Source organism: Sphingobium sp. D43FB, assembly GCF_002312805.1.
In the GTDB taxonomy this organism is placed as follows: Bacteria; Pseudomonadota; Alphaproteobacteria; order Sphingomonadales; family Sphingomonadaceae; genus Sphingobium.
The window spans coordinates 1-54,872 of the sequence record NZ_NMUA01000002.1; the positions used below are offsets into that span (position 1 = coordinate 1).

A 54,872-nucleotide genomic window follows, 5' to 3' on the forward strand; every position below is an offset into this window, starting at 1 on the left:
GGCCATAGCCGTTGCGCGTGTTGCCGGCACCTTCGCCTGTCGCAAGATGGTGATCCATCTCCGCGTTTAACGCGCGCTCCGTCAGCGCCTTCTTCAGCGAATCCAGCAAGCCACCTTGTTCAAATGCCGCACTGGCAGCGCCTCCGGCCAAAAGCTCGTCGAGAAGCGCATTGGGAATAACGGATTCTTTGCGTCGTGACATAGTGGGACTCCTTGTTACCCATTATGCCCGGCCACACACGGAAATCCTGACAGTCCCGTCTCGATCGCCGATCGATAACTTCGATCGTACTGCTCAAGGAGTCGACGACCGATGAGGAGGAAGCATCGACTTTGCGTGAGACTGTATTTGACAGGCTCAACACAGGTGGCACTAAGCTAAGCCGACAAGAGATTCGAAACGCACTTTACCGGGGACGGATGAACGATCTCGTTGACCGACTTTCTCGCCTGCCAAAATTTCGCGAGGCTTGGGGTATCCCAGCTTGGGTTGAGAACGAGATTGATACCACACAAGGTTTGTTGGAAAATGCGCTGTACGAGAAGATGGAGGATGTGGAACTTGTCCTACGCTTTTTCGCACTTAGGCATGCCGACCACTACTCTGGCGGCATGCAGCCCTTCTTAGACCTTTACATGCGCAAAGCGGTAACGTTCACCCAGACAGACTTAGAAGTGTTAGAGCGCGAATTCACTGAGACGCTGAACCTAAACGCGGAGGTTTATGGAGAACTTCTGTTCAGGCCATTTGATCCAGAAGCAAATGAGTGGATAGGGAAAGCGCAGAAAGCATTCTACGATGCAGTAATGGTGGGGATGTCCGCTTTCCTTGACCGTGCTCAGCGCGTGAAGGAGAAGGCCGTAGATATCCGAAACGCGACCGCGCAAATGTTTCGTGATGAAGAACAAGGTGCCTTCACGGGCCGGGGAAATACCAAAGAAGATATTCGCAATCGAATTCGTTTATTTCAGGAGATGGTAGAGCGGACGATAGCCTGATGCATTCGGCAATCTTGGAACGGACTCTGAACGGCTTTAAGGCGATACGCAGGCATGTCGCTTTTTCGGCAAATTTGCGGGCGCAAGTAGGCGCGACGGATTTCGAGTGTGCTAGTGGTAACGCCAAATGTTCGAACGTTCGCCGCATCATGGGCGAAGCATCCGACCCGACAAGCTGGCGAGTGATCGATCATTGTGCGGCTGTGACGCGCAGCTACGCGCTATTCGAATCATTCGTAATTGAGGTTTTGCGGGAATATCTCGCCTTTCTAGCGGGTGCCTACAAAATGTCAGCGCTTGGTCCCGATTTTGGGGTTCGGTACACCAAGGGCATCGGAAAGATCCTCCAGGATCAGCAGAAGCAGCGCTACCGTAATCTCGATATCGCGGCGATGATCACCGGGGTCAGCGAGGCGCTTGGCGACCTTGATGGCTATCAAATTCAACCCGAGGCTTTGTTACGAACTGAACAAAACTTACGCATGGCCGAATTGCAACGGCTGTTTAATGACTGCGGCCTAAGTGGTGTGGAATCTTGGGTTGGATCTCACGCCGCCATTCAAAAATTCTTTGCCGAGCAAGCGCGGCTATCAGACACCGCAACAAGTGAGCTAAAGCAAATCGTTGATTACCGGAACGAAGCGGCACACGGTGAAGTTGATGACGTCTTGGGCCACGATATTCTTATCGAATTCACCCACTTTTTTGACGCTATGTGTCGGTGTCTACTTGATGTCATCCAATATGACACTATCCGTAGGGCAAAAGAATTGAACCGGGCGACGGTTGTAGGACGGATATCTGAAACATTTCGCGACGATATAGTGGTCGCGAAAGTCGAAAACGCGACACTCACAGTCGGTGACAAGCTTTATGTTTTCAAGAAGGGCCTCACCTTGATTGCTGAGGTTGGAAGCATCAGGATAAACGATGAGGATGTTGAGACCGTCACGGCCGTCGAAGAAACTGAAGTTGGATTGAGGCTCGGCATACGCGCCAAAGTTGGCTGTGAGTTACTTCGACTGCAACTGGACTGATCTTGAAGACGATAGGTGATCGGGGGGGGGGTAAGCTTGCAATTTCGCTTACTTCAATCTTGCAGCGCTCAATTGCTGTTATGTTGCGGTCTCGACACCCTTCTTCTCGCGGCAAACAGATTAACGAACAGCGGATTTTAGGGTAGTTCGCGCGTAGGTCAAATGACCGGCTTTGGCGCATAACCGCCCCCCTCCCCACCCAACAAAAAAGGGCCGCCCCTTGGGGCGACCCTTTTTCTATCCTCTCCCCATAACAGGGACAGTCAGGAGGCCGTTTAGTCGGCCTTCGTCTGGAGGTTGACGGCGGCATATTTGCCGCGGCGGTCAACTTCCAGTTCGAAGTCGAGACGGTCGCCTTCGTTGAGGGCGGCCATGCCGGCGCGTTCGACGGCGCTGATGTGGACGAAGGCGTCGGGCTGGCCGTCATCGCGCTGAATGAAGCCGAAGCCCTTCATCGCGTTGAAGAATTTGACCGTGCCGCTGGAGCGTTCGCCGGTCAGCTGACGCTGGGGGCCACCACGTTCCGCACCGCCGCCGAAGCCGCCGGGCGCTGCACCGAAACCACCAGCGCGGGGTTCGCGCGGTTCGCGCGGCGGGCCGCGATCAGTGACGGGGAGCGGTTCGCCGTCGATGACCAGATCGGTCGCCGATACCTTGCCACCACGATCAACGAGGGTGAAGCCGAGCTGCTGCCCTTCGGCCAAGCCGGTCAGGCCAGCCTGTTCCACGGCGCTGATGTGGACGAACACGTCTTCGCCGCCATCATCACGAACGATGAAGCCGAAGCCCTTTTGCCCGTTGAAGAATTTGACGACGCCCTTGCCTTCGCCAACGACCTGCGCGGGCATGCCGCCACGACCGCCACCGCCGCCGAAACCACCGCCGCCGCCGCCGCCGAAGCCGCCACCGCGCGGTGCGCCGCCGCCGAAGCCGCCGCGATCACCACCGCCAGCGCCACCGCCGAAGCCGCCACGATCACCACCGAAACCGCCGCCGCCGCCGAAGCGGTCACCGCCGCCGCCGAAGCCGCCGCCAAAACCACCGCGACCACCGCCGCCGCCACCGGCACCCTGATCGTAGAAATTGTCGTCGCCGAAACCGTCGCGCTTGTCCTTGCCGCGCCCGCCGCGGCGACCTCTGTCAAAACTCATGCCCTGTTAGTCACTTTCGCTTCGCCCCAAGACCATTCGGACACGCATGTCGGGCGAATGACATGCAAAATCCACCGCAAAGGCGGGTTTGGGAATCACTATATCAAATTTTCAGGGGAGCGCGAACGATTTTAACAGGGGCGGTCCCGTTCCGTTCCTTTTGCGCAAACCACTGTGCTTTGCGGGTAATATTCCCCTTCTTTCCGCCGCCGCAAAGCGTCGATTGCGATATGTCCGCTTTACCCATAGAGGGAGGATATGACCGTCCATTTCCATGAAGAAGATCTGCCCGCTGGCGTGCTTGCCCCCGGCCCGATCGCCGTCGATACCGAAACCATGGGGTTGATCACCCCGCGCGACCGCCTGTGCGTCGTCCAGATAAGCGATGGCCAGGGCGACGAGCATCTGGTGCGGTTCAAGCCGGGCAGCGACTATGCCGCGCCGAACCTGCGCGCGGTGCTGGCCGACCCGGAGCGGCTGAAACTCTATCATTTCGGGCGGTTCGATATCGCCGCGATCCAGCATTATCTGGGCGTGGTCGCTGCCCCCGTCTATTGCACCAAGATCGCGTCGCGGCTGATCCGTACCTATACCGACCGCCATGGGCTGAAGGAACTGGTCCGCGAATTGCTGGGCCAGGACATCAGCAAGCAGCAGCAGTCGAGCGACTGGGGCAATCCGGTGCTGAGCGATGCGCAGAAGGATTATGCGGCGTCCGACGTGCGCTATCTGCATGCGTTGCGCGCCGAGCTGGACAAAAGGCTGGTGCGCGAAGGGCGGATGGAATTGGCGCAGGCCTGTTTCGACTTCCTGCCGCACCGTGCCGCGCTCGACCTGGCCGGGTGGCCGGAGATCGACATTTTCGCGCATATGTAAGGAAATAGCAGCGCCGTGTCCGTCCAGGCCGATCAGCAACGCGATGTGCGCCGCCAATGGGCGCAGCCGGGGGGCAGCCATGACCGCATGGTCAAGCTGCTCAAAAACTGGCTGCCTGTGGCCGTCGGCGTGCTGAGCGCGCTGCTGGCGACCGCGCCCTTTACCGGTGGGGACAAGGTGAGCTTCGTCCTCGACAAGAATAAGGTCGATGTGGCGAAGGAGCGGATGCGGGTGACCGAAGCGCTGTATCGCGGCGAGGACAGCAAGGGGCAGCCCTTTTCGCTGCGCGCGGGGTCGGCGGTGCAGAAAAGCTCGCGCGAGCCGATCGTGGACTTGAACGCCATGTCGGCGCGCATCCTGCTGTCCGATGGCCCCGCCGTGCTGAGCGCGCAGAAGGGCCGCTATGATATGGACAGCGAGCGGGTCGGCATCGAGGGGCCGGTGCAGTTCGAGGCGGCGGGCGGATACAGGCTGACCACGCGCGATGTCGGCATCGACCTCAAATCGCGGCGGATGCAGAGCGCGGGCCGGGTCGACGGGCGCATCCCGATCGGGACGTTCAGCGCGGACCATCTGGAAGCGGACCTGGGCGCGCGGACGGTGACGTTGAATGGCCGGGCGAACTTGCGTATCGAACAAAATGGTCTCAAAGGGCGCAACTGATGACACGCTCCTTCCTTTTGCTGACGATCGGTGCCGTAGGCGCTGCCGGGATGATGATCGCGGGCGCAGGCGCGCAGGTGATGCAGAATCATGACAGCAACGCGCCGGTCAATTTCAACGCCGACCGGATCGAGGTGCAGGACCGCGCCGACCGCGTCGTGGTGTCGGGCAATGTCGAAGTGACGCAGGCGGGCATGACGCTGAACGCCGCGCGCATGACGGTGGCCTATCGCAACCAGCCGGGCAGCGGCACGAGCGGCGTGGAGATCGACCGGATCGACGCGTCGGGCAATGTCGTGGTGACCAAGGGCGACCAGACCGCACGCGGCAATGTCGCCATTTACGACCTCAACAGCAAGCTGATCACGATGCTGGGCAATGTCGCGCTGACGCAGGGCGGCAATCGGCTGACCGGCGGGCGGCTGGTGATGGACCTCAATAGCGGGCGATCGACCGTGGACGGGCGGTCTTCGGGCGGCGCGGCGGGATCGACGACGAGTCCGAGCGGGCGCGTGTCGGGCACCTTCACCGTGCCGCAGCGGAAGAATTGACGCCCGCCGAGCGGGCTGTGCGCGACCGGGTGCTGGGTCGGGCAGAGGTCGAGGCGTTGCTGGCGGGGGCGTTGTCCCGGCACCTTATCGATTGCGATCTGAAGGGGGCGGACCTGAGTGGGCTGGCCCTGCCCGGCTGGACGTTCGAGACGTGCCAGTTGCGGCGCGTAGATTGGACCGGGGCGCGGCTGGAGGGGACGGTGTGGCGGTCCTGCCGCGGTCCGTTTGCGAACTTTGTGGGCGCGGACCTCAATGAAGCGCGCTTTTCCGCCTGCGACCTTAACAACAGCCAGTGGCGCGGGGCGCGGTTGGGCGCGGCTGTGTTCGAACGGTGCAAGCTGACCGGGGCCGACCTGTCGGAGATCAAGGCGTTCGACCTGCGCTTTGACGAGACGCTGCTGATCAACGCCAAATTGCCCGGCTTTTCCTTTCGCAAGCAAGTGTTGCAACGCATCGATTTCAGCGCGGCAGACCTGCGCAAATGCGATTTTCGCGATGCCCAGTTCGAGGATTGCAGCCTGCGTGAGGCGCATCTGGCCGATGCCCGATTCGATGGCGCGGATCTGCGCGGCGCGGATCTGGGCGGATTGCGGCTGAACGATGCCAGCCGCTTTCGCGGCGCGACGATCTCGCGCGCGCAGGCGAGCCAGTTGCTGGGCGAACTGGGGCTGAAGGTTCTGTAGGCCGCACAAAAACAAGCCCGGCGCTCTTGCGAGGCACCGGGCAGGATCAGGGTCTATGGCTGGGAGCCGACCCGATAATGTGCTGCGTCAGCCCTTCTTTTCGGGCGGCAGGGTGATCTTCACATCCTCGCCATTTTGGCCAGGGAAGTTGGTGAACATCGCGTCGATCAGGTTCGGGACCAGATAGGTCAGCTTGTTGGACAGCGACTGGGCGCTCGCCTTGCCTTCGAACAGGCGGCGATTGTCGGCAGCGCGGTCGATCTTCATGCTGAGGTCGCTGGTATAGACGGTGTAGCTGGACACGTCGTTGAAACCGCCGCCGCCGAACAGCCAGGGATCATAGAAGCCATAGCCCCAAGGACGACCCCAGCGACCGCCGAAGCCACCGCCCCAAGGACCAAAGCCGCCATAACCGCCGCCAAAGCCGGTCGAGCGGACCTTTTCGCGGCCATTGTCGACATCATAGGCGACGCGGACGATGAGGTCGGCGCGTGCGGGGTCGCTGGCCGGGACATAGCCGGTCTGCGCCAAGCGCTGGCCGACCATGTCGGCATAATGGGCAAATTCGAGGCCGCCCGCGAGTTGCGGATTGTCAGCGACGATGGTGTAGCTCTGGCCCGCGGGGGCCGGGAGCTGCTGGAAACGGGCGACATCGGCCTTGAACGGCGTGGCGCAGCCCGACAGCGCAACCAGCGCTAGGGCAGGCGCTGCGAACAGACCGAACTTTTTGAAACGGGTCATTTTTCTGCGTCCTGTATCAGGCATGAATCTATCTGCATCATTGGGGCCTGTTGTAGCAAGCCGCAACTGAACATCATTTGAACGCACGAGAAAACCGAACGGGCGCAAACCATGTCCTGTCACCGCAAGGACGCCACGCCCGGCCATAACCCGTAAGGCCCGTCAGCGCATCAGCCCCATCGCATCATAGGCGGCGCGCAACGTCGGTTCGGCCGCCGCCGCCGCCTTGGCCGCGCCCTTGTCGAGAATCGCGTCGAGTGCGGCGTCGTCGGTGCGCAGTTCCAGGAAGCGCTGGCGAATCGGGCGCAGCGTTTCGACCAGCACTTCGCCTAGCGCCGGCTTGAACGCGCCGAAGCCCTTCCCCGCAAATTCGGCGCAGACGGCATCGGGCGTGCGGGCGGTCAGCGTGGCGAGAATGCCGACGAGGTTGCTCGCCTCCGGCCGGCCCGCCAGGCCTGCTGCGGTTTCGGGCAGCATTTCCTGGTCGCTCTTGGCCTTCTTCACCTTGGCCATGATGGCGTCGTCATCATCGGTCAGGTTGATGCGGCTCATGTCCGAGGGGTCGGACTTGGACATTTTCGCGCTGCCGTCGCGCAGCGACATGATGCGCGCCGATTCCTTGGGGATGATCGGGTCCGGCAGGGTGAAGAGATCAACGCCGAAATCGCTGTTGAACTTGGCGGCGATGTCGCGCGCCAGCTCCAGATGCTGTTTCTGATCCTCGCCCACGGGAACATGGGTGGCGTTATAGGCGAGGATGTCGGCGGCCTGCAGCACGGGATAGACGAACAGGCCGACCGATGCGCCTTCGCGGTCCTTGCCTGCCTTGTCCTTGAACTGGGTCATGCGATTGAGCCAGCCGATGCGTGCGGTGCCGTTCAGCAACCAGCAAAGCTCAGCGTGAGCGGGGACGCGGGCCTGGTTGAAGAGGACGCTGCGATCCGGGTCGATCCCGGCGGCGACCAGGGCAGCGGCCATGTCGCGCACGTTGCGGATACGCTGTTCGCGGGCCTCATGCACGGTGATCGAGTGCATGTCGGCGAGAAAGAAGAAGCACTGCGAGTCCGCATCCATCTCGTCCTGCATCTTCACCCAGTTGCGGATCGCGCCGAGATAATTGCCAAGGTGCAGATTGCCGGTGGGCTGAATGCCGGAAAGGACGCGCATGGGATGATCCGTTCTATTGCGTTGTGCTCGCGCTCCGCCGACGCATCAGCGCCTTGATATCGGACAGCCGGTAAGCGCCGGTGACGAAGCAGGCCAGCCCGTAGAGCGTGACGCCCGCGCCGACAAGTATGGCGAGCGCGATATAGCGTTGGACCATGGCCCCTGTAAGCCAGGGATCGAACAGGCTGGCGCCCGCGATCAGCGCGCCGCCCATGATGAGCGCGGCGAGCGCGAGACGCGGCAGGCGACGGCGCAGCCCGGCATCGGCGGCAAAATGGCCGCGCTTTACGAGGGTCCGATAGAGCATCGCCACATTGACGGTGGAGGCGAGCGCGGTGGCGAGCGGCGGGCCGATATGGCCGAGCGTCGGGATCAGCGCGGCATTGCCGATGATGTTGATGAGGATCGACAGCATCGCGTAGCGCACCGGCGTCCGCGTATCGCCACGCGCATAATAGCCCGGCGTCAGTACCTTGACGAGGACATAGGCGGGCAGGCCGATCGAGAAGGCGGACAGCGCCCAGCCGCAGCGCATCGCGTCTTCGGCGGTGAAGCGGCCATATTGAAACAGGCCGCGCACAATCGGTTCGGCGACGGTCAGGAAGGCGATGGTGGCGGGCAGCGTCAGGAACAGGGCAAGTTCGATGCCCCGGTTCTGCGTCTCCATCGCTGCGTCCTCCTCGCCCTTTGACAGCATCCGCGAGATGGTGGGGAGCAGAATGGTGCCAAGGCCTATGCCGATCAGGCCCAAGGGCAGCTGGTTCAGCCGGTCGGCATAATAGATATAAGTGATCGATCCGGAGGCGAGCAGCCAGCCCGACAGCGCGGTGGAAACGAGCAGATTGACCTGCTGCGCTCCGGCCCCGGCCGCTGCGGGCACGATGAGGCGGAGCAGTTCGCGGACATCCTTGTCCAGACGGGGGCGCTGGAGCTTGAGCGAGACGCCCGCGCGGCGACAGGCCCAGATCAGCCAGAGCAGTTGCAGAGCGCCACCCACGGTGACGGAAATCGCCTGCACCCGCGCGGTTTCATATTCATCCGCGCCGTGGAAAAACCACAGGCCGCTGATCATCGCGACGTTGAGCAGGATCGGTGCGGCGGCGTTGACCCAGAATTTGTCGAGCGAATTGAGGATGCCGCCCAGCAGCGAGGCGATGGAGATGAGCGCCAGATAAGGGATAGTGATGCGCGACAGGGTGACCGCGAAGGCGAACTGGTCCGGCGTCGGATTCTGCCGCGAAAAGCCGCCGGACAGCGCCCAGGTGATCGGCCAGGCGGCGGCGATCAGCGCGAGGGTGAAGAGAATGAGGACCGGCAGCAGCACGGCGAGCGCGCGCTGGGCAAAGTCATAGCCCGCAGGCAGCCCGCCCTCGCCGGCCGCCTTCTTGTTGAAGAGCGGGATGAAGGCGGCGGAAAAGGCACCCTCGGCAAAGAGCGCGCGGAACATGTTGGGGAGGCGGAAGGCGACGCCGTTGAAGGCGTCCGACGCGAACCCCGCACCGACATAGCGGGCCGCGAGGGAATCGCGCACCAGCGCCAGGATGCGACTGACGAGCGTCAGCCCGCCGACTGATCCCAGGGCGCGGATGAGTTTCATGGCATTACCCCCGTGCCCGTTCGGGCTGAGCCTGTCGAAGCCCGACACTTCCTTTTCAAAGAAAAGTGCAGCCCTTCGACAAGCTCAGGGCGAACGGAGACAGGGGTCATCCTGCGTGTCAGGCGTGGCCGGCCGGTTCGCCTGCGGTCTGTTCCAGCGCCTGGGCCTGTTGCAGGTAGAGCGCGCCGAAATCGATCGGGTCGAGCAGCAAAGGCGGGAAGCCGCCGTCGCGGATCGCGTCGGCCAGCACGCGGCGGGCGAAGGGGAAGATGAGGCGCGGCGCTTCGGCCAGCATGAAGGGCTGGATCTGCTCTTCGGGCACGTTGCGCATGCCGAAGATGGCGGCATAGAGCAGGTCGACGGCGAAGGCGGTGCCCTGCGGCGCTGTGGCCTTCACGTCGATCTTGAGCGAGATTTCCATCACTTCTTCACCGACGCGGTCCGCGCCGATGTTGAACTGGACATCGATCTGCGGCTGGTCGGGCCACTGGTAGACGGCCGGGGCATTGGGATTTTCGAAGGACAAGTCCTTCACATATTGGCTGATCAGCGCGATTTGCGGCGCGGTGTCGGCGCCGTTGCCCTGGCTGTTGATATAGGGGTTGGTATCGGCTTCGTCGGCCATGGTCCGTCCTTATATGGTCAAGAATGTCCGGTGGGCCGCAACCCCCCGCGATGTGACCCGCGCGCTTAGCAGGGGGCGCGGAGCAGGGCAATGGCACCGGCACGAAGGGGCTATTTGAAGTTGGATGCAAACATGCCTATGTTGGTTGGAACATTGTCCCCGCGCAAAGGGTATAGATTTCCGTGTATGTGATCGTCATCCTCGCCATGATAGCCGGTTTTCTGGCGCTCCGGCTCTATTCCGTGCTCGGCAAACGTACCGGGCACGAGCAGGAGCCTGCGCTCCGTCCCGCCGAAGACCGCGCCAAGGTGACGGTGCTGCAACCCCGGCCGATGGCCGAGGGTGCGGGCGATTCGGTGCGTCTGGCCGAAGGGCTGATCGCGCCGGGGGCGGAAAATGGCGTGCGCGCGTTGATCGCCGCCGATCGCAGCTTCGATGTGCCGCAGTTCGTCGATGGGGCCAAGAGCGCCTATCGCATGGTGCTGGAGGCCTTTTGGCGCGGTGATCGGGACGAGTTGGCTTGGCTGTGCGATGATGATGTGCGCGCTTCCTTTGAAACGGCAATCGCCGCGCGTGAGGCCGAGGGCCATGTGCTCGACAACCGGCTGGTGCGGATCGAGAAGGCGCAGATCATGGAAGCCTCCGTCCAGGGCGGCGTGGCGCAGATCGCGCTGCGCTTCGAGGCCGACATCGCTGCGGTCACGCGCGATCAGGATGGCAATGTGGTCGCCGGGTCGATGACCGATGCGGTCGGGACCAACGATATCTGGACCTTTACCCGCGACGTCCGCAGTGCCGATCCCAACTGGAAGCTCAGCGAAACCGACGAAGCGTGATCGGCGCATGATGCTGCGTTCTAGGGCGGGCGCGCTGGGCGCTGCCCTGCTGCTGTCAGCTTGTTCGGGTAGCATGATCCCGCCGTCCGCGACTGGCCCTGCGCCTTCGCGGCCGGGCGAGGTTGCTACCCGCCCTACCCCGGCCACGCCGCGTCCTACCCTTCCCATCGAGATGCCGGCAGATCCGGCGCTGGTGCCGGGCACCGCCGCCGCCTTGGGCGTGACGCGCGGGCCGGAGGTCGGCAGCCTGATCCCGTCGGGCGAGCGATCGCGGCTGGCGTTGCAGGCGTTTCGCATATCCTGCCCCACGCTGATGCGGCGCACCGATGCGAGCGGACTGACCAGGGGGTCGGACTGGAACAATGCCTGCGCGGCGGCATCGAGCTGGCCGGACACCAGCGCCAGCGAATTTTTCTCCCGCTATTTCGAAGCGGTGCAGGTGGGCGACGGCGCGGCCTTCGTCACCGGCTATTATGAACCGGAAATCGCCGGTTCGCGCACGCGCCAGCCGGGTTATGATGTACCCATCTATCGCCGCCCAACCGACCTGATCGACGTCGATCTGGGCCAGTTCAGCGAGGCCCTCAAAGGCCGCACGATCCGGGGCAAGGTCGCGGGCACCAAGTTCGTGCCTTATGACGAGCGCAAGCAGATCGTCAGCGGCGCGCTGGCCGGGCGCGGGCTGGAACTGGCCTATGCCGCTGATCCGGTCGAATTCTTCTTCCTGCAGGTACAGGGCAGCGGGCGGTTGAACCTGCCCGACGGCGGCGTCATGCGCATCGGCTATGACGGGCAGAATGGCCGCGATTATACCGGCATCGGCAAGCTGATGAAGGATCGCGGGCTGATCAAGGCCGGGTCGATGCAGGACATCATGCAATATCTGCGCGCCAATCCGGTCGAGGGTGCGGCGATCATGAACGAGAATAAGAGCTTCGTCTTTTTCCGCGAACTGACCGGCGCGGGGCCGATCGGGGCGTTGGGCGTGCCGGTGACGGCGGAAGGGACAGTCGCTGCCGATCCCAAATATGTGCCGCTGGGCGCGCCGGTGCTGCTCTCGCTCGACCGGGCCGAACCCAATGGCATGTGGATTGCCCAGGATACCGGCGGCGCGATCAAGGGGGCCAATCGCTTCGATAGCTTCTGGGGTGCGGGCGCGCGGGCGCGCGGCATTGCGGGCGGCATGTCGGCGCGCGGCAGTGCGCTCATTCTGCTGCCGATCGGGTCGGTTGCCCGCCTCACCCGACCCTGACCGGGGTGGCGATGGCGCGGCGGCATCTATCGACCGATGAGCAGGCGCTGTGGAGCGCGCTTGCCCGGACAGTGCGGCCGTTGCGCCCGCAAAATCGCGCTCCCGTCGCGCTGCCCGTGGCGATGATCGATCCGCCTGCTCAGAAACGAGTCGTGCCGCCCCCTGCCCGCCCCACCCCACCGCCTGCGCCTGTCCGCACGCCTGCCGCCGTACTGGACACGGGTTGGGAAAAGCGCATCCGCAATGGCGCGGTCAGCCCGGAGATGAGCATCGACCTGCATGGCCATAGCCTGTCGGCGGCCCATGCCCGATTGCACCAGGCGCTGGGCGTGGCGCTGGCGCAGGGGGTGCGGGTGATATTGGTGGTGACGGGCAAGCCTCCCAAGGGCGCATTGTCCGACAGCGCGGCGCGGCGCGGGGCTATCCGGGCCGAGATCGGCCATTGGCTGGAAACCAGCGCCCATGCCGACCGGATCGCCAGCGTCCGTGTCGCCCATCCGCGCCACGGCGGCGACGGCGCGCTCTATTTGATATTGCGGCGCCGAAAATAGCGTTGTCATCGCAAAGTCGCTGACCCTTTCTTAACCACCGTCCTTCATATCCTTGCCCCCTAAGGCTTCATCGTGGAGCGTGCGCCGGGACAGGGACAGATGATGCGGGGGGTGACGTTAAAAAGCCGCGCTGCTGCGTTCGCCTGCTCCGCAGGCGCGCTTGTCTTCATCCTGTCGCTCATCCTCGGCTATACGCCCGGTCAGCCCGATGACATCGGGCAGATCAGCCGCGCGCTGATCATCGCCATATTATGCGGGACGATGAGCTGGGCTTCGGCGCGCCAAACGGTCGCGACCACCGCCACCGCCATCGACATGGCGACCGAACGGCTCGTGTCGGCCGCGCATGGCGACCTGCAATCGCCGGTGCCGGGCGATATCGCGCGCGAAATGCCCGATCTTTCCGTGGCGATGGAAAGCCTGTTCAGCCAGGTGCGGACCAATTTGGATCATGTCCAGACGCTCGCGCTGTTCGACCAGATTACCGGCCTTGCCAATCGCACCAGCTTTTGCCGTCAGGTCGAGCGGCATCTGGCCGAGCGGGTGGAAGAGCGCAAGGCCGCCTTGTTCTTCATCGACCTGGACGGGTTCAAGGGCGTCAACGACACGCTGGGCCATGCGGCCGGCGACCAATTGCTGGCGCGGGTCGCGGGGCGGCTGCGCGAAGTGGTGATGGCGCAGGTCGCCGCTGGGTCGGGCGATGCCGTGATCGGGCGGCTGGCGGGTGACGAGTTCACCATGTTCTTCCCCAACCTGCCCGGCCATAGCGCGGCGGCGCGCATTGCCCGCGCCATCCAGTTCGCGCTGGGCGAACGGTTTGACCTCGGCAGCCAGCATGTCGACCTGGGCGCGTCGATCGGCATCGCCTGCTACCCCGACCATGGCGAGACGCTGACGGCTTTGCTGCGCGCCGCCGATGTCGCCATGTATCATGCCAAGCATGAGGGACGCGGCCGTGCGGAAATGTATAGCGCCGAACTGGCGCTGGAGGCATCCGACCGGGCCGACCTGGAACGCGATTTGATGCTGGCGTTGCAGCGCGACGAGTTCATCCTGGAATTTCAGGCGCAGATCGATATTGGCAGCGGCAGCGCGGTGGCGGCCGAGGCGCTGGTGCGCTGGGCGCATCCCGAACGCGACATCCTCATGCCGGGCGCATTCGTCACTGTCGCGGAGGAAAGCGGCGTGATTGTCGCGCTGGGCGATTGGGTGATGGACAGGGTGTGCGAAACCGCCGCGCGCTGGGCAGCGGCGGGCATAAGCCAACGGATCGCCATCAACATCTCCACCCGCGAACTGGGACAAGCCGATTTCTTCCTGCGCCTGCGCCACGCCATTGCCACCCACCAGACGCCGACGACGATGCTGGAACTGGAGATCAGCGAGTCGCTGGCGATGGAGATGGAGCCGCGCGTGCTGGATCAGTTGGCGGCGCTGCGACGCGACGGGGTGCGGGTGGCGATCGACGATTTCGGCACCGGCTATTCCAACCTGTCGCGGTTGAAGGAATTGCCGGTGGATCGCGTAAAGATCGACCGCAGCCTGGTACGCGACATAGCCACGTCGGCCGAGGCGCGGACCATCTGTTCGGCAGTCGTGGGCCTGATCCAAGGGCTGGGCCTGGAAGTGGTGGTCGAGGGGATAGAGAGCGAGGCGCAGATGGACATGCTGCGCGTCATCGGCTGCACGCAGTTTCAGGGCTATCATCTCGCCCGGCCGACGGGCGAACAAGCCTATCTCGACCGTTTCGCCCTGACCGAAAGCCCTGACCGCGTCCTGTTGCTGCGCCAGCCAGAGCCACGCCGGGGCTGATCAGCCCCGCAGCGCGCGCTCGACGATCAGCGCGTATATGCGCTGCAAATCACGCAAATCCTGCACCGCGACCGCTTCGTCAAGCTTGTGCATCGTCGCATTGTTGAGGCCGAATTCCACCACCGGGCAAAGGCGCGAGAGGAAGCGGGCGTCCGATGTCCCGCCCGTGGTCGACAGGTCGGTGACAAGGCCCGTGACATCGCGGATCGCGCCGCTGACCAGATCGCTGAACGCACCGGGCAGGGTCAGGAAGGGTTCGCCGCTGATCTTCGCCTCGACCGTGCCGCCCTCAGTCGCGGCGATGGCGGTGATCCGTTCGATCAGCGACGCGCCGCTATGCCGGTCGTTGAAGCGGATCGAGATGCGCGCGGTTGCGAGGCCGGGAATGACATTATGGGCGGGATTGCCGACGTCGAGGTCGGTGATTTCGATATTGCTGGCCTGGAACCAGTCGGTGCCCTCGTCCAGCGTCTCGGCCTCGATGGCGGACAGGATGCGGACCAGCTTCGGGATCGGATTGTCGGCCAGATGGGGATAGGCGACATGACCCTGGCTGCCCGCCACGCTGATCCACATATTGACCGAGCCGCGCCGCCCGATCTTGACGACATCACCCAGTTGCGCCGAGCTAGTCGGTTCGCCGACGAGGCAAAGGTCGGGGCGCAGTTCGCGCGCGGCCATCCGCTCCATCAGCGCGAGCGTGCCATGGACAGCCGGGCCTTCCTCATCGCCGGTGATGATCAGGCTGATCGTGCCGGGCAGGTCGTCGGGCAGATCGTGCAGCGCCGCGACGAAGGCGGCGATCGAGCCCTTCATGTCCACCGCGCCGCGGCCGTAGAGCAGATCGCCGCGCTGTTCGGGCACGAACGGGTCGCTGGTCCAGCCCGGCCCCGGCGGCACGACGTCGAGATGCCCGGCAAAGGCGAAATGCTTGCCGCCGCCTGTGGTGCGCCAGGCGAGGAGATTTTCGACCGGGCCGTCAGGCGCGTCGCCGGTGACGAAACGATCGACGGTAAAGCCCAGCGGTTCCAACATAGCCTGCAGCGCGGTAAAGACGGCGCCGGTCGCGGGTGTTACGGAGGGGCAGGCAAGCAGTTGCTCGGCAAGCGCCACGACATCATGATTGGCTCTGGTGCTGGTCATGCCCAGGCGTTAGCGAAAGCCGGGCCGCTTGGCCAGCAGGAGGAGACAAGGCCGTGCCCCGGATCGACCTGGATGCCATCGCGCAGACCAATGCCACCGGCTATCCCGCGCCCCATGCCGACATCGTTGCCGGGCGGTGGGTCAGGCGGCTTGGCCCTGCAAGCGATCTCTCCGATTTCGGCGTCAGCCATGTCGTGCTGAAACCCGGCGCGGCGTCGTCCAACCGACATTGGCATGAGGATGAAGACGAGTTCGTCGTGATGCTGGCGGGGGAAGCCATGCTGGTCGAGGAGGATGGGCGCACGCTACTGCGCGCGGGCGACATGGCGGCCTTTCCCAAGGGCGAGCCGAATGGCCATCATCTGGTCAATGAAAGCGACGTCGATTGCACTTTCCTGGCGTTCGGGCGGCCACCGACCGGCGATTGTCATTATGCCGATATCGACCTGCGATGGTCGAGCGGTCAATATCGCCACAAGGATGGGAGCGGCTTTTGACGATGTGGATGGATCGGCGCGCGCTGGTGACGGGCATGGGCGCGATGTTGGTGGCGGCCAAGGCACCGCCGGTTGCGCCCTTGCCTGCGACGCTGGTGAAGCCACCGCGCCTGCGGCCAGGCGATGTTGTCGGGCTGATCGAACCGGCTGGCTTTACCGACGATATGTTCGACCTCGATCTGGTCAAGGAGACGATCGTGGCGATGGGGCTGGTGCCCCGACCTGCGCCGCATCTGGCCGCGCGCCATGGCTATCTGGCCGGGACCGACAAGGATCGCGCGGCCGACGTCAATGCGATGTTCGCCGATCCGCAGGTGCGCGCGGTGTTCGCGGTGCGCGGCGGATGGGGGTGCGCGCGCATCCTGCCTTTGCTCGACTTCGCGACGATCCGCGCCAATCCCAAGCTGCTGATTGGCTTTTCGGACATCACCGCACTGCACATGGCCTTTGCCGCGCGGGCGGGTTTCACCACCATCCACGGCCCCAATGCGTCGAGCAGTTGGGGCCGTTTTTCCTGGGATGGATTTCGTGCGGTCGCGTTCGACGGGGCGATGCCGACCTTTGCCAATCCGGTCAGTAATGAGGACCGGCTGGTCCCGCGCGCCGGGCGCATCCGCACCTTTCACCCCGGCAAGGCGAGCGGGCGATTGCTGGGCGGCAACCTGACCGTGCTGGCGGCCTTGATGGGAACGGGCTGGCTACCCGATTTCAGCGGCGCGATATTGTTTATCGAGGATATTGGCGAAGCGCCCTATCGCATCGACCGGATGCTGACCCAGCTGGCGCTGGGCGGCGTGCTGGGGCGGCTGGCGGGCGTGGTGTTCGGCCAATGTACCGATTGCGGGGCGAGCGGGCCGTCCTATGGTGGGTTTACCCTGTCGGAAGTGTTGCAGCAGCATTTTGGCTCCCTCGGCATACCCGCCTTCCAAGGCGCGCAGTTCGGCCATGTCGCCAACCAGTTCAGCCTGCCCGTGGGCGTGCGGGCGGAGATGGATGCGGACGCCGGGACGATCCGCTTGCTGGAAGCGGCGGTCAGCTAGGGTCGCTCGTCCCAGCGGACCAGCGTGACATTGCCGTCAGGGGCGACGGCCAGTTCGCCGAACGCCCCGGTGCGCAGCTTCCGCGGCGGCAGGCCCAGCGCCAGCAGCGCGAAGCGGGCCGCGCCGTTGGAGGTGACGAGCAGGTCGGCCCCCTCCCCGGCTTGCGCGAAGACGGCGCGCCAGGCGGCGATGCGGGTTTCGGCATCGACGATCCAGCCATCGGGCACGATGCCCCGTTCTTCCCAGTCCGCCAGCGCCTGCGCGCCGATACGGGCGAGGACGTCGGCTTCGGGGCGGCCTTCGTCGGGGCCATGATCGATCTCGCCCAGCCAGTCGTGCGTGCCATCTAGGCCATGGCCGGTAGCGGCGGCGATCGCGGCGGCGGTCTGGCGCGCGCGGAGGAGTGGGCTGCTGAGCAAGTGGTGGATGGGGTACGATTGTTGCGCGAACCAGGTGCCGAGGCGCTCGGCCTGGGCGTGGCCGCTTTCGACCAATGGGATGTCGGTGCGCGATCCGATGCGGCAGGCCTCAGCGCTGCTGGCGAAAGTGTTGCCGTGGCGGATGATGAAGAGGTGGCGCATCAGAGCGGAGGCGTGGGGTCGCCATGTGCGGCGATCAATGCTTCCACGCGGCTGATATCGGCTTCGGTGTCGATGCCCGAACTATCGAAGGAGGGCGGATCGACGGGCACGGTCATGATCGGGATGCCAAGCTCCAGCAAGCGGAGTTGCTCCAGCCCTTCGAGATTTTCCAATGTTGTGGGCGGGCAGGCCTCGAACCGACGCAGCGCGTCCAGCGCATAGCCATAGAGGCCGACATGGCGCCAGACCGGCGAGCGCGGCAGGCGGGCGCGCAGGCTGTCTTCGTTGCGGATGGCGGGGATGATCGCCTTGGAAAACCAATAGGCATGGCCGTCCGGCGCACGGGCGCAGGTGGTGCCGCTGAAGGGCGAGCGGGTCTTGTGATCGCGCAGGGCGTCGAGCGCGGGCCAGTCCAGCGCGATGATCGGGGTGGCGACCTGGGCGCCCGCCTCCAGCGCGGCAATCACCGATCCCAGCGCGCCCTGGGGCTGGAAGGGTGAGTCGCCCTGAAGGTTGATGACGAAGTTGGGTGCTATGGGCTGTGCCAGGGCGGCGGCGAGCGCGCGGCCTGACCCGGTGGCGATGGCGCTGTCGGTCATCACCGCATCGCAGCCCACGGCGCGGGCATGATCGGCGATTTCCGCGTCATCGGTGGCGACGGTCAGCGCGACCCCTGCCCTGTCGCCAATCGCCGCGCGCGCCATGGCAATCGTGCGGTGCAGCAGCGTGCGCCCCGCGATGAGGCGCAGGGGCTTGCGCGGCAGACGGGAAGACCCCGCCCGCGCGGGAATGACGACCAGATGGTTCAGGCGACCCCGGCGTGCAGCAAGTCGTGCATATGAACGGCACCAACCAGACGGCCCTTCTCACAGACGAACAGCAGCATGATGTTGCGCTCATGCATGACATGCAGCGCTTCATGCGCGAGATCGTCGGGGGTGATGGCGTGGGGCGTGACCGTCATGAAACGGCCGACCGGTTCGGTCAGATTCTGCTTGGCCGTGACGGCGCGGCGCAGGTCGCCATCGGTGAAGGCACCGATCAGCCGCCCTTCATTATCCGTGATCGCCGTACCGCCGAGGCGCGCGCGCGTCATTTCGATCGTCGCGTCCAGCAACGAGGCGTCCTGACGCACCTGCGGCACGTCGCCGCCCTTCGACATCAGTTCGCGCACCTTGAGCAGTTGCGCGCCGAGACGGCCGTTGGGATGGAATTTGTGGAAATCGTCTGCGGAAAAGCCGCGCATTTCCATCAGCGAAATCGCGAGGGCATCGCCGAACGCCATCTGCACCGTGGTCGATGTGGTGGGTGCCAGCGCGTTGGGGCAGGCTTCCTGCACTTCGGGCATCAGGATGCAGATGTCGGCAGCCTGCGCTACGGTGCTTTGCGCCTGCGCGGTCATCGCCAGCAAGGGGATGGCGAAGCGTTTGCAATATTGGATGATCGGGCCGAGTTCGGTCGATTCGCCCGAATGGGACAGCATCAGTACGACGTCGTCGGGCGTCACCATGCCAAGGTCGCCATGCCCCGCATCGGCGGGATGCAGGAAGATGGCAGGCGTACCAGTGGAAGTGAGCGTCGCCGTCATCTTGCGCGCGACGATGCCGCTCTTGCCGATGCCCGTGACGATTACGCGCCCACGCACCTGCATCAAGACGCCGACAAGGCGCAGGAAGGTGGCGGCAAATTCCCGCTGGCCAAAGCGGGCTTCGAGTTCGTTAAGGCCGGTCGCAGCAATGGAGAGGCTTCTGCACGCCGTCTCCACGATACGGCCACCTGAGCCGAAAGGCACGATCTTGGATGCTGATGTTGACACGCGTTTGCCCTTTTTTCCGCGCTCCGCCGCGAGCTTGTCTCACTGGCGGAGACGGTGGACGAACCGCCGATTTCGGCGTGATGTCCTCCCTTGTTCCGCGACCCCCGGACGGAAATACCGCCCGGCATGGTGCGACTGTTTACGCCGTTTCAGGGACTTATGGCAATCCTTTTTGCAACTGCGAAAAAATCATTACAGGAAAAAGACGGCCCTGTCCGCGCCCCAAAATCCGCTGAAACGACGGCTTTGAGCGACCAGCCGCGCAGCCATTTTCAGCTTCGCGCGTGCGGCGTCCGGCAACCTTATGAGACCCCGTGATAATCACGATACCATTGGACGAATCGGGGGGCACCCGATTCGATGCCCACCGATGGCGCGAAACCGATGTCGCGGGCGATCGCGCTGATGTCGGCGAAGGTCGCATGGACATCGCCCGGCTGGATGGGCTGAAAGTCAATCTGGGCCTTGATCCCTATCGCGTCCTCCAGCACGGCGATGAGGTGCATCAATTCTTCGGGGCGGTTGTTGCCGATATTGTAGAGCCGGTGCGGCGCGCGGCTGCCGCCCGCCTTGAGCGCGCCATCGTCGGAGGGGGGATGATCGAGACAGCCCAAAATGCCGCTCACGATGTCGTCGATATAGGTGAAGTCGCGCTGCATCCGGCCATGGTTGAACACCGGGATCGGCTGGCCCGCGAGGATCTTGGACGTGAAGATCCACATCGCCATATCGGGGCGGCCCCAGGGACCATAGACGGTAAAAAAGCGCAGGCCCGTCATGGGGATACGGAAGAGATGGGCGTAGGTCTCGCTCATCAGTTCGTCGGCGCGCTTGGTCGCGGCATAGAGCGAAACGGGATGGTCGGCGCGATCCTCGACGCGGAAGGGCAGCGCGTCATTGCCGCCATAGACCGAGGAGGAGGAGGCATAGACCAGATGCCGCACCCGCCGTTCGCGCGCCAGTTCGAGCATGTTGACATGCCCCGCCAGGTTGGAGCGGACATAGGCGTGCGGATTGATGAGCGAATAGCGCACCCCGGCTTGCGCCCCCAGATGGACGATCGATTCGATCACCTGATCATGGAGCGTCGCATTGAGCGCGTCCATGTCAGCGAAATCCAGTTCGTGGAAGGTAAACAGCTTGCCATGGGCGGCAGACAGGCTGTCGAGTCGCGCGCGTTTGAGCGACACCGGGTAATAATCGTTGAGATTGTCGATGCCGACCACGGCATGACCCTGCGCCATCAGGCGATCGGCGACATGCATACCGATGAAACCTGCCGCGCCGGTGACCAAAATCGTCATGCCATTTCTCCACGCCTATCGGCTATCCGTGTCTGACGATCCGCCCTTATATGTAAAGCCCCGTCAGGTCGCGTCCTAGCGGGCAGGATTTAGCCTTTCCCTAATCTTTCCGATCTAAAGGCGGAACCATGGACATGGCATCCCACCCCCTGCCCCCTTATCCCCATCCGGCGGCCATGAAGCAGCGTGCGCGCTGGGAGGAACTGGCCGTCCAGGCAGCGGAGGCCAATGCCTTTTATGCGCCCGACATGCTGGCCGCAGCGATCGATCATCTGGCAGCGGATGGTAGCGTTCGCCTGATCGAAGCGCGTGACGGCGAGCTGCTGATCGGCCTGCTGCCCGTCACGGTGCGATCGCGCCATGGGCGGCTGCCGATCGGCTGCGTCGGCAATTGGGTCCATGACCATTGTTTTTTCGGCGCGCCGATGATCCGGCGGGGACAGGAGGCTGCGGCGTGGCGCAGCTTCCTGGCGCAATTGGACGACGCGCCCTGGGCGCGCGGCTTCCTGCATCTCGAAGCGATCGATGCGGCCGGGGCCAATGCCGCCGCCATCGAAGCGGTGTGCGTCGAGCAACGGCGCGGATGGCGCGAGATTCATCGCTATGACCGGGCCATGCTGCGGTCGGACCTGACCGCAGACGCCTATTGGGAGAGCCAGGTACGGGCCAAGAAGCGCAAGGAATTGCGGCGGCTGCAAAAGCGGCTGGCGGACCTGGGCGTCGTGGAAAGCCGGTTGCTGACCGATCGGGGCGATGTGGCGCGCTGGTGCGGGGAATTTCTGGCGCTCGAAGCATCGGGCTGGAAAGGCCGCGAGGGTACGGCGATGGGCTGCAAGCCCGCTGACGCCGCCTTTTTCCGCGCTGCCTGCGCGGCCGGGTTCGACGCCGGGCGGCTGCATATGCTGCGGCTCGACCTTGACGGGCGGGCGATCGCGATGCTGGTCAATTTCCGCCATGGCGCGGGTGCCTTTTCCTTCAAGATCGCGATCGATGAGGAATATGGCCGCTTTTCGCCCGGCGTCCTGATCGAGATCGCCAACCTGCATGCGGTGCAGGACGATCCGGCGATCGGCTGGATGGACAGTTGCGCCGCGCCCGACCATCCGATGATCGACAGCCTGTGGGCCGAACGGCGCACCATCGTCCAATATCGCATCGCGCTCCACGGCCAGGGCGCAGCGCAGCTGCAACGTGCGGCGGCCTTTGCCATCGCCAATGGCGTCGAGCGTGCCGCCAGACTTTTGAAAGGACAGGGATGACCGCCCATAGCTCGATAGCGGCCGCCAGGGTCGCCACCTTCCCCGACAGCGCGCGGGCGACCTTCGCTGCGGCCTATCCCGATGCGCCGGTCAAGCTGACCCATGATCTGGTTGGCCATGGCCTGCTGACGCTGGATGCGCTCGCGACGTTGGCGGAGCGGATGCCAGCATCGTCGGTGGAATATAATCTGGGCAAGCTGCCGCTGGGCGTGCGGCCGGAGGATACGCCGTCCAATGGGCTGACGTTGGGCGAGACGATCCGCACGATCGAGACCAATGGCAGTTGGGCGGTGCTGAAGAATGTCGAACGCGATCCGGCCTATGGCGCGCTGCTCGACGCGGCGCTCGCCGATCTGGCGCCGATCGTCAGCGCCGCGACCGGGCCGATGCTGCATCGCGAGGCCTTCATCTTCCTGACCTCACCGGGCAGCGTCACGCCGTTCCACATGGACCCGGAGCATAATATCCTGCTCCAGATCATGGGAAGCAAGGTTATGACCGTTTTTCCCGCGCGCGACGAAGCGCTGGTGCCTGCGCAGAAGAGCGAGGATTTTCACGGCGGCGGGCATCGCAATCTCATCTGGCAGGACGGGTTCAAGGCGCACGGCACGGCCTTCCCGCTTGCGCCCGGCGAGGCAATCCATGTGCCGGTGAAAGCGCCCCATTTCGTCGAGAATGGCCCGGCCGTATCGGTCAGCCTGTCCGTGACATGGCGATCCGAGCGGAGCGTGGCGGAGGGGGAACTGCACAGTTTCAACGCGCTGCTGCGCAAACGCGGGCTGCCCACCGGTACGATCAGCGCCCAGCCGGAACGGCAAGGGCTGCGCCGCCTCCTCTATCGCGTCATGCGGAAGCTGGGCGTTTAAGCAGGCGGCGCAACAGCGCTTCGGCTTCGAGGCGCGGGCTGAACCGTTCGATCATCCACCATTCCAGGCTCTCCTCGCAGGTGGAGAGGCTCTGCTTGTAGCGATCTTTGCCCGCGAGCAGCGAATAGAGCGACAGGTCACGCGCGGCATAATATGCGACGGCGGCGGCATGGCAGAGCAGGCCGGGTTTGTCCTTGGCAGTGCGCGGTTCGGCAAAGGCGGACTGATAGTTCATCGCGACGCCCCGATGGACGAAGTTGACGAGCAGGCCGACCACCCCGCCTGAATCAGTGAAGCGCAGCAGTTCGACCGAGCCGCCGGGCAAGCCGCGCGCGGCGATGGTGGCGACGAAAGCGCGGAAGCCCGCATCGTCCCACGCATTGTCGGCATGGCGACCGCTGTTGAGCGCTGCCATCTCGTCCAGCCAGGGGGTGATGTCGTTGAGGCCAGCGACGGCGACGTTGGGCAAGGGACCGCCATGATCCTTCATCGCGCGGCGAATCTGGCTGCGGGTGTTGGCGCTGAGCAGCGAGAGATAATCGCCATTCGCGGCGCGCACGGCGGCGAGATCGACCTGATAGACGGGCGACACGTCGCGGCGCGTCTTGCGGCGGGCGGGCAGATTCAGCAGCGGTGAGTCCGGCGCGATGCCGCTCAAGCGGAGCGCGCGCCAGTCGCGGCGGCAGGTGAGCGCTTCGATCGCAGCGGTTGCGGCTTCCGCCTCCCGGCCTGTCTCTGCCAGCAGGCCATTATATTCGACATAGGGGCGGTCGGCGGCGGGATCGCCCGACTGATTGAGGCTGAGCGTGGCGACGCCGCCCAGCAGGCGCGGCTGCATCGCGTGGCCGACCAGTGCGAGGGCGACGTCGTTGCCGTCGTCGTCCGTGATGGCCAGTAATTCGGGGCGGATGGCATAGCTGTCGAGCCAGGCATCGGTCCAGGTCCAGCCAAGGAAGAAGGCGGCGTCGGCGCGTGCTTCGAGCGCCTGCCAACGGGTTGCCAGCGCCGCGCGATCGGGCAGCGAAAAGGATGCGGTAAGAGCCATCGCGCTCCTTGTGGCAGAGCGTCCGGCCCGGTCAAGCGGCGGCTATGCCACCGTCCGTCGATCAGGATCGACCGTGCCATCGGGGCGCACCCCGGCGCGGGCGAGATCGCGGCCGATATGGCCGGTCAGGAAGCGCTGCCACATCACGAAATCGGCACGCAGCGACCAGAGCGGATAGCGGAAGGTGGCAGGCCGGTTGCGCTCGATCAGGCCATGACCCGCCCAGGCAAAGCCATAGCCGACGATCGGCAGCGCCGCCGCCATCCACCAGCGCCCCGCGAACGGGGTAGCCGCCACCAGCAACACGACAAGGCTGGTCCCCGCATAATGCAACGCGCGGGTGCCGGGGCGCGCATGTTCGCGCAGATAATGGGGCCAGAAGTCGCGGAAACGGGTCAGACGGGTCACGGCAATCCTCTCAAGGAAGGAGCCTAAAGCCATCCGGGATTGCTGTTAAGGCCTATGCGTCAGGCCGAGGCGCGATCGGGCGCGAACAGGAAATAATCATAGGCTGCGCGGGCGGCCTCCGCCATGATCCGGTCGCGCATCACACGCCCGCGATGATCCTGCATGACGAAGACGGTGATGGCGAACATCCGCCCATCGGGCAGGGTGATGACGCCCGTATCGTTGCCTGTGCCGTTGATCGTGCCGGTCTTGTGCGCGATGGTGGTGCCGGGTGGCAGCATGCCGGGCAGGCGCGCCTTGCCGGTGCGGCAGCGTTCCATGATGGTGATGAAGGCATGGGTGCTGGCGGGCGAAAGCGCCCGGCCAGTGCGGATCGCGGCGACGAGGTCGGTCATAGCGGTCGGCGTCGCGCTGTCGCGCGGATCGCGGGCGAAGGCGATATTGGGCAGGTCGCGACTGTCGCGGGTGCGCAGCGCCGGATCGGCGGCCAGCGCGGCGGCGACGTTGCGGTTGAAATTGCCCGGACGCGGCGCGAGGTCCATAGCGCGGTAGAGCAGGTCGGCGGTGTTGCTGTCGACGCGCAGCCCCTTGATCCCCAGCCCCGCGACCCAGCCATTGACCGCTGTCGGGCCACCGGCGCGGGCGACCAGCATGTCGGTGGCTTCATTGTCGCTCTGCGTCAGCATCAGGTCGAGCAATCGCGCCACCGGCAGCGGCGCACCCGGCCCCATGGTGGCGACATCGCGCGGCACGATGTCGGTCAGCGCCAACTGCCCGGCGTCGATCATCGCGAAGATCTTGCCCGCGACCGCGACTTTATAGGCGCTGGCCATCGGGAAGAGCGTGTCGCCGTTGAGCGAGAGGCTTTCGCCGCTGGTCAGGTCGCGCACGGTGATGCCGACCGTGCCATCGGTGAGAGTGGCGAACCGCTGAAATTGGGCGATCAGGCGGGTTTCGGCGGTCTGCTGGACAGCGGATTTGACGGGGCCGAAGGCGTCGGCGCTGGGCAGCGGGGCCAGGAACAGGCCGAAGGCGGCGGCAAGGGCGATCGGGCGATGGAAGCGCATGGCGTCTGTTTTGCGGATGTGAAGGGGCCGCGCAAGCGCATTTACCCTGTCGGACGCGATTGACAGGGCTTTGCGCGCCGGGCCATCAGGCGGCATGAGCGGAACCATCAAACTGCACGAAAGCTGGCGTGAGGCGTTAGCCGACCAGTTCGCCGCCCCGCATATGCAGGGGCTGAAAGCCTTTCTGGAGGCGGAGAAGGCCGCAGGCAAACGCATTTTCCCCAAGGGCAGCGACTATTTCCGCGCGCTCGATCTCACCCCGCTCGATCAGGTCAAGGTCGTGATATTGGGGCAAGACCCCTATCATGGTGAGGGTCAGGCGCATGGCCTGTGCTTTTCGGTGCAGCCCGGCGTGCGGACGCCGCCTTCGCTCGGCAATATCTATAAGGAGATGGAGAGCGACTTGGGGATTGCTCGGGCCGGGCATGGCTTTCTGGAACATTGGGCGCGACAGGGGGTGCTGCTGCTCAACAGCGTGCTGACGGTCGAGATGGGCCGGGCGGCGTCGCATCAGGGCAAAGGCTGGGAGCTGTTTACCGATGCGATCGTGCGGCTGGTGGCGCAGAAAGAGGAGCCGGTCGTGTTCCTGCTATGGGGCGCCTATGCCCAGCGCAAGGCGGGCTTCGTCGATCAGAGCCGCCATCTGATCCTGAAATCCGCCCACCCTTCCCCGCTGTCGGCGCATAATGGCTTTCTGGGATCGCGGCCCTTTTCGCAGGCTAATGCCTTTCTGGAAGCGCAGGGTCGCGGGGGCATCGACTGGGCGCTGCCGCCGCTATGAAACGCACCCGGCTCAGCGTCTGCGCGCGCAAGCGGCGCTATGGGTCGGAGGAGGAAGCGCGGGAGGCGATGGTGCGCGCCGCGATTATATTGCGGCCCTATCGCTGCGACCGGTGCGAGATGTTCCACCTGACCAGCCGGACCAAGGGCAAGCGCGTCGCGCGGCCGGAGGGGTAAGCGTTCTATCGTTTGCCCAAAAAGGGTTGAGGCCCGGTCCTGCTTGCGCAGGCCGAGCCTCTTTCCCTCTCCAAACGGATAAGGCGATCAGCCGTCGTAGTCGCCGCCGATATTCTGGTTGCGCGGCGGCGCGGCGGCGGTGAGGCGGAGGGCCTCAGCCGACTGGGCGATCGAGCCGATTTCATCGGGGGTGTCGTCATCGTCAATCTGCACCTTCTGCAGCGACGCGACGAGCGAGTGATGCAGTTCGTCAGGCAGAACGGTCTCTTCCGCGATTTCGCGCAGAGCGACGACGGGGTTCTTGTCGCGGTCGCGATCGACCGTCAGTTCGGCCCCGCCGGAAATTTCCCGCGCGCGCTGAGCGGCGAGAAGGACGAGGTCAAAACGGTTGGTAACTTTGTCGACGCAATCTTCGACGGTGACGCGGGCCAAACAGGGCCTCCTGAATACAGCGAAGGGAAATTTCGAATTCGTCGCCTAGCAGCATGACCCATGGGAGTCAATGAAAAGGGCATAAGGCCTTGGCAAATCATGGCGCAAACGGGCATGAGGCGCAGATGGCGATCAACGATCAAGCCCCGCCGCTGGCCGATGCGGACAGCGAAGCGGACGATATCACCATCATGCTGGCGGGCAACCGGCTGCGGCTCATCACGCAAGGAACGGCGTTGCGCAAGGCGCTGATCGACCTGATCGAAGGGGCGCGCCATAGCCTGAAACTCTATTATTATATCTTCGCCGATGATGGCAGCGGCGTGCTGGTGCGGGACGCGCTGGTCGCGGCGCGGGCACGCGGGGTCGCCGTGACGCTGATGGTCGATGGCTTCGGGTCGGGCAAGACGCCCGACAGCTTCTTTGCCCCGCTCATCGACGCGGGCGCGCATTTCGGGCGATTCGGGACGCGGCGATCGACCCGCTACCTGATCCGCAATCATCAGAAGATGGCGATTGCCGACGACCAGCGGCTGATGATCGGCGGCTTCAATATCGAGGATGGCTATTTCGGCATCCCGGCGGATGGTTGCTGGTGTGACCTCGGGCTGATGATCGAGGGCGATCAGGTCGAGGCGATGACGCGCTGGTACGGGCAATTGTGGCGCTGGGTCTCGACGCGCAAGCAACGCTTCCGCACCCTGCGGCGGATGGTCCGGGGCTGGAATCCGAGCCTGCATCCGCAACAGGCCGACCCCTTTCGCTGGCTGGTCGGTGGTCCCACCCGGCGGCTGAGCCCATGGGCGAAAGTGGTCAAGCATGACATGGAGCAGGCGCGGCGGGTCGATATGGTCGCGGCCTATTTTTCGCCGGGCCGGGGTATGCTCAAGCGCATCGCACGGGCGGCGCAGCGGGACGGCGCGCGCCTGATCCTGCCTGCCAAGTCGGACAATGGCGCGACGATCGCGGCGGCACGGCTCTTATACGGGCCGCTGCTCAAGCGCGGGGTGGAGATTGCCGAATATCAGCCGCATAAATTGCATATGAAGCTGTTCGTCATCGACGATGCGGTGTTCGTGGGGTCGGCCAATTTCGACATGCGCAGCCTGTTCGTCAATCTGGAGGTGATGCTGCGGATCGAGGATGCGGGCTTTGCGGCGGCGGTGCGCCAGATGATCGACCGGCAGGCGGCGCTGAGCCGGACGATCACGCTGGAGAGCCACCGCGCCAGCCGCACGCCGCTCACGCTGATCAAGCAATGGATCAGCTATCTGCTGGTAGGGGTGTTGGACTATACCGTCACGCGGCGGCTCAATTTCCGTAACCCGGACGCGGATTGATCGGTTTCAGCGCATGATGAGGTAGAAGCCGACGGCTGCCTTGCCGCCATTTTCGATCACGATGTCGTAGCGATCGGTAAAGAGCGGCAGCCAGGCGCAATCGGCCTGCGGCCCGCCGACCGGTTTGGCGCAGAGCGTTTCGCCATCCGCGCCATGGACGCGGATCGAGAGCTTCGCCGCGCTGCCATTTGCGGGGGCGACCGATATCTGTGCGCGTTGGCCGCCGAGGAATAGCTGGCGCATCGTCACGCTGCCGCCGGGCACCAGCGAGCCGCGCCGATAGGCGGGACCAAGCGCACGGCCGCGAAAGGCAAGTGTGGACGGGGCCGCGCCATGGGCCTGTGCTTCATGCGTCCAGCGGGCGGCAAGATCCTCCTGCCCCTCGGCCGGAGTGGCACCAAGCGCCTTCAAGGCCTGGACAGTGTCGAGCAGGGCGGCGTGGTTGCCGCTGGCATGGGCGGCATCGCCCTCCAGCAAGGTCCGCAGCACCGGATCGGCAGGTCGCATGTCCGCCGCGGGCGCGGCAGGCGCAGCGCCGAGCAGCAAGACGGGCAACAGCCTGATCATCAATCATCCTCCGGCTGGACGACGAAACGCGCGCCGGGCGCGGCGTCCTCCACATGAAGGGAAAGGTCATGCCGCTGTGCGATCGCTCTGGCAAGCGACAAGCCGAGGCCATGCCCCCCGCCCTGCGCGCCGTCGAGCCGGACATAGCGTTCGAACACGCGATCGCGATCGGCAGCGGGGATGCCGGGTCCGTCATCCTGCACGACGATATGCGGTCCCACCGACAGGGTAAGCGACACAGTGCCGCCGCTCGGCACATATTTGAACGCATTGTCGAGCAGGTTGGAGAGCAGGCGCGTCATCTGCATCGGGTCGGCGCGCAGCATGACGCCGGGCGCGATGCGGGCGTGGAAGCCGATCCCCAATTCTTCCGCGCTGGCGCCATAGAGGTCGGCCAGATTGTCGGCAATCTCGCTGAGATTGGTATCGAGCAGGCCGCGCAGGTCGCCGCGCATCGCCTGCGTCCCCGCAATATCGAGCAGCGAATCGAGCAGGCGCACGACATTGCGTATCTCGCCGCGCGACTGGTCGAGCGTGCGCAGCAATTCCTCGTCCTGCGTCCCCTGCATCGCTTTGAGGATGCGGGTGTCGAGATGCATCAGCGGGGTGCGGATTTCATGCGCGGTCTGGTCCGACACGGCGCGCTGCGCCTCGATCAGCCGTTCGACCTGGTCGAGCATCGCATTGGTGTTGGCGGCCAGTTCGGCCAGCTCGTCATTTTCGCCAGCGCCCGGCGCCCGCGCGGTGATGCGCCCGGCGCGTACGGCGGCGAAGGCGGCGTTGACCGTTTCGACCCGGCGGCGCAGGCGGCGCGCCGCGAAATGCCCGGCGGCGAGGCTAAGCAGCGCGATGACCGCGCCCGCCCCGGCAAAGGCCATGGCCAGCCGGGCGAGCAGCGCCTCCCCGCGATAATTGCTGCGCCCGACCAGCAGCCGCGTGTCGCCGCCCAGCCGGGTCGCGCGCGCGAACATCGTGTCGCCGCCGGGCAGCGTAACGAAGCGCGCCTCCGACACTTCGGGCGCGATGGCAGGCCAGCGGTCGAGATTGCCCGCCAGACGACGCCCGTCCCCATCGACGAGCAGATACCAGCCACGCTCGCCATCCTCGCGCTCCACCGCCATCCGATCGGCAATGCGCGCGCGCAGTTCGGCGGTGCCGCCGCTGACCTGAATGTCGGCCAGTCCGGCGAGGTCGGTATCGACCTCGCGCGCCAGCATTGCCCGACCGTCAGCCGCGACGATATTGCGCACCACCAGGAACAGGGCCAGCGTGGACAGGAGGCTGACCAGCAAAGCGGACAACATCACCCGGCCAAAGACCGAGCGGAACAGGTCGGGTTTAGGCACCCGGCGATCCCGGCGATCCGGCGGCAATCAGGCGATAGCCGGTGCCCCACACGGTTTCGAGGACGGGGCCATCAAACCCCTCCTCCAGCTTGCGGCGCAGGCGGCCGACATTGACGTCCACCACATTGGTCTGCGGATCGAAGCTGAGTTTCCAGACATGGCGCAGCAGCATCTCGCGCGTCACCACTTCGCCCGCATGGTCCATCAGATAGCGGAACAACTCGAACTCCTTGGGCGACAGCGCAAGGTGGCGGCCCTGGCGAAAGGCGGTGCGCGCCTTCACATGGCATTCGAGGTCGCCGAACAGCAGCACCGGATCATGGGTGGAGCGGCTGGCCCGGCGCCACAGCGCGCGGACGCGGGCGACCAGTTCGTCCGGTTCGAACGGCTTGGCGAGATAGTCGTCGACGCCGCTTTCAAGGCCCTCGACCCGATGTTCGCTGCGGCCGAGCGCGGAGAGCATCAACACTGGCGCGCCGATCCCGGCGACGCGCAAGCGGGTAACGATGTCGATGCCGGTCAGATGGGGGAGCATCCGGTCGAGGATGATGACGTCGTGCGCGCCGCTGCCCGCACGGTGCAGGCCGATGCGGCCATCCTCCGCCTGGTCCACGACCATGCCTGCCTGGGTGAGGATAGCGGCGATGTTGGCGCGCGCTGCGGCGTCATCCTCCACCACCAGCACATTGATCGATTCCTGTTGCGCCATATCGTCCCCCGCCTCGCAAATACCGGCAAAGGCCGCCAGTTACAAAGGCTGTTATGGGGACGAGATGAGGCGTGATGCTCAGATTTTGAGCGCGTTGCGGAACATGACGAAGGCGATGACGATCAAATACACGCCGAATATCTTCTTGAGCGGCTTGGCGGGCAGCGCATGGGCGACGGCCACGCCGAGCGGCGCGGTCAGTACCGACATGGAGGCGATGGCGAGCGTGGCAGGCACGTTGACATAGCCGAGCGACCCCCAGGGCAGGCCGCTTTCCTTGAGGCCGATGAGCGCGAAGCCGATCGCGCTGGGGATGGCGATCAGCGTGCCGACGCCCGATGCGGTGGCGATGGCACGGTGGATGGAACGGCCGCACAGCGTCATCACCATGATCGCGATCGTGCCGCCGCCAATGCCGAGCAGCGCGGAAAAAGTGCCCAGCCCGCCCGCGATGCCGACACGGGCGATGCCCGATGGCATGTCCTGGCTGATCACCTTGTCGCCGACCTTGGGCAACAGGAAGTTGAGCGACATCAGGAACACGCCGCCTGCAAAGATCATCGTGAGGATATGGCCATCGACATGGCCCGCGAGCAGCACGCCGACGCCATCCCCCAGGATGATCCACGGTGCCCAGGTCTTGAGGATTTCAAACTCCACCGCGCCACGCTTGGCATGGGAAAGGAGCGACCGGATCGAGGTAACGATGATGGTGGCGGCCGACGTGCCGATGGCGACATGGGCGATCGCTTCGGGCGTGCCGCCGAGCAGCGGCAGGACGACGAACAGCGCAGGCACGACGACGAAACCGCCGCCAATGCCGAAAATCCCAGCCGCGAAACCCGCAAACAGGCCAGCGGCCAGCATCGAAAGCAGCGGCACCAACCAGGTCATGACATCGCCGTTCATCAGCGCGCTCCCATGGCTGGCGTGAGGCCGGTGGCCAGGCTGTCGGTGCCCCGGACAAACAAGGCGGCGAATGAAACTAGATCGACCATGTCGTAAAACCATGCCTCTCTTCGGCGGAACCAGAGCAAGGGGCTGACAGGACAGGTCCCTTGGCTGGCTAGACGAACAAGGTCGACAAATCCGCACCTTGTCCGACACAAGTCGGACACAAAGGCGGCGCGGGCTTGGTCAGTCGAGCAGATCTTCGGCGGGCGTATAGGGCAGGTCGAGCGCGTCGGCGACGGCGCGATAGGTGAGTTTGCCCTGGGCCACGTTGAGGCCCGCGCGCAGGTGCGGATCAGCGCGCAACGCGCCCTTCCAGCCGAGGTCCGCAATCCGCAGCGCATGGGGCAAGGTCACGTTATTGAGCGCATAGGTGCTGGTGCGCGCGACCGCGCCGGGCATGTTGGCGACGCAATAATGGACGATGCCATCGACGATATAGGTGGGGTCGGCATGGGTGGTGGCGTGGCTGGTTTCGAAACAACCACCCTGGTCGATTGCGACATCGACCAGCACCGCGCCTTTCTTCATGGTTTGAAGCATGGCCGCGCTGACCAGCTTGGGCGCGGCCGCGCCGGGGATCAGCACCGCGCCGATCACCAGGTCCGCATCGGCCACGCAGTCGGCGAGGTTGGCGCGGTTGGAAAAGCGCGTCTTGGCCCGCGCCTCGAAATACATGCCGAGTTTTTCCAGCACTTCGGGGCTGCGGTCGAGGATGGTGACGTCCGCGCCCAGCCCCGCCGCCATCTGCGCCGCGTTGAAGCCGACGACACCGCCGCCGATCACCGCGACCTTGGCGGGCAGGACGCCGGGCACGCCGCCCAGCAAGACGCCGCGCCCGCCATGCGCCTTTTCCAGCGCGGTCGCGCCGGCCTGGATCGCCATGCGGCCCGCGACCTGGCTCATCGGCTTGAGCAGCGGCAGGCCGCCATGCGCGTCGGTCACGGTTTCATAGGCGATGCCGATCGCGCCGCTGGCGATCAGGTCGCGCGTCTGATCGGGATCGGGGGCGAGGTGGAGATAGGTGTAGAGGATCTGGTCGGGCCGCAGCATCGCGCGCTCGGCGGCCTGTGGCTCCTTGACCTTCACGATCATTTCGGCGCGGGCGAAGATCTCGGCGGCGGTGGCGACGATCTGCGCGCCCGCCTTTTCATAGAGGGCGTCATGCGCACCGATCCCCTCCCCTGCCCCGCTTTCGACCAGCACCGCATGGCCATGGGCGGTGAGTTCATGGACGCTTTCGGGGGTCAGCCCGACGCGATATTCGTGATTTTTGATTTCCCTGACGGTGCCGACGATCATGCAATGTCTCCCGATGGCGCGGCGCGTGGCGGGGCCGCTTTCCTGCAGGATGACATAGCGCGGCGGCGGGCGCGAATGTTCCCTTTAGGGAGCCGGACGGACCGGCACCGGCGCATTGCAGATGTCGACCCCGCCCGCAGGCAGATCGTAGAAGTCATCCTTCCGATTGGCGCGCAGGCGCAGATAGGCGGCGAAGCTGGGCGAAGCGACGTCCATCGCCTCAAACCGGGGCTGTTCCGCGGGTGCCAGGTCGCTGGCGAGGCGGACCGAGAGGATCGGGATTTTATGTTCGGTGGCGGTGTAGAAGCCAAGCTCACCGCTGCCGCGCGGCAGGCTGGACAGATGGGCCATGCCATCGATCACCCGGCCGACGACGGCGATATTGCGATCAAGCTGGCGCGGGGCGTGGCCGATGACGGTGTAGAGTTCGGCCCCCGTGCCCGCATCGGGCGACAGGTTGCGGCCGACGCCGACAGAAGCATAGCAATGGGGCAGCCAGGCCGCGTCCCCGTTCATCGCCATCGGCCAGCCATCGACATAGCCGGTTGCGGAAGCATAGGCATCAGGATGAGGCAAGGGCGTGATCGCGAGCCGCACATTGGCGAGCGAGCGGACATAGTCGGCCGGACTGGTGGGCATCATGCCGGGCGGCATCGGCTTCTTCTCAGTCGCGTCGCCCCATTGCGTGACATAATTGTCCTGCACCCGGTTGATGCTGGTCCCGTCCCACCAATGGGCGCGGGCCAGCGTGCGGATATTGCCGACATGGCGCGGCGCGAAGGCCGGGGCGAGCTGGATCACGACGCGCTTGCCCCCTTCGATCGTCATGACGAGCAGGTCTTCGGGCGGAATCGCGCGCCAGGCATCGGCAGGTGCAGTCGCCACGACGGCAGCAGGCGTCGTCGGCGGATCAGCCGCGATGGCGGTTGAGGCAAGGAGGGAAGCGAGCAGCGCGGGCGCGAAAAACCGGATCATGCCGCAATCAGAGCGCGGCCGCACAGGAAAGTAAAGCATCCCCTTGCCTAGCCGCCCGCGCCGCGATAGGGAGCGCGACTTCCAGTGCAATGCGGAGCGGTGGCCGAGTGGTCGAAGGCGCTCGCCTGGAAAGTGAGTATACGCCAAAAGCGTATCCAGGGTTCGAATCCCTGCCGCTCCGCCATTTACCTATTCATCAGCGTTCGCCAAAAGTTGCGGAAAGCCTAGAACTTCTGCGGGTTTTCTGGCCGCGATTGGGCGTCGCCGTTCATTGAAATTTGCCCGCAGCCGCGCTAAAATGTGGGGAGTGGTGTGGGGAAATTCTAAAGTGTGGGGAAGCCTGCTCTCATTCTGTGGGGAACTGCCATGGGTAAGCTGACAGCCAATGAAGTGAAAGCAGCACTGACGAAGCCAGGAAACTATGGTGACGGCGACGGACTTTTCCTGAAAGTAAGCCGCACTGGTGGAGCAAGTTGGCTCCTGCGTGTCCAACATGACGGCAAGCGACGTGATATTGGCTTAGGCAGCGCCAAGTTGGTGACACTGGCAGCAGCGCGAGCCAAGGCCGCCGAAGCCCGCAAGGCGACACGCGAGGACGGACGTGACCTTGTGGCAGAGAAGCGCAAGGCCAAGGCGGAGAGCGTCACCTTTCGCGAAGCGGCTCTGGTCTACTATGAAACGCACAAGAGCCAGTGGTCCAATGCCAAGAGTGATGATCAGTGGATCAACTCAATGGAAGCCTATGCCTTCCCACCCCTTGGTTCAAAGCCCGTCGGCAGCATCACCGCTGGCGAGATCATCACGGCCATATCCAAGGTATGGACCGAGAAGCCCGAAACCGGCAGGCGGGTAAAGCAGCGTATAAGGGCGGTGCTGAACTTTGCTCATGCTCGCGGCTGGCGATCAACAGAAGCCCCAACAGACGCTTTGGCGGCAGGCAATGGACTGCCCAAGCAGAAAGGCGGAAAGCACCATGCCGCCATGCCCTATGCCGACATACCGGCATTTATCACTCGCCTCCGTGCAACAGGAGGAACATGGAGCAGGCTGGCGCTGGAGTTCGTCATCCTGACCGCTGCCCGGTCACAGGAAGTCAGGCTGGCGACCTGGAGCGAGATCGACTTGGAAAAAGGTCTATGGACCGTTCCAGCCGGTCACATGAAAATGCGAATCGAACATGTCGTCCCCCTATCGCCTCATGCATTGGCCGTTCTTCATAGTGCCATGGCGATCAGGCGCGAAGGAACGGACCTTATCTTCCCCGGCGCAAATGGCGGTGCCATGTCAGATATGACCCTTCTAGGCGTGCTTCGCCGCATGAAGGAGGCGACAACCGTGCATGGCTTCCGTTCGTCATTTCGGACATGGGTAGCCGAAGAAACAAATGTTCCCGGCGAAGTCGCGGAAGCGGCTCTGGCGCACCAGAACCGCAACGAAGTTGAACGCGCCTATCAGCGTGGTGGTTTGCTCGACAAGCGCCGGAAGCTGATGGAAGCATGGGGCGTATATTGCGCTACGGATCAGTTTTCCGGCAAGGTCGTGTCAATTCGGCAAGCTATAGCGATATAATTAAACTGCGACTACAAGCAGACGGATTGCGGCAATGCCTTTCGCATATCCTTGAGCAATTCGTCAGCCTGCATACCCATAGCTTCTGCGATGGCGATAAACTCCAGCACGTCCAAACGCCGTTCAAGCTGCTCTATCTTGTTCACAAAAGAGGGAGGCTTGCCCAGCCTGCGGGCAAGTTCCCGTTGTGAGATTTCCGCCTTTGTCCGGGCCTCTTTCAGGGCATCGATAACCGCTCGATAATCGGGTGAAACCACCCACCCGCGTTGCATCAACAAAGCCCCGATTCCTGAACCGGGGCTTTAAGTATATGTAAACCGCGCCGTCCCCATTATGGGGACGCTCAATGAGCCAAGACCAAACCAACAACCCGGCCGCTACAATAGGATGTATCTGAGGCCGAACCCGGCCACAGATCAAATTTAGGTGCAAATCGATGGAACTGGTAGGCTCAAATGCATCATTCAACAGCTTGAGGGAAGCCGCATGGGCATAGTGTTATTCTCCGGCGCTATTATCGTCAGCCTATTCGCCATGCAGGCGCGGATGCCTCAATGGCTGCTGATGTTCTGCAGCGGCTGGACTCTTTTTACATTGCTCAATGTTACATGGCAGCCGCTAATGGTTTTCCAACTCGCGCTAATCTGGGGTGGCTATGCCTTTCTTGCACCAAAAGGCTTGCCGCAGCGGAAGCCGTGGGAGTTAATAGGACGAAAAGCAATGAGGTCCGCGCGGGCGATCTATCCTGAGAAGTCAGCAACGATGACTTACGATCAGCCGCAAATAAATCTTGCGAAATCGAATGGCGCATCCAATCAGGAATATCGCAAGTCCCCCCGCACCAATAAAAGTGTCACGATCCCCGTATTTTTGTTAATTTTCATAATTAGCTGTATCATTCACCTCATGCCATTCAATTACAGTCAGGCATTGGCACAAGATCAAATTGCCAGAGCCACAGGTGGAATGATCATTATATTTATAGTATCTCGCCTAGGTTTGCTATTTTATCCAAATAAAACATTCGGCGTTATTATCGTCGCAGTTATATTTTCTCCATTCGCAATATTATTGGATAGAGCGAACGACCCTATTGCCCCAACCTACTTTCATGATTTGATTTATCCGAGGCTCAGCCGACAGGATGAGGTAATGAAATCGGGCGCTTTGCAAGCAAATGAAAATTTGGAACAAAGCCCAGTGACGCCGTTGGAGAGCATCGAAAACCCATCAGGAAAAGGAATGCCTGTTCCTTCCAGCCTAGAGCCAAAGCCAATTATCGATTCAACAAGCTCCGATCAGCGCCTTGTAAATAAGATGTTGGCTAGTGATCCTATTTTCAATCCAGGTATCTTTGATATACCGGTTGAAGAGGGTGATTTCATCACAGCAAAAATGAACCAAGTGACTGAGGCTTCGGTTCGTAAACAGCGCGAAGCAGCCGCCCGGATGCCTGAAACCGCTCGCCCCAATGGCTATGCATTGGCAACTATGGTTGCAACGGGCAAGGGTCTATCGTCAGCCAGCCAGCGGGATCGTGATTTCGTTACGATGACCCCGAATGAGTTCCGGGGCCGTTACGGTGATGAGGTTGCTGACAGCTATTTGGCTGCCTATTCGGAAGGCGATGTAACCCGTCGAACAGCCAATTGAACATGTTTGACTGGCAGCCGCCAACCGCCTCCCCTCGATAATTTTTAGCACAATGTCCAAATGTCACACCCATCCTTAGCGGCCTGTCTCCAACCGATCAGCCAACCCACGCGCCGCAGGCGCGGTGGGGCAGGAGTGAAGAGGGGCGGAGGCAGGCTGCAATTTTGGAACCAGAAAGAAGAAACCCAACAGGCCGCCTTTCATAAGTTCGATTTTAGCATTATTGTTGTTTTTCGGCAGCCCGCCCGCCCTCCGCTCCCGACTTTGCTTCATCGGTCCTCGCTTTGCTGCGGCCGATGAGCAGCCTTCGCTCCGAGCGGTCAACCAGCAGGGGATTGGGAAGGATGAGTTGCTCCATCCCTTGGTTCTCCAGCATAATGCAATCCGAGCCATATAGAGATTTTCATTGTTACGTCTGACGGCAGGTTGTGGAGCAATTGCCATCCTTGGCAGAACTCCCCCCCCCCCCGTAGACTATCAGATACCGTCTATGCCCACCCCCACTGCATCGCACCCGGAGCCACGGAAGGCATTCAAACACAATGAAACACAGGGGCTGACGCCCATGATGGTATGCAATTTCGCATCCGCTTAATCAGGAGTGGATATGGCCACCGTCCGAATGATCGTCGGTTCTGTGTTAGGAACCGTCAACAGCACTGCCGACGCCGTTTTCGGCCTCGCCGATACCGCTACGAGCAGCATCAACATGCTCAACCGTTTTGTTGAGTCCGCAGCTACCGATCAGCGCGAGCGCCAATTGGCCCATCGGGCTTCATTCAGGCAAACTCTCATGCGTGAAGCGACGATGGAGATCGCCGCAGGCAATGCAGAAGCCGTCCGGTTTCGTGAGGAATCTGAACTCAACAAGACGCTTTTCGACGAAGCATCGGCAATGATCGATGCCATATTTTCCCGACATGATCGAACCAATCTATAAAAAAAGGCCCTCACCGTTCGAGGTGAGGGCCAGACGTTGGGACAGCATGGTCATGTCTTTAGCTTCCCATGACCGCCACCGCCGCCACGCCGCAACATGCTTGGCGTTCGGCGCGTTTCAGCCACCGCTATCGGCGGCGTCATCTTCATATCCGCCACAAGGTGACAATGCTGCCTTATCTCTCACGATGGGATTTTCAGACACTTTGTTGTCTGTGGCGCATGTTGCGTCCGTTGCGTCTGATTGAGACACAGGCAGATAGCATCGCCACGCTTCATGGAATGCATCCCGCTTGTAGCCCTTCGGCGTTTGCCCGCTAGGCATACGAATCGAAGACGATCGGATGCCATATTCTCGAAGCATTTCCGCGAGTTTGCGAGCATCGAGTTTTCGGCCCCTAAGGTCTCCCCAAGGGGCCTCATCATCCTCCAGTAGCTTGTCCAGCAGGTCTGCCGTCGTCATGCGATCCGCATCACCGAAGCAAGCGCGAATTTCGGCCAGAAGTTGAACACCCAGCGATGGGCGTTCATTTGCTTTGGTCGAGGCTACCGCATGAATTGCTGCACTCCGGGCAGCATCGGGCCATATGCCACCCGCCAAATCGGCAACCGTGATAAGCGGCCCCCATACGTCCGCGTTCCGGTCTGCAATGCAGTCTGGTAAAATCGGCTGCAAGACTTCCGCCGCGCTTGCTACGCTGGCCGCCCATGTTGCCAGTTCATCACGCAGACCGTCAGCCTGACTTTCATGAAGACGTGGCTGGAACGGTTCAACTCGTTCGCCATTCGTCCGCTTCCGCATACGAATGATAATCGACCGACTCATGATGGTGCCGGGCAAGTGACCGAGGCCACCCATCGCCAGAGCAGCAAAGGTCGCCAACTCCTCAGGCACGACTTTGCCCCTGTCTACATAACAGCGTCCGACACTGGCTCCACGCCGATAACCGGCATTGAACATTCCCCGCAGTTCCTCATTGCCTCGCGCCGTAGGGCCAAAGATCGTGTCGATTTCATCGTACAAGATGGTCGGCCGGTTCTCCTGATCCGCGACCCTTCGCAGAATATACGCAGCCGACGCATTTGACGACAGCAGCGCATTTGGAACCATCAGGGCAGTGACTTCCAACACCCTTGATTTTCCACTTCCTGGCTCAGGCGAAAGCACCGCTAGCCGTGGTGTGGTAAACCATGCATCCATCAGATGAGCATGAACGACCCACAGTGCATGTGAGACATGTGCATGTGCCGAAGGGTAGCAGATGAAGCGGCCGAGGAATGCATGAATGCGATCCAGCAGGTTCGCTCCATCAATATCTCCTGCCTTATCGTCTGGCGGCGAATGCTCATTTGAGCTATCAGAAGTTGCCCGGCTCGGAGCGGTGGCAACCTTGGGGCCGGTCGCTGCTGTAACAGCGCCGGTCCCTTCGTTTACGTCCATCTCGGTCATTGGGCACCGCCTTTGGCGCTATCAATGAGCACCTTGATACTATCCACCTTAACCAAGGTACGACGCCCCAACTTCACCGTTTCCAAGCGGCCTGACTTTATAAGGCCGTAAGTGAATGTCCTGCCTACGCTCAATGCGCTGGCAGCTTCACCAATTGAACAAAGCATAGATTGCATAATTTCTTATCCCAAAGTTAAGTCCGCATCGAGTCGAACTCTGGCGATATCGAGCGAATCTAAATAATTCTCAAGCCATGGGCGGCAGTCAACTCAATGAATATCAATGATAAAATCTGAAGACCTAAACACTTACATGGTCATGGAACCATCCATTTTCTCCATAACCTATATGGTTTTTGGCGAACATTTCACACATTCCGCGACTATATCTGTCCTAATACATAAATTTATTTTCTGTAGGGCTTGAACAACTGGATTCTGGCCCCCTCTCATGGAGGATTCAGACGCTACTCAATGTGAAAACCGGGGCCAAGGATGGCAACTCAACTGCCGACTCGGCACAACATCACATGCAACGATGATTGTTTGATGCCCTGCAGGTCTGCACGACCCCGCCCGCGAGACCGCCCGCCCGCTACAGCGCGATTTGAGAGCGCGCGAACGGGCAGCCTCGCTACCATGGCGCATCCATGTCCCGAAGGAAGCGCTCTCCGAGCCGACACTTTTACGAAGTGTGGGGAATTATGTGGGCACGGATTTTAAACATCTATTTTTATTCAATATAATCAAAGGAATAACTATATGATTCTACTCCCTGCCGCCCGCCAAGACCTTGTTTCCCTGAATCCCTAGCGAACTGAAAAAGCCCAGCGTTTCTGGGCATTTCTAGCGGATTCGCGTCCCACGCCACCCCCTCGCATCTGTCGGTGCCCGGTTTGGCGTGTGGTAAAAGGCGTGGGAGACGATCGGCATGGGAAAGTTCTCTGTGCCGCGTCCGGAATTACAGAAGGGAGTGGTGCTCTTAAGCCCTTCTCACCGCACCAGCAGCACCGGCGCATGGACGGTGCGGATGAGGGTGGTGGTGGTGCTGCCGACGATCAGGGTGCGGAGCGGTGAGTGGCCGTAGGCGCCCATGACCAGCAGTGCTTGCGGCGTTGCGGCCATCAGCTGTGCGATCGCATCCTCCGGCTTGCCCGGCAGGATCGTCAGGGTAACGGACGCGCTGGCCGATACGGTGGTGCGGGCCTTGTCGAGTAGGGCGCGATGCTTGTCGTCGTCGGGGCCGACCGTCACGACCTGGATCGGCAGCCCGGCGAACAAGGGCGAATTGGCGACCCGTTCCAGCGCGCGGTCGGCGGGTTTGCTGCCGTCATAGGCGAGGACCACGGACTGCGGGGCTTGCGACGCGCGCGCGGCGATCAGCACCGGCTTGGCGCTGGCGCGCACGACGCGCTCGATCTTCGAGCCGATATGGTCGGTGGCGAATTCATGGCTCGCGCCGCGCTTGCCGATGACGACGACGCGGGCATCCGCTTCCCGCTCGATGATCGTTTCGACGATGCCGCCATGGCGGTGCAGCGGCGCGATAGCGAGAGCGCCATCGGCCCGCAGCCGGTCCGCCATCGTTGCCAGCAGCACGCGGCCGCGCTCGATCTGAAGCCGGGAGTCGGCCTCCTCCAGCCGGGTCAGTTCCTCCAGCAGTTCGCTCTTGGCCCCAAGGCCGATCGCGCCGCTGAGGTCATGCCGCTGCGCCACGGCATCGCGGCGCTGGACGACATGGAGCAGTTCGACCGGTAGGGCGAGGCGCTTGGAGGCCCAGGCGGCCAGGTCGCAGACGCTGGCCGCATAGGCCGATGCGTCGATACAGGCGAGTATCTTGGTCATGGCGTCTCTCCTCAATGCGCGCCGAGTTGCGCGTCGGCACCCGGCTTGTCGTGCAGGGCATAGCGTTCGACCATCGCGGCGCTGGCGTCATTGAGGCCGATGACCTCGACCACGGTGCCTTCGCGGCGGAATTTCAGGATCGCCTTGTCGAGCGTACCGATCGCCGAAATGTCCCAGAAATGCGCGTCGCTGACATCGATCACGACATGGTCGATCACTTCCTTATAATCGAAGGCGGCGGTGAAGCTGTCCGACGAGGCGAAGAAGACCTGGCCCGCGACGCGATAGGTGCGCGCCTTGCCATCGGCAGAGAGCGCAGACGTGACCGTGAAGAGCCGCTTGACCTTGCTCGCGAAGAACAGCCCCGACAGGATGACGCCCGCCAGTACGCCTTGGGCGAGATCATGCGTCCACACGACGATGACGACGGTGGCGACCATGACGACCGAGGATTGCCACGGATTGGTGCGCAGATCCTTGATCGAACGCCAACTGAATGTGCCGATCGACACCATGATCATGACCGCGACCAGCGAAGGCATCGGGATCTGGGCCACGAGCGGGCCAAGCACGACGATCAGGAACAGCAGGAACACGCCGGACACGAAGGTGGACAGACGGGTCGAACCGCCCGACTTCACGTTGATGACCGACTGGCCGATCATCGCGCAACCGCCCATGCCGCCGAGGAAGCCGGTAGCGAAATTGGCGATGCCCTGCCCCTTCATCTCGCGGCGTTTGTCCGACCCGGTGTCGGTCAGGTCATCGACGATCTGCGCCGTCATCATCGATTCCAGCAGGCCGACGGCCGCCATGGTCAGCGAATAGGGCAGGATGATCTGGAGCGTTTCCAGCGTCAGCGGGACGTTGGGGATGAGGAAGGCCGGCAGGGTCGAAGGCAGTTCGCCCATGTCGCCCACCGTGTTGACGTTCAGCCCACCATAGATGGACAGGACCGTCAGGATGACGATCGCCACCAGTGGCGATGGCACTGCCTTGGTGATACGCGGGAAGAGGTAGATGATCGCGAGGCCACCGGCGACCATCGCATAAGTAACCCAGGTCACGCCCATAAGCTGCGGCAATTGCGCGATGAAGATGAGGATCGCGAGCGCATTGACGAAGCCGGTGATGACCGACCGCGAAACATATTGCATCAGCATGTCGAGCCGCAGGAACCCCGCGACGACCTGAATGATGCCCATCAGGATGGTGGCGGCGAACAGATATTCAACGCCGTGATCGCGGATGAGCGGCAGCACCAGCACCGCGATGGCCGCCGTGGCGGCGGAGATCATGCCGGGGCGGCCACCAACAAGGGCGGTGATCACGGCAATGGAGAAGGAAGCATAAAGTCCGACGCGCGGATCGACGCCGGCTATGATGGAAAAGCCGATGGCTTCGGGGATCAGCGCCAAAGCGACGACGATCCCCGCCAGGATGTCGGCGCGCGGATTGGCGAGCCATTCGCGTTGCAGCGAGGCGATAGATAACATTCAAAAAACCCTAGATTGGCTAGCGGGGCATCACGTCAGTGCGCGGGAACGCTCATAACTCGGAAAAGCGAAGCCCAAATTCGCTAATGGTTATCCCGGGGATAGGCGCCGGGCCGAGCCACCCGACAATGCCGGGTCCAATGGATGCGGTCCCCCTATCCAAGATGCAGCACAGGCGCAAGAGCGATAAGGCGGACAAAATATCAGACCGATGTCGCCAGCCCCGCCTTCTCGACATGGGTGGTCACCGGCTCGTCGCGGTCCTTGCGTTCGGAATAGCGGTCCACCAATTGGTCGGTATGGGGCCGCAGCAGGACGGTGAAGCGGACCAGTTCCTCCACCACATCGACGATCCGGTCATAATAGGGGGACGGCTTCATCCGCCCCGCTTCGTCAAACTCCTCATAGGCCTTGGCGACGGAGGACTGGTTAGGAATGGTGAACATCCGCATCCACCGGCCAAGGATGCGCAGCGTGTTGATGCTGTTGAAGGATTGCGACCCCGCCGACACCTGCATCACTGCCAGGGTGCGCCCCTGTGTCGGGCGCAGTCCTTTATAGGCCAGCGGCAGATGGTCGACCTGCGTCTTCATGATGCCGGTAATCTGGCCATGGCGTTCGGGGCTGCACCAGATCTGCCCTTCCGACCACAGCGAATGGTCGCGCAGTTCATGGACGGCGGGATGATCGTCGCCCGCCACCTGATCGGGCAGCGGCAGGTCGCGCGGATCGAAGATGCGCGTTTCGCACCCGAAAAACTGCAGGAGGCGCGCGGCTTCCTCGATCACCAGCCGCGAATAGGATCGCTCGCGCAGCGATCCGTAGAGCAGCAGGATGCGCGGCCGCGGGTCGAGAGCGCCCAGCCCCAGTGCGGGCCGCCGATGGGCGTAATCCGGGTGCAAGGCGGGCAGATGGTCAGGATCGGCCAGCGGGCGGAGATAGGCAAACGGCATAGTGTCGCTCACGCAGCATCCTCCGCAAAGCGCGACCGGGTGCGGTTGGCGAAGGCGACCAGGGAGAGCATCACCGGCACTTCGACCAGCACGCCCACCACCGTCGCCAGCGCCGCGCCGCTCGACAGACCAAACAGCCCGATCGCGACCGCGACGGCCAGCTCAAAGAAGTTGGACGTGCCGATCAGCGCGCAGGGGGCCGCGATCCGGTGCGGCACGTTCCAAGCAAAGGCCCAGGCATAGGCCAGCGCAAAAATACCATAGGATTGGAGGATGATCGGCACCGCGATCAGCGCGATCAGCAGTGGTTGCCCGACGATGGTTTCGGCCTGAAAGGCGAAGAGCAACACCACCGTCGCCAGCAGGCCGATGATCGACCAGGGCTTGAGCCGGGCGGTGAAGGCATCGACCGCCGCCACGTCGCCGCCATGCGCGGCGATCACCCGATGCCGGGTCAAAGCCCCCGCCGCGAGCGGGATCACGACATAGAGCAGGGTCGAGAGCAGCAACGGTTCCCACGGCACCACGATGTCGGTGACGCCGAGCAGCAGCGCGACGATGGGTGCGAAGGCGACGATCATCACCAGGTCATTCACCGACACCTGCACCAGCGTATAGGCCGGGTCGCCGCGCGTCATCTGCGACCAGACGAACACCATCGCGGTGCAGGGCGCTGCGCCGAGCAGGATCAGCCCGGCAATATATTGGTCGGCATCGCCACGCGGAATGAGGCCGGTGTAGAGATAGTCGAAGAACAGGACGGCGAACGCCGCCATAGTGAAGGGCTTGACCAGCCAGTTGATGACGATGGTGATGATGAGGCCGCGCGGCTTGCGGCCGATGTCGCGGATGCTGCCGAAATCGACGCCGACCATCATCGGATAGATCATCGCCCAGATCAGCACCGCGACGATCAGGTTGACCGAGGCTATTTCGAGCCCGGCCAACATCGCGAAGGCACCGGGCGCGACATTGCCCGCCACGATCCCGACCGCTATCGCCAGCGCGACCCAAAGCGAGAGCCAGCGTTCGAACAGGCCGAGCGGCGAGGCGGGTGCGGTGGCCATGATTATTCGCTCCCGACAGGCTTGGGGCTGCGCTGGCCCGTGGCGTCGATGACCTGCTCGCCATCTTCCTTGGCGAACGCGCCTTGCTGCGCCGCCGGGAGAATATCCAGCACCGCTTCGGAGGGGCGGCAGAGTTTGACGCTCAGCGGCGAGACCACCAGCGGGCGGTTGATGAGGATGGGATGCGCCATCATCGCGTCGATCAGTGCAGCGTCGGACAGGCTGTCGTCGTCCAGCCCCAATTCGGCAAAGGGCGTGCCCTTTTCGCGCAGCAGGGCACGCGGCGTCATCCCGGCGCGAGCGATCAGGCTTTCGAGCAGCGCGCGCGACGGTGGCGTCTTCAGATATTCGATCACATGCGGTTCGATGCCGGCATTGCGGATCATCGCCAGCGTGTTGCGCGACGTCCCGCATTCGGGGTTGTGATAGATGATGATGTCGTGGGTCATGCGTTTGCTCCCGCCTGCGCGCTGGCACCCTCGCTTTGGCCGATTTCCTTGAGCTTGCGCTGCGTCGCCATGACATCCAGCGCGTCGAGCGGCAGTTCGAGGAAGAGCGCGATGCGGTTGCGCAGATAGCGCAGCGCGGTCAGGAAGGCGTCGCGCTGCCCCTCCCCTTCGACAGCAGCCGGGTCTTCGATACCCCAATGGGCGGTCATCGGGTGGCCGATCCACACTGGGCAGGTCTCGCCCGCCGCATTGTCGCAGACGGTGAAGATGAAATCGAACTGCGGCGCACCGGGCGCGGCGAACTCGTCCCAGCTTTTCGAGCGCATGCCCGCCGTCTCGAACCCCAGCCCCGACAGGACGGACAGGGCCATAGGATGGACCGCGCCCTTGGGCTGGCTGCCCGCGCTCCAGGCGCGAAACCGGCCCGCGCCCAGCTTGTTCATCAGCGCTTCGCCCAGGATCGAGCGGGCCGAATTGCCGGTACATAGGAACAGGACATTATAGACTTTGTCGGTCATGCTGGGGCTCCTTCGGAAACGGCGTCGCACGAAATGGAAGAAAGAAGGCCGGCGCACAGCGTCGGATCACCCTGGCAGCAATCGGCCATCAGAAAGCCGAGCAGCGCCTGCATCCCAGCATAGTCGGCGGCATAATGGATGAGACGGCTGGTGCGCCAGGAGGTGGTGAGGCCTGCCTGTTCCAGCTTTGCCAAATGATGCGACATGGTCGAGGGCGGCACGTCCATCGCCTCCGCCAAGGCACCCGCAATCATGCCATCGGGACCGGCCTTTACCAACAGGCGGAAGACCGAAAGGCGGGTGTCCTGTGCCAGCGCGGCGAGCGCCGCGACGGCCTTGTCCTGATCCATGACGAGTCCTTCATTCGATACCTATCGAAATATGACCCACCAAAGGGTCCGTCAATGACATTTCGAGAGATATCGAAATATAGGGATAATGTAGCATGACTGTCATGATTGGATGGAAGGGGGTGCGGCAAAGGAGTCTCTTCATGGTCGCTGCCCGCCGTCTTGCCCGTTCGTCCGTTCTTGCCCTGCTGGTCGCTGCCAGCCCGGCGCTGGCGCAACATGCCAGCACTACTGACGCCTATCGGGCGCAGGCGATGGCCGAGCTGGCGCGGATCAAGGCGGACGCGCCGGTCGTCGGCAAGGCGCGCAACATCATCCTGTTCATCGGCGATGGCATGGGCGTCAGTACGCTGACGGCAGCGCGCATCCATCAGGGGCAGCGGCAGGGTGTGGATGGCGAGTCCTTCGTGCCGACCATGGATCGGCTGTCCAGCACGGCGCTGGTCAAAACCTATTCGCATGACGGGCAGGTGTCCGATTCCGCGCCGACCGCGACGGCGATCCTGACCGGGGTCAAGACGCGCAACGGCGTCATCGGCATCGGCCCGGAAGTGCCGGAAAACGACTGCGCGACGAGCAAGGCGCATCGCCTGCCCTCGCTGTTCGGCTTTGCGCAAGGTCAGGGCATGGCGACCGGGGTGATTTCGACCGCGCGCATCACCCATGCGACGCCCGCCGCCACCTATGCCCAAACCGCCCAGCGCGACTGGGAAGCCGATGGCGACCTGACGGCCGACGCCCGCGCGCAGGGCTGCATCGACATTGCGCGGCAGATGGTGGAGGGCGATGTCGGTGCCCGGCTCGACCTGATCCTGGGCGGGGGCCGTGCCAATTTCCTGCCGACCACCGCGCGCGATCCTGAATATGCCACCATCATGGGCAAGCGCACCGACCGCAAGGATCTGACCAAAGCCTGGCAGCGGCGCAATCCGCGCGGGGCTTATGTGTGGAACAGCGCGGATTTCGCCAAGGTCGACCTGACCCGCACGCCCCGCCTGCTAGGCCTGTTCGAGCCCGACCATATGCAATATGAGGCCGACCGCGCCAAGGACACAGGCGGCGAACCGTCGCTGGCGGACATGACCCGTTCGGCGATCACGTTGTTGGGCAGCCGCGACAAGGGCTATGTGCTGCTGGTGGAAGCGGGCCGGATCGACCATGCCCACCATGCCGGGAACGCCCGCCGCGCGCTGGAAGACACGATCGCGCTCGACGAAGCCGTCAAGGTCGCGATGGACATGACCGATCGCGCCGATACGCTGGTGCTGGTCACGGCCGACCATAGCCACACGTTCGCGATGAGCGGCTATCCCGGCCGGGGCAACCCTATCCTGGGCGCGGTGACCAATGGCGGCCAGGCGCTCAAGGCGAAGGATGGCAAGGGCTATACGACATTGGGCTATGCCAACGGGCCGGGCGCGACGATCGACACCCCGCGCGCCGACCCGCTCCAGACCGACACCACCGCACTCGATTATCGCCAGCAGGCGCTGGTGCCGCTGGGGTCCGAAACCCATGGCGGCGACGATGTCCTCGCCCGTGCTTCAGGGCCGATGGCACATCTGGTCAAGGGCACGATCGAGCAGCACAGCCTCTATTATATCATGCGCGATGCGTTGGCCGGGCCGACCGCCGAATAGCCCGTGGCGCATTCGCGCCAGCAACAGGTTGCACGATGGATCATGCACGATAGAAGGCGTGCATGACCCTTGATCATGACGACGCCGCCACGGCGCAATCACAGCCGACACCGGCGTCTTACGCAACAGCCTACAGCCCCGGCCGGGTTGCCAATGCCGCATTGGTGGTCGTGGGCATCGTCGGCCTGGTGTGGATCATGGTCGAATTGACCCGCTTCCTGATGCTGGTTTTCGCGGCGATCGTGATTGGTGCGGTGTTCGACACGATCGCCAACTGGTTGTGCCGCATCACCGGCATGAAGCGGTCGATGGCGCTCGCTTTGTCGGTCATCGGCATGATCACCCTGTTCGTGGGCGCGTTCGCGCTGTTCGGGTCGCAACTGGCGCAGGAGTTCGATACGATCCGCGAAACCGTCCCCCGCGCGCTGCAAAGCGTGGAGGGGCTGCTCGACCGCTATGGCCTTGGCGAACGGGCGCGGCAACTGGTCGAGGGTGGCGGCAAGGATGTGTCGCAACTGGTGTCGCAGGCGGGCGGCTATGCGTTGGCAGCGGGCAGCGGCCTTGCCGATTTCGTGCTGGTCCTGGTCGGCGCGATCTTCCTGGCGGGCGATCCCGCCACCTATCGCCGGGGCCTGCTGCTGCTGATCCCGAAGAGGGCCGAGGAGACGGTCGCGCTGGCGCTGGACGATGCGTCGGGCGGGCTGCGCGGATGGATGGTGGGGCAAGCGGTGTCCTCTCTGGTCGTTGCTGCGTTCACCTGGGCCGGGCTTGCCTTGCTGGGCGTGCCCGCTGCAGGCGGGCTGGGCGTCATCGCTGGCCTGCTCGACATCATCCCGATGATCGGGCCTGTCATTTCCGGCGTGCCCGCCGTGCTGCTGGCCTTCACCGTATCGCCAATGACCGCGCTGTGGACCCTGTTGCTCTTCCTGGTGATCCAGCAATTGCAGGGCAACTTCCTGCAGCCGATGATCCAGAAACATGCCGTCGACGTGCCTCCGGCGGTGCTGCTGTTCGCGGTGTTCGCCGCCGGTCTGTTGTTCGGCTTCCTCGGCGTCCTGCTCGCCGCGCCCCTGACGGTCGTCGTGTTCGTCGCGGTGCAGCGCCTGTATGTGCAATCGATGCTGGGCAAAGAGATCAAGGTCGCCGGGGCCGACTGAGCCGACGGCCCTCTTTCCTTAGTGCCCCTCGATCCCCATAGAGATCAGCCATGACCGACAGCCCGCCCCCCGCCCCCCCCCCCGCGATCGCCATTCGCAACCTCACCAAAGTCTATAAGGGCGGCAAGCGCGCGCTGGACGGGATCAACCTGTCGATCCCGCGCGGGCAGATATACGGGCTGCTCGGCCCCAATGGTGCAGGCAAGTCGACGACGATCAACATCTTGGCGGGGATGGTGAACAAGACATCAGGGTCGGTCAGCATCTGGGGCTTCGACATCGACGCCAATCCGCGCAATGCGAAGAACAGCATCGGCATCGTGCCGCAGGAAATCGTGTTCGACCCCTTTTTCACGCCGTTCGAGACGCTGGAGAATCAGGCGGGCTTCTATGGCGTGCCCAAGGACAAGCGCCGGTCGATGGAATTGCTGCGCGCCGTCCATCTGGAGGACAAGGCCACCGCCTATGCCCGCACGCTTTCGGGCGGCATGAAACGCCGCCTGCTGGTGGCCAAGGCGATGGTGCATAGTCCGCCGATCCTGGTGCTGGACGAACCGACCGCAGGCGTTGACGTGCAATTGCGCCAGCAATTGTGGGAATATGTTCGTGAACTCAACGCCCTGGGCGTAACGATCGTGCTGACGACCCATTATCTCGAAGAAGCCGAGCAACTGTGCGACCGCATCGGCATCATCAACCATGGCCAGCTCATCACCGACAAACCCACCCGCGAATTGCTGGCGATGGCGCAGGAAAAGGTGGTGCAGGTCACGGTCGATCGCGACGTGACCCTGGTGCCGGATGCCCCCTGCTTCGAAAAGATCGAACTGACGGGCGAGCGCACGCTGACCATCACCTATCTCAAGGACCGCGCCAATGCGGGCCAGGTACTGAGCGCCGTGCAGGCGAGCGGGCTGGCGATCGTCGACGTGGTGACCCGCGACCCGGATCTGGAAGATGTGTTCTTGAATTTGACGGCGGCGGCTGCGTGATTTTGAAGGAGTAGGATCGTGGGCTTTAGAATCTCATGGTTAGCTTTTGAGTCCGTTGAAAAAGCCGCTTTGCTGGAGGCTTTGGACTTTAAAGACACTGGCGAAGCTGATGAGGCGAATGAATGCCCTTTTTCTGCCGTTCAATTGCGCAATGGCTGGAGCATAATCTGGTCTAACGACTTTGAGTGGGCAGCAACGCAGCCGATCAAATTATCGTTTCCTACCAAGCGCATAGTCAGTTGCCAGTTGCATGAGGGCTTGATGTATAGTGCCGTGCATGGTGCAGAGGATGGCATCGAGTTGTGGAGCGTCATCCATGACGCGCAACAATCGTTGCACGATCTTTCGGTTTCCGGTGACCCGCCGGAGGAATTTCCGGCCATCAAAGACAGACTGTTTGGCGAACAGGAAAAGGAAGATGCGGGAAGCGCGGAAGTTGATTTTGTTTTCGACATTCCCATCGAACTGGCTGCCAGCATCACCGGCTTTCGCCATGACCTGTGGGAAATAGACGGACATCGCCCGGACTGGACAGTCATCGAAAGAAAATCTTCCTGACGTGACCTGCTCTTCTGCGGTAACGCCGCGACTGCCCACCCCCGGCCCCTCCCGCAAGCAGGAGGGGGGAGATTAGAATGCCCATCACCACCTACGACGTCGTCATCATCGGTTCGGGCGCGGCGGGCCTGACGGCCGCCATCAACCTGGCGCAGGACCGCAAGGTGCTGGTGCTGGCCAAGGGCGCGCTGGATGGCGGGTCGACCAACTGGGCGCAGGGCGGCATTGCTGCGGTACTCGACGCCGGTGACAGTTTCGAGGCGCATGTCCATGACACGATGGTCGCGGGGGCGGGCCTCAACGATCGGGCGACGGTCGAGTTCGTGGTGTCCGAAGCACCCGCCGCGATCGACCGGCTGGCGGCATTGGGCGTGCCGTTCAACGGCGGCGAGGAATTTGGCGAGCGCTGGCATTTGACGCGTGAGGGCGGGCATAGCCACCGCCGCATCATCCATGTCGATGACGCGACCGGCCATGCGGTGCAGGTCGCCTTGCTCAAGGCTGCGCGGGCCAATCCCAACATCACGCTGATGGAGGACATGGTCGCGATCGACCTCATCACCTCCCGCCATGGCGAGCGCTATTCGGGCGCGGGGCATGTCTGGGGCGTCTATGCCTTCAACAAGCGGACGGGGCATGTCGATGCGCTACTCGGTCGCGCGACGATCCTATGCACGGGTGGCGCGGGACGCACCTATCTCTTCTCCACCGCGCCGCGCGGCGCGACCGGCGACGGCATCGCCATGGCCTGGCGCGCGGGATGCCGCGTGTCGAACATGGAGATGAACCAGTTTCATCCCACCTGCCTCTACAATCTGGAGGTCAAGAATTTCCTGATCACCGAAGCGGTGCGCGGCGAAGGCGGGCATCTCAAACTGCCCCCCGGCGTGCCGGGCGGCGGCGAGCGCTTCATGCCGCGGTTCGACCCGCGCGAGGAACTGGCCCCGCGCGACGTGGTGGCGCGCGCCATCGACCATGAGATCAAGCGCCTCGGTCTCGACTATGTCCATCTCGACATCAGCCACAAGCCGCCGGAATTCGTGAAGCATCACTTCCCGACCATCTATGCGCGGCTGCTGGACCTGGACATCGACATCACCAAGGAGCCGATCCCGGTCGTGCCCGCGCAACATTATACCTGCGGCGGCGTGGTGATCGACCTGGACGGGCGCACCGACCTGCCCGGCCTCTATGCGGCGGGCGAAGTCAGCGAGAGCGGCCTGCACGGGGCCAACCGCCTTGCATCCAACTCGCTGCTCGAATGTTTCGTGTTCGGCGAAGCGGCGGCCAAGCATATCCGCGCGAACTGGGATGAGCTGCCAGCCCCGCCGCCGATCCGGCCGTGGGACGAAAGCCGCGTCACCAATGGCGACGAGGAAGTCATCGTCCAGCACAACTGGAAGGAAATCCGCCGCTTCATGTGGGATTATGTCGGCATCGTCCGCACCACCAAGCGGCTGGAACGCGCCCAGCACCGCATCGACCTGCTGGCGCGGGAAGTGGACGATTATTACGGCAATTTCCGCGTCACCCCCGATCTGATCGAACTGCGCAACCTGCTGGAAGTCGCGCGGCTGGTGGTACGTTCGGCGCTGCATCGCAAGGAAAGCCGAGGCCTCCACTATACGCTCGACTATCCCGACATGCTGGACGCGGCGGTCGATACGGTGCTGGCGCCGTAAAAAAGCGGCGCGGTCGCCGGGGGGCGCCGCGCCTTGAGGGGGAGGGGAACATGCTGAAAGCCTGTCCGGGGTCTTCGGTGTACGCGCCTGCACCATCATCGGCTTTGACGCTCGTCAAATGCGCTTCAAAAAATCACCCAGCGCGGCATGGAAGCGCGCCGGTTGATCGGCCATCAGCATATGGCCGCTGGGACCGATGGCGCGCAGCAGCGCATCCTTCTTGGGAGCATAGGCGGTGCGGAAGCGGCTGGCGATGGCGGCGGCCTGTTCGCGATCCGACCCGATTGCATAGACGACTTCCAACGGCACGGTCAGGCGCGGCAATTGCGGGCCGAGATCGGTGTTCGCCAGATCACGCAACGCCTGCGCGATGACATCGGGATCGCTGCCTTTGGCCCCCGGCGTCTGCGCCACCATCTGCCCCAGATAGCGCCGCCCCGCCGCCGTACCGGTTAGATAGCCACCAATCTGGTCGGCGAGATAGCCAAGCCCGCTGGCCGTGCCGCCGACCATGGCGGCACCAGCGGGCAGCATGTCCACCACCATGACCCGGCTCGCCAGCCCCTTGAGGCCGAGCAGCATCGCCAGCGTGCCGCCCATCGAATGGCCGACGATCGCGGGACGTTTCAATCCCGTGGCGCTGGCATAGCGCGCAATCTCGTCGGCGATCGGCCGGAGCAGCGCGTCGCCGCCTGCATTGGCCTCGCCCGCCAGCCCGGCAAAGCCGCGCACATGGACCAGGTGAAAGCGATAGCCGGGAACCGCCGCCAGCACGCCGTTCCAGATGCCGGGGCCGCTGGCGAGACCGGGGATGAGCAGCACGTCGCGGCCCGTACCCCGCACCGTCACGGCGATCCGGCGCGAGGCAAAGGGTGCGGCCTGCGCAACCCCCGCCCGGAGCAATCCGCCGGTCGCCAATGCGCCAAGCAGCCAATTGCGCCTGTTTATAGCTTTCATTGTCATCCGCCCGCTATTGCCCGCCACTCGCTGAACCGCAACTGAGCGATGACGCTGTCGATCAAAGGGTTGCATCCGTCCGGCTCCTATCATCGCATTTGTGGACTCATTCGTCGCATCGTCCTTGCCCGTCCGGGCGGGGGCCGCCCCTATGTTCGCTCAAAGTGCGGGGATTATATGGCATCGAATGACAACCGGGGCGGGGTCGCGCGTCTGGTCCTCTTGGTTATGGCCCTGTCGGCCTGTGTGAGCGCGCCCGATCCGCGCCCGGCCCAGGCGGCGGCGAGCGCGCCGCAGACATCGCGCCCGGCGACCAATAGCTGGCCGACCCGCCAAGCGCCCAACCCGCCGCTACCCTATCGCGCGGTCAGCCAGAATGATGCGCCATCGCCGACGCTGGTCAGCGCGATCCGCAATCTGGGCCAGGGATTTCGCGGCAAGGTCGGCATCGCAGTCCGCCGGATCGATGCGGACTGGACCGTCGCCTGGAACGGCACCGCCCTGTTCCCGCAGCAGAGCGTATCGAAATTCTGGGTGGCGCTGACGTTTCTGGACGCAGTGGACCGGGGCAAGCTGCGCCTGACCGATACGACCACGATTACGAAAAACGACCTGACCCTGTTCCATCAACCCTCGGCCGCGATGGTGAAGGCGGGCGGTTGGACCACCAGCTATTCCGACCTGATGCGCCGGGCGATGACGCAAAGCGACAATACCGCCAACGACACGCTGTTGCGCGCAGTGGGCGGCCCGGAAGCGGTGCGCAGCTATCTGGCGCGCCGGATGATCAAGGATGTTCGCTTCGGCCCCGGCGAACGGTTGTTGCAGGCGACGACGGCGGGCCTCGACTGGCGGCAGGATTATTCGATCGGGCGCAATTTCTACACCGCGCGATCGCGGCTACCGATGGCGGCGCGAGTCAAGGCGCTGGACAATTATCTCGCCAACCCGCCGGACGGCGCGGCCCCCACCGCGATCGTCGGGGCGCTGGCCAAGCTCAAGCAGGGCGACATGCTGTCGGCCGAATCCACCCGCTTGTTGCTGACCGTAATGGCCGAAGCGAAGACCGGGCCGCAACGGATCAAGGGCGGGGTGCCGCCGGGCTGGTCCTATCTGCACAAGACCGGCACGGGGCAGGATCTCGCTCCGCGCTCGACCGGCTATAACGACATCGGCATCATGACCGCGCCCGATGGCACCAGCTATGCCGTGGCCGTGCTGATTGGATCGACCACCGTGTCGATCCCCGAACGCTGGGCCTTGATGCAAGGCGTGGCGAAGGCGGTCGCGGCGAACCATCAGCGCTGATTGCGATCGATCGGTGAGGGACGGTCTGTCCGTGCTGTCGCGTGACAGGTTGGCTGTAACGCGCTTGCAGGTGAGCGATGCCGATGGTCAACGCGATCCGCGGTGTCGCTAGGAGTGGACCTTCCGCAAATGACTAGTCAGAGC

The 54,872-nt window shown here is 63.4% G+C and carries 58 protein-coding genes, 1 tRNA gene, 1 pseudogene and 1 other annotated feature; of the genes and pseudogenes, 27 read left to right on the forward strand and 33 right to left on the reverse strand.

From position 1 onward, the window contains the following. Nucleotides 1-202, reverse strand: a pseudogene (locus SxD43FB_RS01785) (IS256 family transposase); the annotation flags it as partial. Nucleotides 203-420: 218 nt separating this feature from the next. Here SxD43FB_RS01785 and SxD43FB_RS01790 point away from each other — a divergent pair. Beyond that, complete coding sequence (locus SxD43FB_RS01790; RefSeq protein ID WP_096060758.1) at nucleotides 421-999, forward strand: hypothetical protein; 579 nt, start codon at nucleotides 421-423, stop codon at nucleotides 997-999. Then, nucleotides 999-2,036, forward strand: coding sequence for an MAE_28990/MAE_18760 family HEPN-like nuclease (locus SxD43FB_RS01795; protein WP_096060759.1), 1,038 nt, complete (start codon nucleotides 999-1,001; stop codon nucleotides 2,034-2,036). Before SxD43FB_RS01790 ends, SxD43FB_RS01795 begins: the two co-directional genes overlap by 1 nt. Nucleotides 2,037-2,311: 275 nt before the next feature. Here SxD43FB_RS01795 and SxD43FB_RS26290 read toward each other — a convergent pair whose 3' ends face one another. Then, on the reverse strand, nucleotides 2,312-3,187 hold the full coding sequence (locus SxD43FB_RS26290; RefSeq protein WP_096060760.1) for a cold-shock protein: 876 nt from the start codon (nucleotides 3,185-3,187) through the stop codon (nucleotides 2,312-2,314). A gap of 258 nt (nucleotides 3,188-3,445) precedes the next feature. On the opposite strand from SxD43FB_RS26290, the gene SxD43FB_RS01805 reads away from it, so the two are divergent. Genes SxD43FB_RS01805 through SxD43FB_RS01820 form a run of 4 tightly spaced genes read left to right on the forward strand, consistent with a single transcriptional unit; the run spans nucleotide 3,446 to nucleotide 5,960 of the window. Further along, entirely contained in the window at nucleotides 3,446-4,063 is a 618-nt protein-coding gene (locus tag SxD43FB_RS01805) for a ribonuclease D (protein ID WP_037473566.1), read from the forward strand. A 15-nt stretch (nucleotides 4,064-4,078) separates the two neighbouring features. Then, nucleotides 4,079-4,726 (forward strand): hypothetical protein, encoded by a 648-nt coding sequence (locus SxD43FB_RS01810; protein WP_037473564.1) that lies wholly within the window; start codon nucleotides 4,079-4,081, stop codon nucleotides 4,724-4,726. Continuing rightward, the gene (locus SxD43FB_RS01815; RefSeq protein WP_037473563.1) at nucleotides 4,726-5,277 is read left to right on the forward strand and encodes an LptA/OstA family protein; all 552 of its coding nucleotides are present in this window, start codon (nucleotides 4,726-4,728) and stop codon (nucleotides 5,275-5,277) included. Before SxD43FB_RS01810 ends, SxD43FB_RS01815 begins: the two co-directional genes overlap by 1 nt. Continuing rightward, complete coding sequence (locus SxD43FB_RS01820) at nucleotides 5,274-5,960, forward strand: pentapeptide repeat-containing protein (protein ID WP_255245574.1); 687 nt, start codon at nucleotides 5,274-5,276, stop codon at nucleotides 5,958-5,960. Before SxD43FB_RS01815 ends, SxD43FB_RS01820 begins: the two co-directional genes overlap by 4 nt. A gap of 87 nt (nucleotides 5,961-6,047) precedes the next feature. Here the strand turns inward: SxD43FB_RS01820 and SxD43FB_RS01825 are convergent, their stop codons facing one another. From SxD43FB_RS01825 to secB, 4 genes are all read right to left on the reverse strand, one after another. Beyond that, a complete protein-coding gene (locus SxD43FB_RS01825) occupies nucleotides 6,048-6,701 on the reverse strand; it encodes a DUF4136 domain-containing protein (protein WP_069065257.1) in 654 nt (217 codons plus the stop codon). 162 nt (nucleotides 6,702-6,863) lie between these two features. Then, on the reverse strand, nucleotides 6,864-7,868 hold the full coding sequence (gene trpS / locus SxD43FB_RS01830; RefSeq protein WP_096060762.1) for a tryptophan--tRNA ligase: 1,005 nt from the start codon (nucleotides 7,866-7,868) through the stop codon (nucleotides 6,864-6,866). Nucleotides 7,869-7,881: 13 nt separating this feature from the next. Next, complete coding sequence (gene murJ / locus SxD43FB_RS01835) at nucleotides 7,882-9,465, reverse strand: murein biosynthesis integral membrane protein MurJ (protein ID WP_096060763.1); 1,584 nt, start codon at nucleotides 9,463-9,465, stop codon at nucleotides 7,882-7,884. A gap of 118 nt (nucleotides 9,466-9,583) precedes the next feature. Then, nucleotides 9,584-10,090 carry a protein-export chaperone SecB gene (gene secB / locus SxD43FB_RS01840; RefSeq protein WP_037473556.1) on the reverse strand — a complete coding sequence of 169 codons (507 nt, stop codon included), beginning with the start codon at nucleotides 10,088-10,090 and terminating at the stop codon, nucleotides 9,584-9,586. A 182-nt stretch (nucleotides 10,091-10,272) separates the two neighbouring features. Between secB and SxD43FB_RS01845 the strand changes: the two genes are divergently transcribed. From SxD43FB_RS01845 to SxD43FB_RS01860, 4 genes are all read left to right on the forward strand, one after another. Next, nucleotides 10,273-10,926, forward strand: a complete 654-nt coding sequence (locus tag SxD43FB_RS01845; RefSeq protein ID WP_096060764.1) for a Tim44/TimA family putative adaptor protein — start codon at nucleotides 10,273-10,275, stop codon at nucleotides 10,924-10,926. Between the two features lie 7 nt (nucleotides 10,927-10,933). Continuing rightward, entirely contained in the window at nucleotides 10,934-12,178 is a 1,245-nt protein-coding gene (locus tag SxD43FB_RS01850; RefSeq protein ID WP_096060765.1) for a murein transglycosylase A, read from the forward strand. Between the two features lie 11 nt (nucleotides 12,179-12,189). Beyond that, a complete protein-coding gene (locus SxD43FB_RS01855) occupies nucleotides 12,190-12,729 on the forward strand; it encodes a Smr/MutS family protein (RefSeq protein WP_096060766.1) in 540 nt (179 codons plus the stop codon). Between the two features lie 102 nt (nucleotides 12,730-12,831). Continuing rightward, entirely contained in the window at nucleotides 12,832-14,541 is a 1,710-nt protein-coding gene (locus SxD43FB_RS01860) for an EAL domain-containing protein (protein WP_069066871.1), read from the forward strand. Here SxD43FB_RS01860 and dapE read toward each other — a convergent pair whose 3' ends face one another. Next, on the reverse strand, nucleotides 14,542-15,684 hold the full coding sequence (gene dapE, locus SxD43FB_RS01865) for a succinyl-diaminopimelate desuccinylase (RefSeq protein ID WP_096060767.1): 1,143 nt from the start codon (nucleotides 15,682-15,684) through the stop codon (nucleotides 14,542-14,544). A gap of 53 nt (nucleotides 15,685-15,737) precedes the next feature. Here dapE and SxD43FB_RS01870 point away from each other — a divergent pair, with 53 nt between their 5' ends. Together SxD43FB_RS01870 and SxD43FB_RS01875 are read left to right on the forward strand one after the other, a co-directional pair. Further along, nucleotides 15,738-16,181 (forward strand): cupin domain-containing protein, encoded by a 444-nt coding sequence (locus SxD43FB_RS01870; protein WP_037476155.1) that lies wholly within the window; start codon nucleotides 15,738-15,740, stop codon nucleotides 16,179-16,181. Nucleotides 16,182-16,183: 2 nt separating this feature from the next. Next, complete coding sequence (locus tag SxD43FB_RS01875; protein ID WP_096060768.1) at nucleotides 16,184-17,221, forward strand: LD-carboxypeptidase; 1,038 nt, start codon at nucleotides 16,184-16,186, stop codon at nucleotides 17,219-17,221. Here SxD43FB_RS01875 and SxD43FB_RS01880 read toward each other — a convergent pair. The 4 genes from SxD43FB_RS01880 to SxD43FB_RS01895 all read right to left on the reverse strand — a co-directional run bounded on the left by SxD43FB_RS01880 (nucleotide 17,218) and on the right by SxD43FB_RS01895 (nucleotide 20,922). Further along, on the reverse strand, nucleotides 17,218-17,802 hold the full coding sequence (locus tag SxD43FB_RS01880) for a histidine phosphatase family protein (protein WP_096060769.1): 585 nt from the start codon (nucleotides 17,800-17,802) through the stop codon (nucleotides 17,218-17,220). The two genes, SxD43FB_RS01875 and SxD43FB_RS01880, sit on opposite strands and share 4 nt — an antisense overlap. After that, nucleotides 17,802-18,602 (reverse strand): 3-deoxy-manno-octulosonate cytidylyltransferase, encoded by an 801-nt coding sequence (gene kdsB, locus SxD43FB_RS01885; RefSeq protein ID WP_096060770.1) that lies wholly within the window; start codon nucleotides 18,600-18,602, stop codon nucleotides 17,802-17,804. The genes SxD43FB_RS01880 and kdsB overlap by 1 nt, the downstream gene beginning before the upstream one ends. A gap of 5 nt (nucleotides 18,603-18,607) precedes the next feature. Then, on the reverse strand, nucleotides 18,608-19,618 hold the full coding sequence (locus SxD43FB_RS01890; protein ID WP_255245575.1) for a KpsF/GutQ family sugar-phosphate isomerase: 1,011 nt from the start codon (nucleotides 19,616-19,618) through the stop codon (nucleotides 18,608-18,610). A gap of 302 nt (nucleotides 19,619-19,920) precedes the next feature. After that, nucleotides 19,921-20,922 (reverse strand): NAD-dependent epimerase/dehydratase family protein, encoded by a 1,002-nt coding sequence (locus SxD43FB_RS01895; protein ID WP_096060772.1) that lies wholly within the window; start codon nucleotides 20,920-20,922, stop codon nucleotides 19,921-19,923. A gap of 128 nt (nucleotides 20,923-21,050) precedes the next feature. Between SxD43FB_RS01895 and SxD43FB_RS01900 the strand changes: the two genes are divergently transcribed. Together SxD43FB_RS01900 and SxD43FB_RS01905 are read left to right on the forward strand one after the other, a co-directional pair. Next, nucleotides 21,051-22,181 (forward strand): GNAT family N-acetyltransferase, encoded by a 1,131-nt coding sequence (locus SxD43FB_RS01900; RefSeq protein ID WP_096060773.1) that lies wholly within the window; start codon nucleotides 21,051-21,053, stop codon nucleotides 22,179-22,181. Further along, nucleotides 22,178-23,047: a cupin-like domain-containing protein gene (locus SxD43FB_RS01905; RefSeq protein ID WP_096060774.1), complete on the forward strand. Its 870-nt coding sequence runs from the start codon at nucleotides 22,178-22,180 to the stop codon at nucleotides 23,045-23,047. Before SxD43FB_RS01900 ends, SxD43FB_RS01905 begins: the two co-directional genes overlap by 4 nt. Here the strand turns inward: SxD43FB_RS01905 and SxD43FB_RS01910 are convergent. From SxD43FB_RS01910 to SxD43FB_RS01920, 3 genes are read right to left on the reverse strand one after another with little or no spacing between them, the layout of a single operon-like run. Continuing rightward, nucleotides 23,025-24,092 (reverse strand): GNAT family N-acetyltransferase, encoded by a 1,068-nt coding sequence (locus SxD43FB_RS01910; protein ID WP_096060775.1) that lies wholly within the window; start codon nucleotides 24,090-24,092, stop codon nucleotides 23,025-23,027. The two genes, SxD43FB_RS01905 and SxD43FB_RS01910, sit on opposite strands and share 23 nt — an antisense overlap. 42 nt (nucleotides 24,093-24,134) lie before the next feature. Next, nucleotides 24,135-24,500, reverse strand: coding sequence for a DUF962 domain-containing protein (locus tag SxD43FB_RS01915; protein WP_096060776.1), 366 nt, complete (start codon nucleotides 24,498-24,500; stop codon nucleotides 24,135-24,137). 59 nt (nucleotides 24,501-24,559) lie between these two features. Continuing rightward, complete coding sequence (locus SxD43FB_RS01920; protein ID WP_096060977.1) at nucleotides 24,560-25,567, reverse strand: serine hydrolase; 1,008 nt, start codon at nucleotides 25,565-25,567, stop codon at nucleotides 24,560-24,562. A gap of 94 nt (nucleotides 25,568-25,661) precedes the next feature. On the opposite strand from SxD43FB_RS01920, the gene ung reads away from it, so the two are divergent. Next, the gene (gene ung, locus SxD43FB_RS01925; RefSeq protein ID WP_096060777.1) at nucleotides 25,662-26,348 is read left to right on the forward strand and encodes a uracil-DNA glycosylase; all 687 of its coding nucleotides are present in this window, start codon (nucleotides 25,662-25,664) and stop codon (nucleotides 26,346-26,348) included. Then, nucleotides 26,345-26,524: a hypothetical protein gene (locus SxD43FB_RS01930; protein WP_096060778.1), complete on the forward strand. Its 180-nt coding sequence runs from the start codon at nucleotides 26,345-26,347 to the stop codon at nucleotides 26,522-26,524. Before ung ends, SxD43FB_RS01930 begins: the two co-directional genes overlap by 4 nt. Nucleotides 26,525-26,611: 87 nt before the next feature. Here the strand turns inward: SxD43FB_RS01930 and rpoZ are convergent, their stop codons facing one another. After that, nucleotides 26,612-26,956, reverse strand: a complete 345-nt coding sequence (gene rpoZ / locus SxD43FB_RS01935) for a DNA-directed RNA polymerase subunit omega (RefSeq protein ID WP_037476174.1) — start codon at nucleotides 26,954-26,956, stop codon at nucleotides 26,612-26,614. A 125-nt stretch (nucleotides 26,957-27,081) separates the two neighbouring features. Between rpoZ and SxD43FB_RS01940 the strand changes: the two genes are divergently transcribed. Continuing rightward, nucleotides 27,082-28,296 carry a cardiolipin synthase B gene (locus SxD43FB_RS01940; RefSeq protein ID WP_096060978.1) on the forward strand — a complete coding sequence of 405 codons (1,215 nt, stop codon included), beginning with the start codon at nucleotides 27,082-27,084 and terminating at the stop codon, nucleotides 28,294-28,296. Nucleotides 28,297-28,302: 6 nt separating this feature from the next. Here SxD43FB_RS01940 and SxD43FB_RS01945 read toward each other — a convergent pair whose 3' ends face one another. The 6 genes from SxD43FB_RS01945 to SxD43FB_RS01970 form a co-directional block, all read right to left on the reverse strand. Then, complete coding sequence (locus tag SxD43FB_RS01945) at nucleotides 28,303-28,863, reverse strand: hypothetical protein (RefSeq protein WP_069065276.1); 561 nt, start codon at nucleotides 28,861-28,863, stop codon at nucleotides 28,303-28,305. After that, nucleotides 28,863-30,209, reverse strand: coding sequence for a HAMP domain-containing sensor histidine kinase (locus SxD43FB_RS01950; protein WP_096060979.1), 1,347 nt, complete (start codon nucleotides 30,207-30,209; stop codon nucleotides 28,863-28,865). The genes SxD43FB_RS01945 and SxD43FB_RS01950 overlap by 1 nt, the downstream gene beginning before the upstream one ends. Continuing rightward, complete coding sequence (locus tag SxD43FB_RS01955) at nucleotides 30,202-30,918, reverse strand: response regulator transcription factor (RefSeq protein WP_069065277.1); 717 nt, start codon at nucleotides 30,916-30,918, stop codon at nucleotides 30,202-30,204. The genes SxD43FB_RS01950 and SxD43FB_RS01955 overlap by 8 nt, the downstream gene beginning before the upstream one ends. Before the next feature lie 78 nt (nucleotides 30,919-30,996). After that, entirely contained in the window at nucleotides 30,997-31,827 is an 831-nt protein-coding gene (locus SxD43FB_RS01960; protein ID WP_069065278.1) for a sulfite exporter TauE/SafE family protein, read from the reverse strand. Between the two features lie 228 nt (nucleotides 31,828-32,055). Then, a complete protein-coding gene (gene ald / locus SxD43FB_RS01965) occupies nucleotides 32,056-33,171 on the reverse strand; it encodes an alanine dehydrogenase (RefSeq protein ID WP_096060779.1) in 1,116 nt (371 codons plus the stop codon). Nucleotides 33,172-33,255: 84 nt separating this feature from the next. Further along, complete coding sequence (locus SxD43FB_RS01970; protein WP_096060780.1) at nucleotides 33,256-34,146, reverse strand: peptidylprolyl isomerase; 891 nt, start codon at nucleotides 34,144-34,146, stop codon at nucleotides 33,256-33,258. A gap of 93 nt (nucleotides 34,147-34,239) precedes the next feature. Between SxD43FB_RS01970 and SxD43FB_RS01975 the strand changes: the two genes are divergently transcribed. Further along, a tRNA-Ser gene (locus SxD43FB_RS01975) sits at nucleotides 34,240-34,330 on the forward strand. 182 nt (nucleotides 34,331-34,512) lie between these two features. Next, entirely contained in the window at nucleotides 34,513-35,715 is a 1,203-nt protein-coding gene (locus tag SxD43FB_RS01980) for a site-specific integrase (protein WP_096060781.1), read from the forward strand. A gap of 11 nt (nucleotides 35,716-35,726) precedes the next feature. Here SxD43FB_RS01980 and SxD43FB_RS01985 read toward each other — a convergent pair whose 3' ends face one another. Then, entirely contained in the window at nucleotides 35,727-35,987 is a 261-nt protein-coding gene (locus SxD43FB_RS01985) for a helix-turn-helix transcriptional regulator (RefSeq protein WP_069065281.1), read from the reverse strand. Between the two features lie 214 nt (nucleotides 35,988-36,201). On the opposite strand from SxD43FB_RS01985, the gene SxD43FB_RS01990 reads away from it, so the two are divergent. After that, a complete protein-coding gene (locus SxD43FB_RS01990; RefSeq protein ID WP_096060782.1) occupies nucleotides 36,202-37,368 on the forward strand; it encodes a hypothetical protein in 1,167 nt (388 codons plus the stop codon). A gap of 220 nt (nucleotides 37,369-37,588) precedes the next feature. Here the strand turns inward: SxD43FB_RS01990 and SxD43FB_RS25090 are convergent, their stop codons facing one another. Continuing rightward, entirely contained in the window at nucleotides 37,589-37,744 is a 156-nt protein-coding gene (locus SxD43FB_RS25090) for a hypothetical protein (protein WP_176482650.1), read from the reverse strand. A 231-nt stretch (nucleotides 37,745-37,975) separates the two neighbouring features. Here SxD43FB_RS25090 and SxD43FB_RS01995 point away from each other — a divergent pair, with 231 nt between their 5' ends. Then, a complete protein-coding gene (locus tag SxD43FB_RS01995; protein ID WP_069065283.1) occupies nucleotides 37,976-38,308 on the forward strand; it encodes a hypothetical protein in 333 nt (110 codons plus the stop codon). Nucleotides 38,309-38,425: 117 nt separating this feature from the next. On the opposite strand, the gene SxD43FB_RS25560 is transcribed toward SxD43FB_RS01995, so the two are convergent. The 9 genes from SxD43FB_RS25560 to SxD43FB_RS02040 form a co-directional block, all read right to left on the reverse strand. After that, nucleotides 38,426-39,757 (reverse strand): DUF3631 domain-containing protein, encoded by a 1,332-nt coding sequence (locus SxD43FB_RS25560; RefSeq protein ID WP_255245576.1) that lies wholly within the window; start codon nucleotides 39,755-39,757, stop codon nucleotides 38,426-38,428. After that, nucleotides 39,754-39,933, reverse strand: coding sequence for a helix-turn-helix domain-containing protein (locus tag SxD43FB_RS02005; protein ID WP_096060783.1), 180 nt, complete (start codon nucleotides 39,931-39,933; stop codon nucleotides 39,754-39,756). The genes SxD43FB_RS25560 and SxD43FB_RS02005 overlap by 4 nt, the downstream gene beginning before the upstream one ends. A gap of 816 nt (nucleotides 39,934-40,749) precedes the next feature. Continuing rightward, on the reverse strand, nucleotides 40,750-41,601 hold the full coding sequence (locus SxD43FB_RS02010) for a universal stress protein (RefSeq protein ID WP_096060784.1): 852 nt from the start codon (nucleotides 41,599-41,601) through the stop codon (nucleotides 40,750-40,752). A gap of 11 nt (nucleotides 41,602-41,612) precedes the next feature. Beyond that, nucleotides 41,613-43,097, reverse strand: coding sequence for a SulP family inorganic anion transporter (locus tag SxD43FB_RS02015; RefSeq protein WP_096060785.1), 1,485 nt, complete (start codon nucleotides 43,095-43,097; stop codon nucleotides 41,613-41,615). Between the two features lie 88 nt (nucleotides 43,098-43,185). Then, nucleotides 43,186-43,239 (reverse strand) — a sequence feature (sul1 is cis-regulatory element that is thought to sense ions involved in sulfur or methionine metabolism; They are found in Alphaproteobacteria). Between the two features lie 61 nt (nucleotides 43,240-43,300). Further along, nucleotides 43,301-44,050: an arsenical resistance protein ArsH gene (arsH, locus tag SxD43FB_RS02020; protein WP_096060786.1), complete on the reverse strand. Its 750-nt coding sequence runs from the start codon at nucleotides 44,048-44,050 to the stop codon at nucleotides 43,301-43,303. 8 nt (nucleotides 44,051-44,058) lie between these two features. Beyond that, nucleotides 44,059-45,117 (reverse strand): ACR3 family arsenite efflux transporter, encoded by a 1,059-nt coding sequence (gene arsB, locus SxD43FB_RS02025; protein ID WP_176482651.1) that lies wholly within the window; start codon nucleotides 45,115-45,117, stop codon nucleotides 44,059-44,061. Nucleotides 45,118-45,119: 2 nt separating this feature from the next. After that, nucleotides 45,120-45,566 carry an arsenate reductase (glutaredoxin) gene (arsC, locus tag SxD43FB_RS02030; protein WP_096060982.1) on the reverse strand — a complete coding sequence of 149 codons (447 nt, stop codon included), beginning with the start codon at nucleotides 45,564-45,566 and terminating at the stop codon, nucleotides 45,120-45,122. Next, nucleotides 45,563-46,084 (reverse strand): arsenate reductase ArsC, encoded by a 522-nt coding sequence (locus tag SxD43FB_RS02035; protein WP_096060787.1) that lies wholly within the window; start codon nucleotides 46,082-46,084, stop codon nucleotides 45,563-45,565. Before SxD43FB_RS02035 ends, arsC begins: the two co-directional genes overlap by 4 nt. Further along, entirely contained in the window at nucleotides 46,081-46,434 is a 354-nt protein-coding gene (locus SxD43FB_RS02040) for a helix-turn-helix transcriptional regulator (protein ID WP_096060788.1), read from the reverse strand. The genes SxD43FB_RS02035 and SxD43FB_RS02040 overlap by 4 nt, the downstream gene beginning before the upstream one ends. A gap of 95 nt (nucleotides 46,435-46,529) precedes the next feature. On the opposite strand from SxD43FB_RS02040, the gene SxD43FB_RS02045 reads away from it, so the two are divergent. From SxD43FB_RS02045 to nadB, 5 genes are all read left to right on the forward strand, one after another. After that, nucleotides 46,530-48,074, forward strand: a complete 1,545-nt coding sequence (locus SxD43FB_RS02045) for an alkaline phosphatase (protein ID WP_255245577.1) — start codon at nucleotides 46,530-46,532, stop codon at nucleotides 48,072-48,074. 62 nt (nucleotides 48,075-48,136) lie between these two features. After that, a complete protein-coding gene (locus tag SxD43FB_RS02050) occupies nucleotides 48,137-49,231 on the forward strand; it encodes an AI-2E family transporter (protein WP_096060790.1) in 1,095 nt (364 codons plus the stop codon). A 50-nt stretch (nucleotides 49,232-49,281) separates the two neighbouring features. Then, nucleotides 49,282-50,223, forward strand: coding sequence for an ABC transporter ATP-binding protein (locus tag SxD43FB_RS02055; RefSeq protein WP_096060791.1), 942 nt, complete (start codon nucleotides 49,282-49,284; stop codon nucleotides 50,221-50,223). 18 nt (nucleotides 50,224-50,241) lie between these two features. Continuing rightward, nucleotides 50,242-50,781: a hypothetical protein gene (locus SxD43FB_RS02060; protein ID WP_096060792.1), complete on the forward strand. Its 540-nt coding sequence runs from the start codon at nucleotides 50,242-50,244 to the stop codon at nucleotides 50,779-50,781. A 77-nt stretch (nucleotides 50,782-50,858) separates the two neighbouring features. Then, nucleotides 50,859-52,463, forward strand: a complete 1,605-nt coding sequence (nadB, locus tag SxD43FB_RS02065; protein ID WP_096060793.1) for an L-aspartate oxidase — start codon at nucleotides 50,859-50,861, stop codon at nucleotides 52,461-52,463. 114 nt (nucleotides 52,464-52,577) lie between these two features. Here the strand turns inward: nadB and SxD43FB_RS02070 are convergent, their stop codons facing one another. After that, nucleotides 52,578-53,426: an alpha/beta hydrolase gene (locus SxD43FB_RS02070; protein ID WP_096060983.1), complete on the reverse strand. Its 849-nt coding sequence runs from the start codon at nucleotides 53,424-53,426 to the stop codon at nucleotides 52,578-52,580. 171 nt (nucleotides 53,427-53,597) lie between these two features. Here SxD43FB_RS02070 and SxD43FB_RS02075 point away from each other — a divergent pair, with 171 nt between their 5' ends. Beyond that, a complete protein-coding gene (locus tag SxD43FB_RS02075) occupies nucleotides 53,598-54,728 on the forward strand; it encodes a serine hydrolase (protein ID WP_096060984.1) in 1,131 nt (376 codons plus the stop codon). The last annotated feature ends 144 nt before the right edge of the window (nucleotides 54,729-54,872 follow it).

Coding starts and splice junctions, on each gene's coding strand:
- SxD43FB_RS01790 (WP_096060758.1), top strand. CDS start 421: ATGAACGATCTCGTTGACCGACTTTCTCGCCTGCCAAAATTTCGCGAG.
- SxD43FB_RS01795 (WP_096060759.1), top strand. CDS start 999: ATGCATTCGGCAATCTTGGAACGGACTCTGAACGGCTTTAAGGCGATA.
- SxD43FB_RS26290 (WP_096060760.1), bottom strand. CDS start 3,187: ATGAGTTTTGACAGAGGTCGCCGCGGCGGGCGCGGCAAGGACAAGCGC.
- SxD43FB_RS01805 (WP_037473566.1), top strand. CDS start 3,446: ATGACCGTCCATTTCCATGAAGAAGATCTGCCCGCTGGCGTGCTTGCC.
- SxD43FB_RS01815 (WP_037473563.1), top strand. CDS start 4,726: ATGACACGCTCCTTCCTTTTGCTGACGATCGGTGCCGTAGGCGCTGCC.
- SxD43FB_RS01825 (WP_069065257.1), bottom strand. CDS start 6,701: ATGACCCGTTTCAAAAAGTTCGGTCTGTTCGCAGCGCCTGCCCTAGCG.
- trpS (WP_096060762.1), bottom strand. CDS start 7,868: ATGCGCGTCCTTTCCGGCATTCAGCCCACCGGCAATCTGCACCTTGGC.
- murJ (WP_096060763.1), bottom strand. CDS start 9,465: ATGAAACTCATCCGCGCCCTGGGATCAGTCGGCGGGCTGACGCTCGTC.
- secB (WP_037473556.1), bottom strand. CDS start 10,090: ATGGCCGACGAAGCCGATACCAACCCCTATATCAACAGCCAGGGCAAC.
- SxD43FB_RS01850 (WP_096060765.1), top strand. CDS start 10,934: ATGATGCTGCGTTCTAGGGCGGGCGCGCTGGGCGCTGCCCTGCTGCTG.
- SxD43FB_RS01855 (WP_096060766.1), top strand. CDS start 12,190: ATGGCGCGGCGGCATCTATCGACCGATGAGCAGGCGCTGTGGAGCGCG.
- SxD43FB_RS01860 (WP_069066871.1), top strand. CDS start 12,832: ATGCGGGGGGTGACGTTAAAAAGCCGCGCTGCTGCGTTCGCCTGCTCC.
- dapE (WP_096060767.1), bottom strand. CDS start 15,684: ATGACCAGCACCAGAGCCAATCATGATGTCGTGGCGCTTGCCGAGCAA.
- SxD43FB_RS01875 (WP_096060768.1), top strand. CDS start 16,184: ATGTGGATGGATCGGCGCGCGCTGGTGACGGGCATGGGCGCGATGTTG.
- SxD43FB_RS01880 (WP_096060769.1), bottom strand. CDS start 17,802: ATGCGCCACCTCTTCATCATCCGCCACGGCAACACTTTCGCCAGCAGC.
- SxD43FB_RS01895 (WP_096060772.1), bottom strand. CDS start 20,922: ATGACGATTTTGGTCACCGGCGCGGCAGGTTTCATCGGTATGCATGTC.
- SxD43FB_RS01900 (WP_096060773.1), top strand. CDS start 21,051: ATGGACATGGCATCCCACCCCCTGCCCCCTTATCCCCATCCGGCGGCC.
- SxD43FB_RS01905 (WP_096060774.1), top strand. CDS start 22,178: ATGACCGCCCATAGCTCGATAGCGGCCGCCAGGGTCGCCACCTTCCCC.
- SxD43FB_RS01910 (WP_096060775.1), bottom strand. CDS start 24,092: ATGGCTCTTACCGCATCCTTTTCGCTGCCCGATCGCGCGGCGCTGGCA.
- SxD43FB_RS01920 (WP_096060977.1), bottom strand. CDS start 25,567: ATGCGCTTCCATCGCCCGATCGCCCTTGCCGCCGCCTTCGGCCTGTTC.
- ung (WP_096060777.1), top strand. CDS start 25,662: ATGAGCGGAACCATCAAACTGCACGAAAGCTGGCGTGAGGCGTTAGCC.
- SxD43FB_RS01930 (WP_096060778.1), top strand. CDS start 26,345: ATGAAACGCACCCGGCTCAGCGTCTGCGCGCGCAAGCGGCGCTATGGG.
- SxD43FB_RS01940 (WP_096060978.1), top strand. CDS start 27,082: ATGGCGATCAACGATCAAGCCCCGCCGCTGGCCGATGCGGACAGCGAA.
- SxD43FB_RS01945 (WP_069065276.1), bottom strand. CDS start 28,863: ATGATCAGGCTGTTGCCCGTCTTGCTGCTCGGCGCTGCGCCTGCCGCG.
- SxD43FB_RS01955 (WP_069065277.1), bottom strand. CDS start 30,918: ATGGCGCAACAGGAATCGATCAATGTGCTGGTGGTGGAGGATGACGCC.
- SxD43FB_RS01960 (WP_069065278.1), bottom strand. CDS start 31,827: ATGAACGGCGATGTCATGACCTGGTTGGTGCCGCTGCTTTCGATGCTG.
- ald (WP_096060779.1), bottom strand. CDS start 33,171: ATGATCGTCGGCACCGTCAGGGAAATCAAAAATCACGAATATCGCGTC.
- SxD43FB_RS01970 (WP_096060780.1), bottom strand. CDS start 34,146: ATGATCCGGTTTTTCGCGCCCGCGCTGCTCGCTTCCCTCCTTGCCTCA.
- SxD43FB_RS01980 (WP_096060781.1), top strand. CDS start 34,513: ATGGGTAAGCTGACAGCCAATGAAGTGAAAGCAGCACTGACGAAGCCA.
- SxD43FB_RS01985 (WP_069065281.1), bottom strand. CDS start 35,987: ATGCAACGCGGGTGGGTGGTTTCACCCGATTATCGAGCGGTTATCGAT.
- SxD43FB_RS01990 (WP_096060782.1), top strand. CDS start 36,202: ATGGGCATAGTGTTATTCTCCGGCGCTATTATCGTCAGCCTATTCGCC.
- SxD43FB_RS25090 (WP_176482650.1), bottom strand. CDS start 37,744: ATGCTGGAGAACCAAGGGATGGAGCAACTCATCCTTCCCAATCCCCTG.
- SxD43FB_RS01995 (WP_069065283.1), top strand. CDS start 37,976: ATGGCCACCGTCCGAATGATCGTCGGTTCTGTGTTAGGAACCGTCAAC.
- SxD43FB_RS25560 (WP_255245576.1), bottom strand. CDS start 39,757: ATGACCGAGATGGACGTAAACGAAGGGACCGGCGCTGTTACAGCAGCG.
- SxD43FB_RS02005 (WP_096060783.1), bottom strand. CDS start 39,933: ATGCAATCTATGCTTTGTTCAATTGGTGAAGCTGCCAGCGCATTGAGC.
- SxD43FB_RS02010 (WP_096060784.1), bottom strand. CDS start 41,601: ATGACCAAGATACTCGCCTGTATCGACGCATCGGCCTATGCGGCCAGC.
- SxD43FB_RS02015 (WP_096060785.1), bottom strand. CDS start 43,097: ATGTTATCTATCGCCTCGCTGCAACGCGAATGGCTCGCCAATCCGCGC.
- arsH (WP_096060786.1), bottom strand. CDS start 44,050: ATGCCGTTTGCCTATCTCCGCCCGCTGGCCGATCCTGACCATCTGCCC.
- arsB (WP_176482651.1), bottom strand. CDS start 45,117: ATGGCCACCGCACCCGCCTCGCCGCTCGGCCTGTTCGAACGCTGGCTC.
- arsC (WP_096060982.1), bottom strand. CDS start 45,566: ATGACCCACGACATCATCATCTATCACAACCCCGAATGCGGGACGTCG.
- SxD43FB_RS02035 (WP_096060787.1), bottom strand. CDS start 46,084: ATGACCGACAAAGTCTATAATGTCCTGTTCCTATGTACCGGCAATTCG.
- SxD43FB_RS02040 (WP_096060788.1), bottom strand. CDS start 46,434: ATGGATCAGGACAAGGCCGTCGCGGCGCTCGCCGCGCTGGCACAGGAC.
- SxD43FB_RS02045 (WP_255245577.1), top strand. CDS start 46,530: ATGACTGTCATGATTGGATGGAAGGGGGTGCGGCAAAGGAGTCTCTTC.
- SxD43FB_RS02050 (WP_096060790.1), top strand. CDS start 48,137: ATGACCCTTGATCATGACGACGCCGCCACGGCGCAATCACAGCCGACA.
- SxD43FB_RS02055 (WP_096060791.1), top strand. CDS start 49,282: ATGACCGACAGCCCGCCCCCCGCCCCCCCCCCCGCGATCGCCATTCGC.
- nadB (WP_096060793.1), top strand. CDS start 50,859: ATGCCCATCACCACCTACGACGTCGTCATCATCGGTTCGGGCGCGGCG.
- SxD43FB_RS02070 (WP_096060983.1), bottom strand. CDS start 53,426: ATGACAATGAAAGCTATAAACAGGCGCAATTGGCTGCTTGGCGCATTG.
- SxD43FB_RS02075 (WP_096060984.1), top strand. CDS start 53,598: ATGGCATCGAATGACAACCGGGGCGGGGTCGCGCGTCTGGTCCTCTTG.